Source organism: Saccharothrix sp. HUAS TT1, from assembly GCF_040744945.1.
GTDB lineage: Bacteria > Actinomycetota > Actinomycetes > Mycobacteriales > Pseudonocardiaceae > Actinosynnema.
In genome coordinates this window covers 3226629-3284299 of the sequence record NZ_CP160453.1, presented here as the reverse complement: position 1 = coordinate 3284299, position 57671 = coordinate 3226629, and the positions used below count along the sequence as shown (strand labels likewise).

General features: G+C 72.9%; 47 protein-coding genes and 1 pseudogene (2 of these 48 cut by a window edge). 16 read left to right on the top strand and 32 right to left on the bottom strand.

The genetic code is table 11. The annotated features are described in order from the left end of the window. The 5 genes from AB0F89_RS16165 to AB0F89_RS16145 all read right to left on the bottom strand — a co-directional run. On the bottom strand, positions 1 to 123 hold the 5' portion of the coding sequence (locus AB0F89_RS16165; protein ID WP_367136985.1) for a hypothetical protein. It extends 297 nt beyond the left edge of the window; the window shows 123 of its 420 coding nt (coding positions 1-123); it begins with the start codon at positions 121 to 123; its stop codon lies beyond the left edge, outside the window. A 108-nt stretch (positions 124 to 231) separates the two neighbouring features. Next, complete coding sequence (locus tag AB0F89_RS16160; protein ID WP_367136983.1) at positions 232 to 720, bottom strand: helix-turn-helix transcriptional regulator; 489 nt, start codon at positions 718 to 720, stop codon at positions 232 to 234. A 191-nt stretch (positions 721 to 911) separates the two neighbouring features. Beyond that, positions 912 to 1073: a hypothetical protein gene (locus AB0F89_RS16155; RefSeq protein WP_367136981.1), complete on the bottom strand. Its 162-nt coding sequence runs from the start codon at positions 1071 to 1073 to the stop codon at positions 912 to 914. 404 nt (positions 1074 to 1477) lie between these two features. Further along, entirely contained in the window at positions 1478 to 2602 is a 1125-nt protein-coding gene (locus AB0F89_RS16150) for a CaiB/BaiF CoA transferase family protein (protein WP_367136979.1), read from the bottom strand. Beyond that, positions 2602 to 3750: an acyl-CoA dehydrogenase family protein gene (locus AB0F89_RS16145; RefSeq protein ID WP_367136977.1), complete on the bottom strand. Its 1149-nt coding sequence runs from the start codon at positions 3748 to 3750 to the stop codon at positions 2602 to 2604. Before AB0F89_RS16145 ends, AB0F89_RS16150 begins: the two co-directional genes overlap by 1 nt. 106 nt (positions 3751 to 3856) lie before the next feature. On the opposite strand from AB0F89_RS16145, the gene AB0F89_RS16140 reads away from it, so the two are divergent. Genes AB0F89_RS16140 through AB0F89_RS16130 form a run of 3 tightly spaced genes read left to right on the top strand, consistent with a single transcriptional unit; the run spans position 3857 to position 7631 of the window. Then, the gene (locus tag AB0F89_RS16140; protein ID WP_367136975.1) at positions 3857 to 4309 is read left to right on the top strand and encodes an N-acetyltransferase family protein; all 453 of its coding nucleotides are present in this window, start codon (positions 3857 to 3859) and stop codon (positions 4307 to 4309) included. A gap of 56 nt (positions 4310 to 4365) precedes the next feature. Continuing rightward, positions 4366 to 5568, top strand: coding sequence for an acetyl-CoA C-acetyltransferase (locus AB0F89_RS16135; protein WP_367136973.1), 1203 nt, complete (start codon positions 4366 to 4368; stop codon positions 5566 to 5568). Next, a complete protein-coding gene (locus tag AB0F89_RS16130) occupies positions 5568 to 7631 on the top strand; it encodes a 3-hydroxyacyl-CoA dehydrogenase NAD-binding domain-containing protein (RefSeq protein ID WP_367136971.1) in 2064 nt (687 codons plus the stop codon). Before AB0F89_RS16135 ends, AB0F89_RS16130 begins: the two co-directional genes overlap by 1 nt. Before the next feature lie 160 nt (positions 7632 to 7791). On the opposite strand, the gene AB0F89_RS16125 is transcribed toward AB0F89_RS16130, so the two are convergent. The 3 genes from AB0F89_RS16125 to AB0F89_RS16115 form a co-directional block, all read right to left on the bottom strand. Beyond that, a complete protein-coding gene (locus tag AB0F89_RS16125) occupies positions 7792 to 11253 on the bottom strand; it encodes a phosphodiester glycosidase family protein (protein WP_367136969.1) in 3462 nt (1153 codons plus the stop codon). Positions 11254 to 11356: 103 nt separating this feature from the next. Beyond that, the gene (locus tag AB0F89_RS16120) at positions 11357 to 12349 is read right to left on the bottom strand and encodes an AraC family transcriptional regulator (protein WP_367136967.1); all 993 of its coding nucleotides are present in this window, start codon (positions 12347 to 12349) and stop codon (positions 11357 to 11359) included. A gap of 246 nt (positions 12350 to 12595) precedes the next feature. Beyond that, positions 12596 to 13141: a DM13 domain-containing protein gene (locus AB0F89_RS16115; protein ID WP_367136965.1), complete on the bottom strand. Its 546-nt coding sequence runs from the start codon at positions 13139 to 13141 to the stop codon at positions 12596 to 12598. A gap of 121 nt (positions 13142 to 13262) precedes the next feature. Here AB0F89_RS16115 and AB0F89_RS16110 point away from each other — a divergent pair, with 121 nt between their 5' ends. The 5 genes from AB0F89_RS16110 (at position 13263) to AB0F89_RS16090 (ending at position 16777) form a co-directional block, all read left to right on the top strand. After that, positions 13263 to 13745, top strand: a complete 483-nt coding sequence (locus tag AB0F89_RS16110) for a hypothetical protein (protein ID WP_367136964.1) — start codon at positions 13263 to 13265, stop codon at positions 13743 to 13745. After that, on the top strand, positions 13742 to 14113 hold the full coding sequence (locus AB0F89_RS16105) for a hypothetical protein (protein ID WP_367136962.1): 372 nt from the start codon (positions 13742 to 13744) through the stop codon (positions 14111 to 14113). The genes AB0F89_RS16110 and AB0F89_RS16105 overlap by 4 nt, the downstream gene beginning before the upstream one ends. A 75-nt stretch (positions 14114 to 14188) precedes the next feature. Beyond that, positions 14189 to 14572: a hypothetical protein gene (locus AB0F89_RS16100; protein WP_367136961.1), complete on the top strand. Its 384-nt coding sequence runs from the start codon at positions 14189 to 14191 to the stop codon at positions 14570 to 14572. A gap of 60 nt (positions 14573 to 14632) precedes the next feature. Next, on the top strand, positions 14633 to 15709 hold the full coding sequence (locus AB0F89_RS16095) for a GNAT family N-acetyltransferase (RefSeq protein ID WP_367136959.1): 1077 nt from the start codon (positions 14633 to 14635) through the stop codon (positions 15707 to 15709). 36 nt (positions 15710 to 15745) lie between these two features. Further along, a complete protein-coding gene (locus AB0F89_RS16090) occupies positions 15746 to 16777 on the top strand; it encodes a LacI family DNA-binding transcriptional regulator (protein ID WP_367136957.1) in 1032 nt (343 codons plus the stop codon). A gap of 91 nt (positions 16778 to 16868) precedes the next feature. Here AB0F89_RS16090 and AB0F89_RS16085 read toward each other — a convergent pair whose 3' ends face one another. The 15 genes from AB0F89_RS16085 to AB0F89_RS16015 all read right to left on the bottom strand — a co-directional run bounded on the left by AB0F89_RS16085 (position 16869) and on the right by AB0F89_RS16015 (position 38221). Beyond that, positions 16869 to 18050: a carbohydrate-binding protein gene (locus AB0F89_RS16085; RefSeq protein ID WP_367136955.1), complete on the bottom strand. Its 1182-nt coding sequence runs from the start codon at positions 18048 to 18050 to the stop codon at positions 16869 to 16871. 267 nt (positions 18051 to 18317) lie between these two features. Beyond that, the gene (locus AB0F89_RS16080; RefSeq protein ID WP_367136953.1) at positions 18318 to 19736 is read right to left on the bottom strand and encodes a GH1 family beta-glucosidase; all 1419 of its coding nucleotides are present in this window, start codon (positions 19734 to 19736) and stop codon (positions 18318 to 18320) included. 8 nt (positions 19737 to 19744) lie between these two features. Next, entirely contained in the window at positions 19745 to 20575 is an 831-nt protein-coding gene (locus tag AB0F89_RS16075; protein ID WP_367136952.1) for a carbohydrate ABC transporter permease, read from the bottom strand. Between the two features lie 5 nt (positions 20576 to 20580). Next, entirely contained in the window at positions 20581 to 21495 is a 915-nt protein-coding gene (locus tag AB0F89_RS16070; RefSeq protein WP_367138880.1) for a carbohydrate ABC transporter permease, read from the bottom strand. Between the two features lie 62 nt (positions 21496 to 21557). Continuing rightward, positions 21558 to 22832, bottom strand: coding sequence for an extracellular solute-binding protein (locus AB0F89_RS16065; protein ID WP_367136950.1), 1275 nt, complete (start codon positions 22830 to 22832; stop codon positions 21558 to 21560). Positions 22833 to 23181: 349 nt separating this feature from the next. Continuing rightward, positions 23182 to 25692: an ABC transporter permease gene (locus AB0F89_RS16060; RefSeq protein WP_367136948.1), complete on the bottom strand. Its 2511-nt coding sequence runs from the start codon at positions 25690 to 25692 to the stop codon at positions 23182 to 23184. Between the two features lie 4 nt (positions 25693 to 25696). Next, complete coding sequence (locus tag AB0F89_RS16055) at positions 25697 to 26449, bottom strand: ABC transporter ATP-binding protein (RefSeq protein ID WP_367136946.1); 753 nt, start codon at positions 26447 to 26449, stop codon at positions 25697 to 25699. A 314-nt stretch (positions 26450 to 26763) separates the two neighbouring features. Further along, positions 26764 to 27231 (bottom strand): helix-turn-helix domain-containing protein, encoded by a 468-nt coding sequence (locus tag AB0F89_RS16050; RefSeq protein ID WP_367136944.1) that lies wholly within the window; start codon positions 27229 to 27231, stop codon positions 26764 to 26766. Between the two features lie 56 nt (positions 27232 to 27287). Further along, on the bottom strand, positions 27288 to 30275 hold the full coding sequence (locus tag AB0F89_RS16045; RefSeq protein WP_367136942.1) for an AAA family ATPase: 2988 nt from the start codon (positions 30273 to 30275) through the stop codon (positions 27288 to 27290). An 11-nt stretch (positions 30276 to 30286) separates the two neighbouring features. After that, a complete protein-coding gene (locus AB0F89_RS16040) occupies positions 30287 to 30472 on the bottom strand; it encodes a hypothetical protein (protein WP_367136940.1) in 186 nt (61 codons plus the stop codon). Positions 30473 to 30653: 181 nt separating this feature from the next. Further along, a complete protein-coding gene (locus AB0F89_RS16035; protein WP_367136939.1) occupies positions 30654 to 32990 on the bottom strand; it encodes a glycosyl hydrolase family 18 protein in 2337 nt (778 codons plus the stop codon). Positions 32991 to 33140: 150 nt separating this feature from the next. Beyond that, positions 33141 to 35981 carry a BTAD domain-containing putative transcriptional regulator gene (locus AB0F89_RS16030; RefSeq protein ID WP_367136937.1) on the bottom strand — a complete coding sequence of 947 codons (2841 nt, stop codon included), beginning with the start codon at positions 35979 to 35981 and terminating at the stop codon, positions 33141 to 33143. Between the two features lie 367 nt (positions 35982 to 36348). Next, positions 36349 to 36996 (bottom strand): DedA family protein, encoded by a 648-nt coding sequence (locus tag AB0F89_RS16025; RefSeq protein ID WP_367136935.1) that lies wholly within the window; start codon positions 36994 to 36996, stop codon positions 36349 to 36351. Positions 36997 to 37163: 167 nt separating this feature from the next. Continuing rightward, positions 37164 to 37355 (bottom strand): DUF397 domain-containing protein, encoded by a 192-nt coding sequence (locus tag AB0F89_RS16020; protein WP_367136933.1) that lies wholly within the window; start codon positions 37353 to 37355, stop codon positions 37164 to 37166. 17 nt (positions 37356 to 37372) lie between these two features. Then, positions 37373 to 38221 (bottom strand): helix-turn-helix domain-containing protein, encoded by an 849-nt coding sequence (locus tag AB0F89_RS16015; protein ID WP_367136931.1) that lies wholly within the window; start codon positions 38219 to 38221, stop codon positions 37373 to 37375. 170 nt (positions 38222 to 38391) lie between these two features. Between AB0F89_RS16015 and AB0F89_RS16010 the strand changes: the two genes are divergently transcribed. Then, positions 38392 to 38724, top strand: coding sequence for a hypothetical protein (locus AB0F89_RS16010; protein ID WP_367136930.1), 333 nt, complete (start codon positions 38392 to 38394; stop codon positions 38722 to 38724). Between the two features lie 205 nt (positions 38725 to 38929). Here AB0F89_RS16010 and AB0F89_RS16005 read toward each other — a convergent pair whose 3' ends face one another. The 3 genes from AB0F89_RS16005 to gndA all read right to left on the bottom strand — a co-directional run bounded on the left by AB0F89_RS16005 (position 38930) and on the right by gndA (position 43540). Next, positions 38930 to 41134 carry a SulP family inorganic anion transporter gene (locus AB0F89_RS16005; protein WP_367136928.1) on the bottom strand — a complete coding sequence of 735 codons (2205 nt, stop codon included), beginning with the start codon at positions 41132 to 41134 and terminating at the stop codon, positions 38930 to 38932. A gap of 324 nt (positions 41135 to 41458) precedes the next feature. Further along, entirely contained in the window at positions 41459 to 42076 is a 618-nt protein-coding gene (locus AB0F89_RS16000; protein ID WP_367136926.1) for a rhomboid-like protein, read from the bottom strand. 24 nt (positions 42077 to 42100) lie between these two features. After that, on the bottom strand, positions 42101 to 43540 hold the full coding sequence (gene gndA / locus AB0F89_RS15995) for an NADP-dependent phosphogluconate dehydrogenase (protein WP_367136924.1): 1440 nt from the start codon (positions 43538 to 43540) through the stop codon (positions 42101 to 42103). Positions 43541 to 43689: 149 nt separating this feature from the next. On the opposite strand from gndA, the gene AB0F89_RS15990 reads away from it, so the two are divergent. The 3 genes from AB0F89_RS15990 to AB0F89_RS15980 all read left to right on the top strand — a co-directional run bounded on the left by AB0F89_RS15990 (position 43690) and on the right by AB0F89_RS15980 (position 48186). Further along, the gene (locus tag AB0F89_RS15990; protein WP_367136922.1) at positions 43690 to 44673 is read left to right on the top strand and encodes a LacI family DNA-binding transcriptional regulator; all 984 of its coding nucleotides are present in this window, start codon (positions 43690 to 43692) and stop codon (positions 44671 to 44673) included. 169 nt (positions 44674 to 44842) lie between these two features. Next, positions 44843 to 46717 carry a ricin-type beta-trefoil lectin domain protein gene (locus AB0F89_RS15985; RefSeq protein ID WP_367136920.1) on the top strand — a complete coding sequence of 625 codons (1875 nt, stop codon included), beginning with the start codon at positions 44843 to 44845 and terminating at the stop codon, positions 46715 to 46717. Between the two features lie 86 nt (positions 46718 to 46803). Then, positions 46804 to 48186: a hypothetical protein gene (locus AB0F89_RS15980; RefSeq protein WP_367136919.1), complete on the top strand. Its 1383-nt coding sequence runs from the start codon at positions 46804 to 46806 to the stop codon at positions 48184 to 48186. Between the two features lie 261 nt (positions 48187 to 48447). Here AB0F89_RS15980 and AB0F89_RS15975 read toward each other — a convergent pair whose 3' ends face one another. After that, positions 48448 to 50232, bottom strand: coding sequence for a sigma-70 family RNA polymerase sigma factor (locus AB0F89_RS15975; RefSeq protein ID WP_367136917.1), 1785 nt, complete (start codon positions 50230 to 50232; stop codon positions 48448 to 48450). A gap of 67 nt (positions 50233 to 50299) precedes the next feature. Further along, on the bottom strand, positions 50300 to 50911 hold the full coding sequence (locus AB0F89_RS15970) for a LysE family translocator (RefSeq protein ID WP_367136915.1): 612 nt from the start codon (positions 50909 to 50911) through the stop codon (positions 50300 to 50302). A gap of 41 nt (positions 50912 to 50952) precedes the next feature. On the opposite strand from AB0F89_RS15970, the gene AB0F89_RS15965 reads away from it, so the two are divergent. Both AB0F89_RS15965 and AB0F89_RS15960 read left to right on the top strand, forming a co-directional pair. Then, complete coding sequence (locus tag AB0F89_RS15965) at positions 50953 to 51459, top strand: Lrp/AsnC family transcriptional regulator (RefSeq protein WP_367136913.1); 507 nt, start codon at positions 50953 to 50955, stop codon at positions 51457 to 51459. Positions 51460 to 51469: 10 nt separating this feature from the next. After that, positions 51470 to 52855 carry an aspartate aminotransferase family protein gene (locus AB0F89_RS15960; protein WP_367136911.1) on the top strand — a complete coding sequence of 462 codons (1386 nt, stop codon included), beginning with the start codon at positions 51470 to 51472 and terminating at the stop codon, positions 52853 to 52855. On the opposite strand, the gene AB0F89_RS15955 is transcribed toward AB0F89_RS15960, so the two are convergent. Genes AB0F89_RS15955 through pyk form a run of 3 tightly spaced genes read right to left on the bottom strand, consistent with a single transcriptional unit; the run spans position 52845 to position 55814 of the window. After that, a complete protein-coding gene (locus AB0F89_RS15955; RefSeq protein WP_367136909.1) occupies positions 52845 to 53405 on the bottom strand; it encodes a Uma2 family endonuclease in 561 nt (186 codons plus the stop codon). The genes AB0F89_RS15960 and AB0F89_RS15955 overlap by 11 nt on opposite strands. Before the next feature lie 52 nt (positions 53406 to 53457). Beyond that, positions 53458 to 54381 carry an acyl-CoA thioesterase II gene (gene tesB, locus AB0F89_RS15950; protein WP_367136907.1) on the bottom strand — a complete coding sequence of 308 codons (924 nt, stop codon included), beginning with the start codon at positions 54379 to 54381 and terminating at the stop codon, positions 53458 to 53460. A gap of 8 nt (positions 54382 to 54389) precedes the next feature. After that, on the bottom strand, positions 54390 to 55814 hold the full coding sequence (gene pyk, locus AB0F89_RS15945; RefSeq protein ID WP_367136905.1) for a pyruvate kinase: 1425 nt from the start codon (positions 55812 to 55814) through the stop codon (positions 54390 to 54392). A gap of 82 nt (positions 55815 to 55896) precedes the next feature. Here pyk and AB0F89_RS15940 point away from each other — a divergent pair, with 82 nt between their 5' ends. Continuing rightward, complete coding sequence (locus AB0F89_RS15940; RefSeq protein WP_367136903.1) at positions 55897 to 56247, top strand: VanZ family protein; 351 nt, start codon at positions 55897 to 55899, stop codon at positions 56245 to 56247. A gap of 42 nt (positions 56248 to 56289) precedes the next feature. On the opposite strand, the gene AB0F89_RS15935 is transcribed toward AB0F89_RS15940, so the two are convergent. Next, positions 56290 to 56946: a DUF2461 domain-containing protein gene (locus AB0F89_RS15935; RefSeq protein WP_367136901.1), complete on the bottom strand. Its 657-nt coding sequence runs from the start codon at positions 56944 to 56946 to the stop codon at positions 56290 to 56292. Between AB0F89_RS15935 and AB0F89_RS15930 the strand changes: the two are divergent. Further along, a pseudogene (locus AB0F89_RS15930) lies at positions 56854 to 57671 on the top strand (helicase-associated domain-containing protein) (its annotated part continues 772 nt past the right edge of the window); the annotation flags it as partial. The gene AB0F89_RS15935 and the pseudogene AB0F89_RS15930 overlap by 93 nt on opposite strands.

The following is a 57671-nucleotide window of genomic DNA, read 5'->3' as shown; positions in this document are numbered from 1 at the left end:
GAAGGTGCCGCCCGCCTGGGAGAACCGCTCCCACTGCCAGTAGGCGAGGCCGCAGCACACGACCAGCGACGCCAGGCAGGCGGCCGCGATCAGCAGCCGCTTGGGGGTGATGAAGCCTTGCACGAGCTCAAGAGTACTTGCTCGGTCCACCAGGGCTGGGGCTCCCGCACAGGAGCCCGCCCCTCCGGGCGAGGGCTCCCCGACCTCAGGAGCCCGCCCGACTCGTCGGACCTAGGCGACGCCGTCCCGGCGTTGCCTCTGCAGCCTGGCCACGCACCAGGCCGCCGCGCTGCCCCGACGCAGGTGCTGGAGCACCGTCATCGGGCCGAGGCGCCGACCGAGGTCGGCGGGCGTGAGCCCGGCCGCCCGGTAGTCCAGAGCGCGCTGGTCCAGCGGGCTGATGCCCGCGTCCCACCACAGCTCCGCCTCGGACAGGTCGCCGACCAGCTGCCAGTAGCTGGCGGCGGCGGCGAGCAGGACCTCGGGCACCTCGGGCGCCCGCTTCCTCATCGCCGTCACGTAGGCCGGATCGGCGGACTCGACCTGCACGAGCCCGCGAGGTCCGCCGTTCGCCCGCTGCACCGGGATCCCCGGCGCGGACGGCGGGGCTTCCGCGAGCCACGCGTCCTTGATCCGGTTCACCTCCTGCAGCTCGGCGTCGTCCGAGCGCTCAGCCGCCCACTGCCGCAACAGCTCGTCGACTCCGGAGTCCTCGACCATTCTGCCTCCTCATCGGTCGAAGATCAGCCAATGCGACGCACCGTATTAGCGGGTACCGACAACCGCTAGACCCTTGTTTGTCCAAAACCCTGTTACCAGGGCGTTATAGCCCTCATTCCACCCGTACGGTGCAACGTTCGGGGCGCATAGTCACCGATCGTGACCGCATTGCGCGGACTTCGACGGGGGCCCTAGGCGAACAGGCTGCGGACGAAGGTGATGATCGACTCGGCGCCGGACTGGAGCCACCCGAGCGCGGTCTTCACCGCCCCCGCGGACTCGTTCGGCTGGGTGATCAGGAGGAACAGCACCAGCGCGACCGCCGCCAGCGTCACCACCTTCTTGACGTTCACTGATCGGTCTCCGTCCGTGTCACTGGGCAGGGCGGCGGGTCGCCGCTCCGGTCAGGTCGAGAGCCATGGTCCCCCATTCACCCGGAAGATGGCGGCCGGACCCGCCGTGATCGCCCGACCGGCCGCAAGAACGACCACGCAAACATGCATCAGCCCTGTTCAGGGTCACCCGAACGGACGATCAAGGGGACCTGTGGTCCCGCCGATCACCAAGGTACGGGCACTCGCCCACCCCCCTGGCACGGACACCGAGGTACAGCGACACCACCACCTCTGCACAGCCCATCACCTGATTGCGCCGAGGCACGCACGCAGCGTGACAAAGGCCGATGGCGGCTGCCACCTATTTCCGGTACCCCTTCAGGTGATTTTTCACGTCCTTTTTCCGGTGCCCGGCAGCCGGCTCAGCCGATCACGCCCGAACGTCGCAACGAGTTGATCTCGTCCTCGGCCAGCCCCAGCCCGGTCAGCACCTCGGCGGTGTGCTCCCCCGCCGCGGGCGGCGGGCCCGGCGTCGCGGCGGGCGTGCGGTCGAACCTCGGCGCGGGCGCGGGCTGCGCCACCCCTCCCACCTCGACGAACGTGCCGCGCCGGGCGTTGTGCGGGTGCCCCGGAGCCTCCCCGGGCGCCAGCACGGGCGCGAGGCAGGCGTCGGTCCCCTCGGCCAGCGCGGCCCACTCGTCCCTGGTCCGGGTGGCCACCGCCGCGCCGATGCGGGCCCGCAGCTCCGGCCAGTTCGCCGGGTCGTGCCTGCCGGGCAGGTCGGCGTCGGCCAGCCCGAGCACCGCCAGCAGGTCGGCGTAGAACTTGTCCTCCAGCGCGCCGACGCTGACGAACCGGCCGTCCGCCGCCTCGTACACGTCGTAGAACGGCGCGCCGCCGTCCAGCAGGTTCTCACCGCGCCCGCCGGGCCACGCGCCCGCCGACGACATGCCGTGCAGGAACGTCGTCAGCAGCGCCGCGCCGTCGACCATGGCCGCGTCGACCACCTGGCCGCGCCCGGACCGCTCCCGCTCGTACAGCGCCGCCAGCACCCCGAGCGCCAGCAGCAGCCCGCCGCCGCCGAAGTCGCCGACGACGTTGAGCGGCACGGTCGGCGGCGCGCCCGCCCGGCCGATCGGCTCCAGCGCGCCCGCCACCGCGATGTAGTTGATGTCGTGCCCGGCGCGGTCGGCCAGCGGGCCGTCCTGGCCCCACCCGGTCATCCGCCCGTAGACCAGCCGCGGGTTGCGGGCCAGGCACTGCGCCGGGCCGATGCCCAGCCGCTCGGTCACGCCCGGTCGGAAGCCCTCGACCAGCACGTCCGCCTCCGCGACCAGCCGCAGCACCAGCTCGGCGCCCTCGGGTCGGCGCAGGTCGACGCCGATCGAGCGCCTGCCGCGACCCAGCAGGGGCGCCTCCGTGCCGCCGCCGACCCGGTCCACCCTGGTCACCGACGCGCCGAGGTCGGCGAGCACCATGCAGCCGAACGGACCGGGCGCGAGCCCGGCCAGCTCGACCACCTCCAGGCCCTCCAGCGGCCCGGCCACTAGAGCGACCTCGCGATGATTTCCTTCATGATCTCGTTCGTCCCGCCGTAGATCTTCTGCACGCGCGCGTCCGCCCACGCGCGCGCGATCGGGTACTCGGTCATGTAGCCGTAGCCGCCGAACAGCTGCACGCACTCGTCCACGACCTGGCACAGCCGCTCGGTGGCCCACCACTTGGCCATCGCCGCCGTGGGCACGTCCAGCTTGCCTTCGAGGTGGTCCCGCACGCACTCGTCGACGAACGCCCTGGTCACGCGGGCCTCGGTGGCGCACTCGGCGAGCTTGAACCGGGTGTTCTGGAACTTGATCAGCTCCCGGCCGAACGCCGTGCGGTCCTTGACGTAGGCCAGCGTGAGGTCCACCGCCGCCTCGATGCCCGCCACCGACGCCACCGCGATGATCAGCCGCTCCTGCGGCAGCTGCTGCATCAGCTGGACGAACCCCTGGCCCTCGGTGGCGCCGAGCAGGTTCGCCGCGGGCACCCGCACGTCGTCGAAGAACAGCTCGGCGGTGTCCTGGCCCTTCAGCCCGACCTTGTCCAGCACCCGGCCGCGGCGGAAGCCCGGCGCTCCGGCGGTCTCCACGACGAGCAGCGAGATGCCCGCCGCGCCCTGGCCCGGGTCGGTCTTGGCGACCACGACGACCAGGTCGGCCTGCGCGCCGTTGGTGATGAAGGTCTTGGAGCCCGACAGCACGTACTCGTCGTCGCGGCGCAGCGCCCGCGTCCTGATGTTCTGCAGGTCGGAGCCACCGCCGGGCTCGGACATGGCGATCGCGCCGACGAACTCGCCGGAGGCCAGCTTCGGCAGCCAGCGGTGCTTCTGCTCCTCGGCGCCGTAGGAGTTGATGTAGTGGGCGACGATCCCGCTGTGCACGCTGTTGCCCCAGGAGCTGTCACCGCAGCGCGCCTGCTCCTCCAGCAGCACGGCCTCGTGCGCGAACGTCCCGCCGCCACCGCCGTACTCCTCGGGGATGGACAGGCACAGCAGGCCGAGCTCGCCCGCCTTGGTCCAGAAGTCCCGGTCCACCTGCTTCTGCGCGGCCCAGCGCTCCTGGTGCGGGACCGCCTCCTTCTCGAAGAACGCCCGGGCCAGCCGGCGCAGGTCGTCCAGGTCCTCGGTCATCCACGCGGAGCGGCGAGTCGGCATGGTCCCGACGGTGCCACCGGGCGGGCCGGACCGCCATGACCGCAGTGCGCCAGGGTGGCGGTTGATCGTGAGCGCAAATGTCAGGATCTTCCGGGACACTGGAGCCATGCGACTCCGGCGGCTCGGACCAGCGGACTGGGCGACGTGGCGGGACATCCGGCTCACCGCGCTGGGCAGCGACCCGGCGGCGTTCGGCTCGACGCTGGAGCTGGAGCGGGGGTTCGACGAGGCGCGGTGGCGCGAGCTGCTGGCGCCGGAGCGCGGGGTGCGGGTGGTGGCGGAGGACCCCGAGCCGGTCGGGCTGCTGGCCGGTGTGCCGCACGAACATCACCCCGACGTGCTGTACCTGTACTCCATGTGGGTCAAGCCGGAGTTCCGCCGGCGCGGTGTCGGCGAGGCGTTGATGAGCGACGCGCTGTCGTGGGCGCGGGAGCGCGGGTGGGCGCGGGTGCAGCTGCGGGTGTTCCGGGGCAACGAGACGGCCCGGCGGCTCTACGCGCGGCTCGGGTTCGCCGGCGAGGGCGAGATCATGGACTACCGGGTCGCCCGGATGAGCTAATAAGTCACCTCGCGCGGTCATGGGCAGCGGCCCGATCCGTGGTTACCGTTGAGTACATGAGCGAAGCCTTGATCTTCGACGCGGTGCGCACACCGCGTGGCAGGGGAAAGCGCGGATCGCTGCACAGCGTCAAGCCGATCACCCTGGCCTCCGGGGTGCTCGCGGCGCTGGCGCGGCGCAACGACCTGGACACGTCGGCGGTGGACGACGTGGTGCTCGGCGTCGTGTCACCGGTCGGCGAGCAGGGCTCGGACATCGCCCGCACGGCGGTGCTGGCGGCCGGCTGGGACCTGCGACCGGCGGGCGTGCAGCTCAACCGGTTCTGCGCGTCCGGCCTGGAGTCGGTGAACCTGGCCGCGGCCAAGGTGGCGTCCGGGTTCGAGGACCTGGTGGTGGCGGGCGGCGTCGAGTCGATGTCGCGGGTGCCGATGGGCTCGGACGGCGGCGCGTGGATGGCCGACCCGGAGACCAACATGGCGGTCAACTTCGTGCCACAGGGCGTGAGCGCCGACCTCATCGCCACGCTGGAGGGTTTCACCCGCGAGGACGTCGACGCCTACGCGCTGCGCTCGCAGCAGCGGGCCACGCTGGCCCGGGACAAGGGCTGGTTCGACCGGTCGCTGGTGGCCGTGGTCGACCAGAACGGCTCGGTCGTGCTCGACCACGACGAGGCGATCCGGCCGGAGACCACGCTGGACGCCCTGGGCAGGCTCAAGCCGAGCTTCGCGTTCCACGGCGACCTGGGCTTCGACGCGGTGGCGATCGACCGCTACCCGACCGTGGAGCGCATCGACCACGTCCACACGCCGGGCAACTCGTCGCAGATCGTGGACGGCGCGGCGGCGATGCTGATCGGCAACGCCCGCACCGGCCGCGAGCTGGGCCTGACGCCCCGCGCGCGGATCGTCGCGACCGCCGTCGTCGGCTCCGAGCCCACGATCATGCTGACCGGCCCCGCCCCCGCCGCGCGCAAGGCGCTGGACCGGGCCGGGCTGACGGTCGAGGACATCGACCTGTTCGAGATCAACGAGGCGTTCTCGTCGGTGGTGCTGAAGTTCCAGCGCGAGCTGGACCTGCCCGACGACAAGGTCAACGTCAACGGCGGCGCGATCGCGATGGGCCACCCGCTCGGCGCCACCGGCTGCATGATCCTCGGCACCCTGCTCGACGAGCTGGAGCGCCGGGACCTGCGGCGGGGGCTGGCCACGCTGTGCGTGGGCGGCGGCATGGGCATCGCGACGATCATCGAGAGGATCTGATGGCCATCCACTTCGAGCGGGACGACGAGGGGGTCGTCACCCTCACGATGGACATGTCCGGCTCGGCGAACGTGATGAACGCCGAGTACCACGCGGCCATGGGCGAGGCGGTCGCCCGGCTGGAGGCCGAGCGCGACGACATCACCGGCGTGGTGCTGACGTCGGCGAAGAAGACGTTCTTCGCGGGCGGCGACCTGAACCTGCTGATCACCATCACGCCGGAGAACGCCGGCGAGGCGCTGGGGTTCCTGGAGGAGGTCAAGGACCAGCTGCGGCGGTTGGAGCTGCTGGGCAAGCCGGTGGTCGCGGCGATCAACGGCAGCGCGCTCGGCGGCGGTTTCGAGATCGCCCTGGCCTGCCACCACCGGGTGGCGCTGGACGACGACCGGATCAAGCTCGGGCTGCCCGAGGCGACGCTGGGCCTGCTGCCCGGCGGTGGCGGCGTGACCCGGCTGGTGCGGCTGCTGGGCGTGCAGCCCGCCCTGCCGCTGCTGATGGAGGGCAAGCAGCTGCGGCCGGCGCGGGCGCTGCAGGCCGGGCTGGTGCACGAGCTGGCGTCGTCGCGGGAGGAGCTGGTCGAGAAGGCGCGGGCCTGGATCAGGGCCAACCCCGCGCCGCGGCAGCCGTGGGACGAGCCGGGCTACGCGGTGCCGGACGTGCGGGTGGGCGACCCGAACCTGTACGGCCTGCTCGCCGCCGCGCCCGCCGTGCTGCGGAAGAAGACGCACGGCGCGTACCCGGCGCCGGAGAAGGTGCTGGCGGCGGCGGTCGAGGGCGCGCTGGTGGACTTCGACACGGCGTTGCGGGTCGAGGCGCGGTACTTCGTGGAGCTGGCCGCGGGCCAGGTCTCCAAGAACATGATCAACACGTTCTGGTTCCAGCTGAACGAGATCAACGGCGGCGGCTCGCGGCCGTCCGGTGTCGAGCGGTCGAAGGTGGCCAAGGTCGGCGTGCTCGGCGCGGGCATGATGGGCGCGGGCATCGCCGAGGTCAGCGTCAAGGCGGGCATCGAGGTCGTGCTGAAGGACGTGACGCTGGAGGCCGCGCGGCGCGGCGCCGGTGACACGCCGGGCATCACGCCGACCGACTCCGACGCCGACCTGGCGGGCTGCGACCTCGTCATCGAGGCGGTGTTCGAGAACCGGGAGCTGAAGACCGCGGTGCTGCCCGCGGCGGAGGCGGCGGCGCTGCCGGACGCGGTGATCGCGTCGAACACGTCGACGCTGCCGATCACCGGGCTGGCGTCGGCGGTCCCGGACCCGGGTCGGTTCATCGGGCTGCACTTCTTCTCGCCGGTGCCGAAGATGCGGCTGGTGGAGATCATCCGCGGCGAGAAGACGTCGGACGAGACGCTGGCGCGGGCGTTCGACTACGTGCTGCAGATCGGCAAGACGCCGATCGTGGTCAACGACAGCCGCGGCTTCTACACGTCGCGGACGTTCGGCACGTACGTCACCGAGGCGGTGTCGATGGTGGCGGAGGGCGTGGCGCCCGCGCTGATCGAGAACGTGGCGCGCCGGGCCGGGATGGCCGTGGGTCCGCTGGCGGTGTCCGACGAGGTCACGCTGACCCTGCCGCTCAAGATCCGGGACCAGGCGCTGGCCGACGCACCGTCCGCGGGCGGCGCGCTGGGCGACCACCCGGCGTTCCGGGTGCTGGAGGAGCTGGTCGCGGAGGGCCGCACCGGCAAGTCCGGCGGGGCCGGGTTCTACGAGTACCCGGAGGGCGGGCGGAAGTTCCTGTGGCCCGGCCTGGCCCGGTACGCGCGGGCCGACGCGGGCGTGACCGAGCAGGACGTCGAGGACCGGCTGCTGTTCGTCCAGTCGCTGGAGGCGGTGCGGTGCCTGGACGAGGGCGTGCTGACGTCGGTCGGTGACGCCAACGTAGGGAGCGTCTTCGGCTTCGGCTTCGCCCCGTGGAGCGGCGGGACCCTCCAGTTCGTCAACTCCTACGGCCTGACGGAGTTCGTCGAGCGCGCCGACTACCTGGCCGACACCTACGGCGAGCGCTTCCGCCCCCCGACCTCCCTGCGCGACCGCGCCGCCCGCAACACCCCCTTCTAACCCCGAGAGTCCAACGCTCAACCCGCGAGAGTCCTGCGTTCGGCGGCGGTGAGTTCAACGCTCAGTGTTGAACTCACGTGCGCTGGACGTAGGACTCTCGCAGTCTGAGCGTTGGACTCTCGCGGGCTGGGGGTTGGACTCTCGCGGGGGTTGGGGAGCGTTAGGCGGTGGGGAGGGGTCTGGTCGGCAGGGCGGTGGTGAGGGTGGTGTGCCGGGTGGCGCCGTTGACGGTCAGGGTGAGGGTCGCGGTGGCCGGGCGCAGGGCGGTCAGGGTGCTGGTGGCGGGGTCCAGCCAGGCGGCGTGCCAGGGGCGCAGGCCGGTCGCCGGGCCCACGTGCAGGTTCGGCGAGCCGGACCAGTCGGCGCTGACCGGGTAGGCGACCGGGACCTGGCGGGCGCCCTGGGTGACGGTGGCCGTCACGGAGGTCGGAGCGCCGATCCGGACCACCGGGGGCGCGGTCACGGTCAGGGCGTCCACGTGCGGCCGGATCTCGGCGGCCAGCCAGTCGTCGCCGCGCTCCGGGGCCACGCCGAGCATCGTCCAGCCGGTGAAGCCACCGCGGCCGGTCTCGCCGGCGGGGGCCTTGCCCGAGTTGCCGTTCACCAGGTACGGCACGCCGTCGACCCGGGACGCGTGGAACAGGCCCACGTGCGCCCCGATGAACGCCGCGCCCTTGCCGGTCTCCCGCCGGAACGCCGCCAGCCAGTCCTCGACCAGGTCGGCCTCCTGCCGGTCGGCCAGCTGGCTGCCCTTCGTCGGCGTCGGGTCGCGCGGCGGGTGGTGCTCCATCACCACCACCGAGTGCACCGACCCGTGGTCGCGCAGCGCGTCGCGCAGCATCACGGCCTGGTCGAACCCGCCGCCGCGCACCGTCCCGCTGGACGAGTCCAGCAGCACGAACCGGGTGCCCCGGTGGTCGAACACGCGGTTGGTCGCCCCGAACTCGCGGCGGAAGTTCTCGATCGTGCCGGGCCCCATGACCTCGTGGTTGCCCGGCACGTAGTACCAGGGCAGTTCGTCGCCCAGCTCCTCGGTCAGCACCCGGCGCGCCAGCGCCAGGTCCGCGGCCGACGCCTCGTCCACGAAGTCGCCGTTCACCACCAGGAAGTCCGGCCGCTGCGCCTTGACCTCGCGCAACGTCCGCCGGGCCGCCCGCACCAGGGCGCTGTCCGGGTCGCGCGCCACGAACTGCGCGTCGGACATCACGGCGAACCGCCACGGCCGGTCGGCGACCGTGCCGTCGCGCACCACGAACCGGTCGGCGGGCTCCTCCACCACCGGCAGGTCGACCGCGGGCGGCACCTTGGCGACGATGTCGTCCACGATCACCTCACCGCTGTACTGCCGGTCCGCCTTGGTCTCGATCGTGTAGAACCTGTTCACCCGTAAGGGGAACGCGAGTCCGGACGGCACCGGCACCTCCAGGTAACGCCACCCCGTCCAGGTGATGTACGGCCCGTAGAGGGAACGGCTGAGCCCCGACGCGTCGGTGACGGTGAACGCGGTCCACTCGCCACGACCGTGCCCGTGCACCCACGCCCCCAGCGCGAGCGGCTGCCCCGCCACCTCGATGGGCCGAGGCGGGATCGCGTACGCCGTGCGGGTGCCGGTGGACCGCGAGAAGTCGTACGTCATCCGCAGCCCGGCGCCGGTGCGCCCCTCGGGCACCGGCGCCACCGCGCCCGACCCGCGCGCCGAGCCGAACGTCCAGGCCGCGCCGTCGTCGAACCCGGCGACCAGCCGCTCCTCCAGCCCCACGGTCACCGGCACGCGCACCACGTGCGGCCCGACCCGCGCCACGACCGTGGTCGCGCCGGGCCGCAGCGCCGTGACGCGCAGGTGGCCGTCCGCCCCGGCGACCACGTCCACCACCGAGCGGTCGTAGTCCAGCGCCAGGTCCGCGGGCTCGACCGGCGCGGTGAACCCGTCGCCGTCCCGGCCGACGACGCCGAGCCCGCCGCTGCCGCCCACCTCGGGCAGGCTCAACCGGCTCGTGGTCGCGGACAGCCCGGTCAGCGCGCCCAGCACGGTCAGCTCCACCTCGCCGGTGACGCCGCCGCGTCGCGCCACGGCCTTCGCCACGCCCGGCCGGTGGGCGTGGAACACGCCGTCGGCGTCGACCCGCCCCACGTCGGCGCGGTCCGCCAGCCACCGGTGCGCGTCGTCGCGCGCGGGGCCGTACGTCTCGTCGTGCCCATCGGCCACCAGCCTCCGGGTCAGGCCGGGGAACACCCGCTCGGGGTGGCCGCCCGGCACGGTGTCCGCCCCCGGCGCGGCCCGCGGGTCCATCGCCGTGCGGACCCAGAACCCGGTCAGCTCGCCGCTTCCGGTCGGCGCGTACAGCGCCAGCCCGTTCGGCACGGGCCGCTCGCCGCCGTCGGACGGCGTGTTCTCCACGACCACCGACTCGGCGCCGGGCGTGCGGGCCAGCAGCGTGGACGATCCGCCGCCGTCGAGGTTGAGCGCGTTGTGCGCGCCCATCTCCAGCAGGATCGCGGCGACGTCCTTGAGGGTCAGGCCGAGCAGGTACGCGCCCTGCCTGCCGTCGACGGTCAGCAGGAACATCTTCTTGCCGTCGGCGGAGAACCCGACCGCCGTGCGCGGGTGCAGCGGGTCGGCGGGCGCGACGACCTCGCCGTCCCGGACCAGCAGCTGGTTGCCGCCGATCGCGGCGCGCAGGGCGCTGCCGTCGTCGGCCTTCGTGGTGTGCTCCACCGCGACCCGCTCCCCCACGGCCAGCGCCGCCAGCGCGTCGGCCCCCGCTTCCCGGCCGACGAGCACCTGGCCGTCGGCCGGGATCGGGTCGTCACCGGCGCGGTCACGCCGTTCGGCGACCACGCCGCCGCGCACGACGACCTCGGTCACCCTGGTCGCGCCCTGCACCGCGCGCGCCCGGCTGTACGCGCCCCAGACCGGGTCGAACAGGCCGACGCCGCCGGGTTCGATCGCGGCGCTGTTGAGCCGGTCCAGCTCGACGGGGTCGCCGTGCTCGCGGGTGACCCGCCCGTCGAAGAACACCTCCATGACCCGGCCCACGCCCGCCGCGTCGAGGCCGACCGCGCGGTGGTACCCGGCGTCGGGCGACTTGACCGTGCGGCCGTCCTGGACGCCGACGCCGCGCGGCGCGTTGGAGTTGTTGATGTCGAAGAAGTCGCCGTTGACGGCGGCGACCGCGCGGGTCCGGTCGGCCTGGGCGGACAGCGGCTCGGCCTCGGTCACCCGGCCGGGGTGCAGGTAGTCGACCTCGGCGCCGGCGGTGAGGTCGACGGTCAGGGCGTCACCCCGGATCCAGCCGCCCGCGCCGCCCGGTTCGTACCAGTCGAAGGAGCTGAGCGAGACGCCCGGCGCGACCGGGCGGGTGGTGCGGGCGGTCTCGATGCGGCGGGCCGGGTCGACGGACGGGTCGACGGCCACACCGGGCAGGTCGGCGACGGACGTCGACAGGGCGGCGGGCACCGGGTAGGCGGGCACCGGGTAGGCGGGCACCGGGTAGGCGGCGGACGTCGGCTGAGCGGCGGCGGGTGTTGGCTGGGCGGCGTGGGTGGCGGGCGCGGTCAGGGCGGAGAGCAGGGTGAAGACCAGCGCGGCGGCCGGGGTGGTGGAGCGAGGGCGTCGGAACACGGGCACTCCCGCAGGCTCGGTGAGGAACTTACCCAGTGCAAGTCCACCGTGTTGACGATTCGCCGGACACGGCCGTTCGGCCGCAGTTGCCGACCCGGGCAGGTCAGCCGACCGGTCCGCTCCGGTACGTGCCCGGACTGGTCCCCGTCCACCGCTTGAACGCCCGGTGGAACGCGCTCGCCTCGGAGAACCCCAACCGCAGCGCCAACTCCTCCACCGACTCGCCGCCGCGCACCAGGCTCGCCACCGCCTGGTCCCGCAGCAGCTGCTCGCGCACCTCGCGGAACGACGTGCCCTCGGCGGCCAGCTTCCGGCGCAGCGTCGGCGCGCTCATCCCGAGCCGCGCGGCCACGCGTTCCAGCCCCACCACACCACCGCCCAGCATCCGCCGCACCGAACTGGAGGCGTCCGCGCCGTAATCACGGCGGGAAAGCAGTTCCGCCGGAGAATTTCTCAGGAACCGCCTTAATGCGGCTTCGTCCTGCACCACCGGCATTCGGAGGAATCGCGCGTCGAACGCCAACGTGGTGCTGACTGCGGAGAACCGCAGCGGCGCGCCGAAGATCAAGTGGTATTCCGCGCCGTGCGGCGGCTCGGGGTAGGCCAGGTCGACCCCGAGCAGCGGGATGCGCCGGCCGATCAGCCAGGACGAGAACCTGTGCCACAGCACCAGCAGCGACTCCACCAGGAACCGGTCCGGGTCGTCCACGCCCTCCGTCGAGAGGGTGAACGCCGCCACCCCGTCGTGCTCGCCCAGCGTCATCGCCGGCCGCACGTCGAACAGCTCGTAGAACGCCAACCCGCGCCGCAGGGCGTCCCCCAGCGACGCGCAGTGCACGGCGAGCAGGCACATGGTCGGGAACGTGCCGCGCTTGCTCGGCTTCGGTCCCAGGCCCATGAACTCGTCGTCCAGCACGTCCCACAGGGTCTGGACCAGCTTGCTGTACTGGGCGGGAGTTACCCTGGCGCGCTCGTCGGCCAGCAGCGCCTCACCGATGCCGGCCGGCGCGAGGAGGTCGGCGACGTCGTGACCGCGCCGCACGGCGCCGCGCAGCGCGGCGGTGACGTAGTGGATCGCGATGGTCCTGGTGAGCATCACTCACAGTGTGCAGCACGCCCGCACAGGCCGTGTGCGGCGGCGCGGAACGGGGAGAGAAAGCGCCGCGCCGCCGCCAACGGTGGCCCACCCCAGTGAGCCGGCTCCTCGTCGATGGGGCATCCGCCCGCCCACCAACGAGGGACGTTGTGGTGCTCACCACTCTATGTGGTCTAGACCAGATACGTCAATACGGCGAAAAGGCTATTAACAGTCCTGATCCGTCCCCATTGTTTCGGTGACGTGTCACCCCTGTTCCAGGGGTGCTACCGCGAAACCGGCGGAAAACCTCTTGCACCAGATCACCACGCTGCGGACGGTCGTGAGGTCGGTTCCGGCGGGCACGTCGTAGACCTGGTTGCCGCGATTCGCCTTCAGCTCACCCAGGTTCGTGAACCCGGAGCCGAACGCCGCCTCGGCCGAGTCCGACGACTTGTCCGAGAGGTAGACGTACAGGTCGGGGCCGTCGCTGGTGTCCAGCGCCTCGAACTGCACCGCGTGCCCGCCGCCGGGCAGCCGGACCAGCGTCGCGCTGCCGGTCGTCGCGTGCTCCAGCGACCGGAACGGCCCGCCGGCCAGCGCCACCGGACCCGCGGGCGGCGCCGGCGTGGTCGTGGTGGGCGTGGTGGTGGACGCCGCGGTGGTGGGCGCCACCGCTGAGGTCGCCACCAGCAGCGCTTCGTCGGCGGTCCGGTCCGTGACCAGCCGCCACGGCTGGAACAGGTACAGCCCCACCGCCAGCGCGACCACCAGCACCGCCGCCACGCCGACCACAACCACCCGCTTGGACATCGCACACCTTCCGGAAGTCACCTGTTCGTGGACAACTCTGGCGAATCGGACGCCGTTGCGGTGCGCGAAACGGCTTACGAAGTTCTGACGTCCGCGCCACCGGCGTTGTTAGGGTCGGCGGGTGGGTGAACGGACCGGGCTGGTGATCGTGTGCGCGCTGATGGTGGGCTGCGCCGCGTTCGGCCCGTTCCCGCACCCGGTGCCGCTGCTGTTCGCCGTCGCGGCGGTCGGCGCGGCCAACGCCGCGTTCCCGCTGATGCGCACGTTCGGGTCCGCGCTGCTCGGCGGGGTCGCGGCGACCAGCGTCGGGCTGGCCTCGGTGCCGTTCGTGACCTGCTCGTCGGAGAAGTTCACCGAGGTGTTCACCTGCACCGGTGACGCGCCGACCTGGCACCTGACCGGCGCGGTGCTGGTGGCCGGGTTGTCCGGGGCGGGCCTGGTGCTGGCCAGGGTGCTGGGCACGGCGGTGCTGGAACGCCGGTTGGCAGCGGTCGAGGGGCGCGCGGTCGACGGGCGCGCAATTGAGGGGCGAGCGGTCGAAGGGCGTGTCGCTGAGGGGCGAGCGGAAGGGCGGGCGGTGGAGCAGCGGGGGGAGCGCCGGTGAGCGCGAGCGTGACGTGGCGGCAGGTCGCGGCGTGGCGCACCCGCAAGCACAGCCTCGACGTCCGGCGGCCGGCCGCCGACGCGCTGGACGTCGTCTCCGAGCTGTGCGGGCCGCACGCGCAGCTGATGTCGTCGGCCGGGGCGACGCTGCGGGACGTGCGGCTGCTGCCCGCGTTCGAGCAGTACGTCGTCGCGGCGACCCGGCAAGCCACCCACTTCCTCGAAGGTGGGTCGCCTGATCAGGTGTACCGGCCGCAGGGTTGGCTGTCCCCGGTGCTCATGGTGGACGGGATGCCGACCGACGTCTGGTCGCAGGAGCGCGGGGGCGGCCGGATGGCCGACCGGGTGGACGTGCACTGGGCCGAATGAGGAACGGTCCGAGGGGCGGTACTGTTCAGCCGCTCAGCGTCGCGCCACGAGCGCGTTCTGTGAGGGAGGCTTGCTGTGCGGGTGCTGTGGGCCACTTGCGGCTTGGCCGTGGCGGCGTCGGCGCTGACGGGTGTCCTCATCGGGGTGTACCTCGACGGGGTGAACGACGGCCAGCAGGCCGACACCCCGGCCTCGACGTGGATCACCGAGCGGCCGTCGACCGGCAGCTCCACCACCACGCCGCCGAGCGCGCTCACCACGGACGCCCTCTCGGCGCCGCCGAGCGCGACCACCACGACCAGGACCACCACGACGACGCCACCACCGGCCGCGCCCCCGCCACCGGAGGAACCCCCGCCGCCGCCACCGGAGACGACGACCACCACGACCAAGGTGAAGAACACCGAGTGGCCGTGCAGCCCGCTCAACGTGCTGCCGCCGCCGCACTGCGACGACTGAGTCCGGCAGCCTCAACGCCGCCGAAACGCCGCGGCAACGTCGATCGCCCAGGCTGGGCGGATGGACACCACACCGAAGACCTGGCGGCTGCGCGTCGAGCTGGACGACAGCCCCGGAGCGCTGGCCAGGGTGACCACCCGGCTCGCGGACCGGGACTGCAACGTGCTGGCGCTGTCCGTGCTCCCGGTGCCCGGCGGCGTCATCGACGAGCTGGTGGTGCGCGCGGCACCGGACCTGATGCCCGCCGACCTGCTCGCCGCGGTGCGCGCCGAGGGCGGCCGGTGCGTCGGCATCACGGCCGCCGACCTGCGCGACCTGGTCGACGCCCCGACCGCGGCCCTGCGCGCCGCCGGGCACGCCCTGCGCGACCCGGCCGCCGTCTGCGAGGCCCTGCGCGCGGTGCTGGGCGCCGACTCGGTGGTGGTCGCGCCGGACGACCCCGGTGGCGCGCCGGAGCAGCCGAACACGGCCCGGCTCGTCGCCCGGGGCGGCACGGTCGTGCTGGCGCGGCGGGGCTGGGCGCCGTTCACCCAGGTCGAGCTGGCCCGCGGCCAGGCGCTGGTCGACCTGCTGTCCGCCGACGGCGTGGCCGCGCCCCGGCCGACCGCGCTGCTCACCGACGACGGCCAGGCGCTGGTGCTGCGGCCCGGCCGCGCCGGTGACGAGGACGCCGTCGCCGACCTGCACTCGCGCTGCTCGATGGGCACCCTGTTCCACCGCTACCACGCGGGCGTGCGGACCGTGCCCAGGCGGTGGCTGCACCGGCTGCTCAACCCGCCGCGCGGCACCACGCTGGTGGCCCAGTGCGCCGACCGGGTGGTCGCGCTCGGCCAGCTGATCCCGATGTCCACCCCGGCGAGCGCCGAGGTGTCGCTGCTGGTCGAGGACGGCTGGCAGGGCCGCGGTGTCGGGACCGCGCTGCTGGGCGCGCTGGCCCTCGCGGCGCGGGCGGGCGGGCGGCGGGAGCTGGTCGGCTGGTGCCTGCCCGCGGAGACCGGTCTGGTGCGCACCGCGGCCCGCGCCCACCTGCCGACCTCGGTGCGCCGGGAGGACGGGTTGCTGAGGGTGTCGATCGCCACCGGAACGGCCGCCGCGGGTCGTTCTGAGAGCGCTTCCCGGCAGGTCGCCTCCGGCTAAGCTGGGTTCGTAGGCGATCGTCGAGGAGTGGTGCTCGTGTCGGTTCAATCGCACTCAGGCGCGCGGCCCACGCTGGAGGACGTGGCGGCGAAGGCCGGCGTCTCCCGTGCGACGGCGTCACGAGTGCTCAACGCGTCGCCCAGGGTCAGCCCGGAGGCGCACGAGGCGGTCACGGCGGCGGTGATGGAGCTGGGGTACCAGCCCAACCAGGCCGCGCGGGCGCTCGTGACCAGGCGGTCCGGTGCGGTGGCGGTGGTGTTCTCCGAGCCCGAGCCGAAGATCTTCGACGACCCGCACTTCGCGTGGCTGATCCGGGCGGCGGCGCGGTCGCTGGCCGACGCGGACGTGCAGATGGTGCTGATGCTGGTGCACTCCACTCAGGACCAGTCACGGGCCGAGCGGTTCCTGGCGGGCGGGCACGTGGACGGCGCGCTGATGTTCGCGCCGCACAAGGGCGACCAGCTGCCGGCGGTGGCGCGCAAGCTGCCGCTGCCGGTGGTGTACGCCGGGCGGCCGTGGGGCTCGCTGCGCGGGCTGCACACCGTCGACCACGACAACGAGGGCGGTGGCCTGCTGGCCACCGAGCACCTGATCTCGTTGGGGCGCAAGAAGGTCGTGTCGGTGACCGGGCCGCTGGACGAGCACTCGGCGATGGACCGGCTGGCCGGGTGGCGCACGGCGGTCGGCGCGGACGACGAGACCACGGCGTTCATGACGGCCGACGGCGGCTTCTCCCGCGAGGGCGGCAAGCTCGCGATGGAGCAGCTGCTGGCCAGGGTGCCGGACCTGGACGCGGCGTTCGTGGCGTCCGACCACATGGCGGCGGGCGCGCTGGACGCGTTGCGCGAAGCGGGCAGGCGGGTGCCGCAGGACGTGGCGATCGTCGGCTTCGACGACCACCCGATGATCGCGCCGCACACCACGCCGTCGCTGACGAGCGTGCGGCAGGACACCAGCGCGCAGGTGCGGCACATGGTGACCCACCTGGTGCGGCTGCTGCGCGGCGAGACGATCCGGGCCCGGCGCGAGGTGCTGCCGACGACGCTGGTCCGGCGCGAGTCGGCGTAGCCGCGCGGTCGAGGCGGGTCCGGTCGGGGCACAGCGGGCGACCCGGCGCGGGAGGGGAGTCCCGCGCCGGGCCGCGCTCACGCCCCGTCGGTCACGCGGCGGCGAGCAGCCCGGTGTCCACGCGCTCGCCGGCGCGGGTGAGCCCGCCGCCGAGGCTCGCCCAGCCGCTCCAGCCGTTGTTCGGCGCGGTCTGCCAGATGTGCCACAGCGCGTCGTCACCGCCGCGCGCGAACACCTCCAGCCGACCGTCCGCGTTGTCGTCGACCGACGGGCTGCTGGTGATGTACCCGCCCAGGCTCTCCCACCCGCTCCACCCGTTGTTCGGAGCCGTCTGCCAGACGTGCCACAGCGCGTCGTCGTCACCGCGCACGAAGACCTCCAGCCGGCCGTCCGCGTTGCTGCCGACGGCGATCGAGCTGGTCAAGCCGCCGCCGAAGCTGCCCCAGCCGCTCCAACCGTTGTTCGGCGCGGTCTGCCAGATGTGCCACAGGGCGCCGTCGTTGCCGCGCACGAACACTTCCAGCCGGCCGTCCGCGTTGCGGCCCACGGCGGGCGCCGACGTCAGGCCACCGCCCAAGCTGTCCCAACCGCTCCAGCCGTTGTTCGGCGCGGTCTGCCAGATGTGCCACAGCGCGTCGTCGTTGCCGCGCACGAAGACCTCCAGCCGACCGTCCGCGTTGCGGCCCACGGCGGGCGCCGACGTCAGGCCACCGCCCAAGCTGTCCCAATCGCTCCAACCGTTGTTCGGCGCGGTCTGCCAGATGTGCCACAGCGCGTTGTCGCCGCCACGGGCGAACACCTCGATCCGGCCGTCCGCGTTGCGGCCGACGGCGGGCACGGACGTCAGGTAGCCGCCCATGCTGTCCCAACCGCTCCAACCGTTGTTGGGAGCCGTCTGCCAGATGTGCCACAGCGCGCCGTCGCCGCCCACGGCGAAGACCTCCAGCCGGCCGTCGGCGTTGTTCGTCACCACCGGTGAGCTGGTGATGTACCCGCCCAGGCTCTCCCACCCGCTCCAGCCGTTGTTGGGCGCGGTCTGCCAGATGTGCCACAGGGCGCCGTCGCCGCCGCGGGCGAAGACCTCCAGCCGGCCGTCGGCGTTGCGGCCCACCCCTTGTCTGAAGCCCAGCGGGCCGGGGTCGGCGGTCACCGAGGCTCGGGCGGGTTCCGCCCCGCTCCGCTCCGCGCTCGCACTGCCCACCCCGCCCATCACGAGCGTGGTGGCCATCAGCGCGATGGCGATCACCAGCCGTCCGACGAATCGGCCTGTCATCGTTGACTCCCTCCGGTGTGCTGCTGCTCACAGCACAGCGGCTGGTGCGGTGGAGCGCCGAGCGAACTCCGGATGTCCACTCGGTTCGAGGGGTTTGCACACCCGTGGTGGTGACCCGGCTCCACCGAGAGTGAGGCCGGAGGGGCGTCACCCGTCGGCGATTTCACCTCAAAGTGGTTATTCAGCACCACAACGGGCCACATGTCGTGACAAAGAACGAGGGGCCGTCCGGCGCGCACCGGACGGCCCCTCACCACCTCGACCGGGTCACCCCAGGCGGTACCCCGTCGCCGGGACGGCGTTGGCGTCGATCACCCCGGCCAGCGTCCGGCCGCTGCGCTTCACCGTGCGGACCTGCGTCTCGTAGTCCACGTGCACGATGCCGAACCGCTGGCTGTACCCGGCCGCCCACTCGAAGTTGTCCAGCAGCGACCACGCGAAGTACCCGCGCACGTCGACGCCCGCCGCGATGGCGGCGTGCAGCGCGCGCAGGTGGTCGACCAGGTACCTGGTGCGCTCCTCGTCCACCACCTCGCCGCCCTCGACCACGTCGGGGAACGCCGAGCCGTTCTCGGTGACGACGAGCGGCAGGTCGACGTCGCGCTGGAGGCGTTCCAGCAGCTCGGTGAGCCCCCGCGCGTCGACCTCCCAGCCGAACCCGGTCAGCTCGCCGCGCGGCGGCAGCAGGTCGACGCCGCGCAGGCCGGGGAACGGCCCACCGGTCACCGACAGCGGGTCGGCCGCCACCGCGACCCTGGTCGGCGCGTAGTAGTTCACGCCCATCCAGTCGAGCGGGGTGGCGATCACGTCCAGGTCGCCGTCCCGCACCACCGACGTCCAGTCGCCGAGCCAGGCGGTGTCCTCCACGACGTCCTGCGGGTAGCCGCGCCCGCCCAGCGGGTCGAGGAACAGCCGGTTCTGCAGGCCGTCCACCTTGCGGGCGGCGTCGAGCGAGGCGTCGTCGTCCACCCACACCGAGCAGAAGTTGAGCACGATGGAGAACCGGTGGTCGGCGGGCGCCTGCGAGGCCATCGCCCGGACCGCCAGGCCGTGGCCGAGCAGCAGGTGGTGCGCGGCCTCCAGCGAGCCCTTCGGGTCGACCACGCCGGGCGCGTGGACCCCGTTGGCGTAGCCCAGGAACGCCGAGCACCAGGGCTCGTTCAACGTCGTCCACAGCTGCACCCGGTCGCCCAGGTGCTCGTGCACCAGCGCGGCGTACTCGGCGAACCGGTAGGCCGTGTCCCGGTCGCGCCAGCCGCCCTCGTCCTCCAGCGCCTGCGGCAGGTCCCAGTGGTACAGCGTGACCACGGGCTGGATGCCGCGGCCCAGCAGCTCGTCCACCAGCCGGTCGTAGAACGCGAGGCCCCTCGGCTCGACCCGCCCCGAGCCCTCCGGCTGGATCCGCGGCCAGGCCAGCGAGAACCGGTACGCGGCCAGGCCCAGCTCCTCCATCAGCGCGACGTCGGCCGGGTAGCGGTGGTAGTGGTCGCACGCCGGGTCCCCGGTGTCGCCGCCGAGCACCGCGCCCGGCTTCGCCGCGAAAGTGTCCCAAATGGACGGACCACGTCCGTCCGCCGCGGTCGCACCCTCGATCTGGAAGGACGCCGTCGCCGCTCCCCACAGGAAATCCGGCGGGAAGCGCAGCAGGTCCCGCCCGACCTCGGTGTCCGGGTCGGTTGTCGTCATCTACGAACTCACCCCTTCACAGCGCCCTGCATGATCCCGCCGACGATCTGCCGCGCCAGCAGGAGGAAGATCCCCACCACCGGCAGCACCGCGAGCGACGCGCCGGAGAGCATGAGCGAGTAGTCCGTGTAGTAGCCGCTGGCCAACGTCGACAACGCCACCTGCACCGTGGGGCTGTCGTTGGGGTCCAGCACGATCAGCGGCCAGAAGAAGTCGTTCCACGCGGTCATGAACGTGAACATGCCCATCACCGCCGCCTGCGGGCGCACCGCCGGGAACGCCACGTGCCAGAACGTGCGCAGCACCGAGCACCCGTCCATCCTGGCGGCCTCGATCAGCTCGTGGGGCACGGACTCCTCGCACGCCTGCCGCATCCAGAACACCGAGAACGCGCCGATCAGCGCGGGCACGATCACCGCCTGGAGCGTGCCGTACCAGTCGAGGTCCGACATCAGCATGTACAGCGGGATGACGCCGAGCTGCGTCGGCACCATCGACGTCCCGACCACGACCAGGAACAGCGCGTTGCCACCCCGGAACCGCAGCCGGGCGAACGCGAACCCGGCCAGCGTGCCGAGCACGACGTTGCTGATCGCCACCGTGCCCGCCACCACCAGCGAGTTCTGCATGGCGAGCCAGAAGTCGACGGTGTCGAACACCCTGGTCAGGTTCTCGAACAGGTTCCCGCCGGGCACCAGCGACGGCACCGCGTCGCCGAGCGCGGAGTTGTCCTTGCTGGCGATGAGGAACGAGTAGTACAGCGGGAACACCGACGCGAGCAGGACGACCACCAGCAGCGCGTAGGTGAGCGGCCCGGTCTTGGACCTCGTCGCGAACACCCGCATCACCCCTTCGACGCGATGCGCCGCGCCACCGTGAAGTTCACGACCGCGACCACCAGGACCACCATGAAGAGCACCCACGCGACGGCCGACGAGTAACCCGCGTCGAACAGCCGGAAGCCCTTCTCGTACAGGTACATCACCAGCGTCTGGAACTGGCGGTCGTCGCCGCCGGTGCCGGTCGCCGTGCCGCCCGGGTCGAACAGCTGCGGCTCGACGAACAGCTGCATGCCGCCGATGGTCGAGACGATGACGGTGAACAGGATCGTCGGCCGGATGCTCGGCACGGTGATCGACCAGAACACCCGCCGGCGCGACGCGCCGTCGAGCATCGCCGACTCGTACAGGTCCTTGGGCACCGACTGCATCGCGGCCAGGTAGATCAGCGCGTTGTAGCCGGTCCACCGCCAGACCACCATCGAGCTGATCGCCAGGTGCGAGGCCCACGTCTGCGCCCGCCAGTCGACCGGGTCGATCCCGACCACGCCGAGCAGGGCGTTGACGATGCCGAAGTCGCGGCCGAACAGCTGCGCGAACACCAGCGCGACCGCGGCCACCGAGATCACGTTCGGCAGCAGCACGCCCGCCCGCCAGAACGCCCGGCCGCGCAGGCCGCGGTCCAGCAGGGCGGCCAGGCCGAGCGCGGCGAACAGCTGCGGCACGGTGGACAGCAGGAACAGGCTGATCGTGTTGCCCAGCGCGTTCCAGAAGTTCGGGTCGGCCAGCAGGGCGGTGTAGTTGGCCAGGCCGACGAAGCCCTGGTCGCCGTCGATGAGCTGCCAGTCGTGCAGCGACACCCACGCGGTGTGCAGCAGCGGGTAGAGGCCGAAGACGCCGAACACCACGAAGAACGGCGCGATGATGACGTAGGGCGTGTACTTCGTGTCGAGCCGGCCGAGCTTGTCCCGCCACGACAGGCGCTGCGCCGACGGCGGGACGGGCGTCGTGCCCCGTCCCGCCGCGCGTTCGGGTGCGACCGTCACTTGGCCGCGTCCCGCGCTTCCCCGACGGCCTGGTCGAAGGCGTCCGAGGTCGACTGCTTGCCGGTCTCCACGCGGGACAGCGCGTTGTTGAAGACCGGGGTGACCTTCGCGTCCTTGGCGCCGCGGTAGGTCGGCTCCAGGCTCTCGGCGGAGTTTCCGAAGATCTGGCCGACGGGCGCGGCGTTGAAGTACTCGTTGACCGTCGAGGTGACCTCGGGGTCCTGGTACGCGGCGGGCTCGCTGGGCAGGTTGCCGGTCTCCTTGAAGATCCGCTTCTGCTGCTCGGGCGCGGTCAGCCACTTGGCCAGCTCGTAAGCCTCCTTGGGGTGCTCGCCCTGCTTCGGCACGGCCAGGAACGAACCGCCCCAGTTGCCGCCGCCACCGGGCGCCGCGGCGACGTCCCACTTGCCCGCGGCCTCGTCGCCCGCGCCCGCCTTGATCAGCGCCAGCGCCCACGCGGGGCAGGTGGTGGTGGCGAAGGACGCCTGCTTGAGAGCCACGTTCCAGTCCTGGCTGAACGGGGCCAGCGCGCCGGTCTGCTTCTTCTCGCCCAGGCTCGCGGCGAGCGTGAACGCCTGCTCCACCTTGGGGTTCGAGTCGCCGATGAACGAGTCGTCGGCCTTGGCGAAGTAGCCCTCCTCGGTCTGGTCGAGGATCGCCTTGTAGACGTTCTGGGCGGTGTCGACGAACTTCTTGTCGGGGGTCTTCGCGCTGAAGGTGTCGGCGACCTCCAGGTACTCCTCCCACGTCGGCCACAGCTTGCCGACGGCTTCGCGGTCGGTCGGCAGGCCGGCGGCCTCGAACAGGTCGCGGCGGTAGCAGAGGGCGAGGCTGCCCATGTCGGTGCCGAGGCCGAGCACGAAGTTGCCGTCGTCAGTGGTGCCCTGGTTCCACTTCCAGGCGGCCCACTGGCCCTCCAGCTCCTTGGCGCCGTAGTCCGCGAGGTTGACGAACTTGTCCTTGGACTGGCGGAACTGGGTGATGTTGCCTTCCTCGATGGCCACGATGTCGGCCGCGCCCCGACCGCCGGCGAGCTGCGTGGCGAGCTGCGTGTGGTGCTGCTCCATCTTGACCGTGCGCTGCTCGACCTCGATGTTCGGGTGCGCGGCCTGGTACTCCTCGATCAGGTTGGTGTAGCCGAAGTCGGAGAAGATCCCGATCGACAGCTTGACCTTGCCGTCACCCGCGTCGCCGCCACCGCCACCGCAGCCGGCCACCAGCGCGGCGGCCAGGGCCGCCGCCGTGGTCGACGCCGTCCGAGTCCTGCTCATCCGTCCTCCTCGACGCACTCGCCGGGCTCGACCCGACGTCGTGAGAGCGCTCTCATGAGAGCGCTCTCACGATCCGAGTCCCGGTCCCCGCCGTCAACCCGGGAAGGACCGGTCGACACCGTTCCGCAACAAACTGAAGCGCTTCCGTGCGACCGGAGTGACGGCCGGTGACGGTGCGTGAACCCGCTGGCGGGAGAGGTGGAGGCCGGGTGGCTCGGCCCTCGCCCGAGCCACCCCGCACCCTGTTAGAGGCGGTTCAGGCCGGGATGTGACGCGCGCGGAAGAAATCCCGCGGCCGAGAACCCGGTGGCCCGTTCCTCCCCCGAAGAAGAACGGGCCACCGGGTCCCTCACGCCTCGGCCATCCCCGCGACGACCGAGGTCCGGGCGGCGCGCCTGGCGGGCAGGGCGGCGGCGGCCACGGCTGCCACCACCGCGCCGGCGAGCATCACGCCGATCTGCCCGAACGGCACGACGAGGTCGACCGCCATGGTGTCGGTGGAGACCGCCTCGACGATCACCCAGCCGAACCCGATGCCGAGCAGCAGCCCGATCGCCGCGCCCATCAGCGCCATCAGCACCGACTCGACCACCAGCATCAGCCGCAGCTGACCCCGGGTCAGGCCGAGCGCCCGCAGCAGCGCCGACTCGCGCGTCCGCTCCAGCACCGACAGCGTCAACGTGTTCGCGATGCCGAACAGCGCGATCACCACGGCCAGCCCGATCAGCGCCCAGATGAACCCGAGCACCTGGTTGAGCTGCTGGTTCAGCTGCTCCTTGGTCTCCGCCGCGCTGTCCAGCACGGCCAGCGGCGAGGGGTCGGTGACCGCCTCGACCGCCGCGCGGCCGTTCGCCACGCCGTCCTTGAGCTTCACCAGGATGCTCTCGTAGCCCTCGGCCGCCTGCTCGAACCGCTGCGACGTCTCCATCGTCATGATGCCGTCGGACAACCGCTGGCCCTCGACCACCGCGACGACCCTCAGGTCCTGCGGCGCCTCGCGCCCGGTCTTCACGGTCACCGTCGAGCCGACCGACACGCCGCGGCGCTTGGCGTAGTCCGCGTTCACCGCCACCGCGCCGTCACCCAGGTCGGCGAGCGACCCGCTGGTGACCGTCGGCCGGAACAGGTCGCCGATCGCGTCGCGCGGGACGCCGGTGAAGTACTCGCGCTCCCCGTAGACGACGGTGGTCGGCGCGACCCTCGCCACCTCCGGCACGGCGGCCAGCCGGTCGGCCAGCTCCTCGGGCAGCGGCCGGTCGTAGACCGCGGACGACACCGTGTAGTCGGCGGGCATCCGCTGGTCGATCTCGGCGTTGGCGGTCTCCTTGGCGCTGTTGGCGACCACGGTCACCAGCGCCACGATGGTCACGCCGATCATCAGCGCGGCGGTGGTCGCGGCGGTGCGCTTGGGGTTGCGGCCGGCGTTGGCCGACGCCAGCTTGGCCGGCACCCCGAGCAGCGCCCGCGGCAGCGCGCCGAGCACCCGGTTCACCGGGCCGACCAGCAGCGGTCCGAGCACGAGCACCGCGGCCAGCAGCGCCATCGTGCCGCCGCCGCTGACGACCATCGCGGCTTCCTCGCTGTCCATGCTCATCCCGAGGACGATCGCGCCGGCGCCCACCACCGTGAACAGCACGGCGGTCAGCACGCGCAGCACGCCGGTCCGCGCGACCTCCTCGCCGCTGTCGGGCTGGCTGCGCAGCGCCGCCACCGGCGCCACCCTGGTCGCCCGGCGGGCGGGCAGCACCGCGGCGAGCACGGTCACCAGCGTGCCGACCGCGAACGCGGCGAGCACCGTGGTCACCGTGATCGGCAACCGCACCTCGCCCCCGCCGCCGTCGAACGAGAAGATCACCCGCTGCAGCAGGGCCGACACGCCGATGCCGCCGAACAGGCCGAGCACCGACGCGGTCAGGCCCATCGCCACGGCCTCGACCAGCACGCCGCGGAACACCTGGCCCCGGCTCGCGCCGACGCACCGCATCAGCGCCAGCTCGCGGGTGCGCTGGGCGATCAGGATGGTGAACGTGTTGTAGATGACCATGGCCGCGACCACGAGCGCGATGAGCGCGAACGCCAGCAGCAGCGTGGTGAACTCGCCCGCCTGGGCCTCCACCTGGTCCATGGCCTCCTGGGTCAGCTCGGCGCCGCTCTGGACCAGGAAGCCCTGCTCGCCGATGGCCTTGCGGACGTTGTCCGCCACCTGCTGCTGCGTGAAGCCGGCCGCGGCGGTGGCGACGACCTGGTACGGCAGGCGTTCCGGCTCCAGCGCCTGGAACGCGGCCGGCGTCAGCCCGACGTGGTCGGAGCCGGACAGCGAGAGCTGGTTCGTGCCCTGCCGGTAGGTGCCGACGAGCGTGTAGCTGTGCCGCTGCTCCTCCTCGCCCAGCAGCACGACCGGTTGCCCGATCGCCAGCTTGGCGGTGGCGGCGGTGCGCTCGTCGACGGCGATCTCGTCGTCCGCGGTCGGGTAGCGGCCCTCCGCCAGGTCGAACTCGCGCAGCTCCTCGTTGCTCGCCAGCGGCACGGCGAACGCCGGCTTGGCCTTGCCGTTGGCCGCGACCAGCGGGACCTGCTGGAAGTCGCGCGGGTCGACGCCCCGCACGCCCGGCGCCTGCCGGATCTTCGCCACCGTCTCCGGCGTGATGCCCCGGACCTCGGCGGACGACTCGCCGGACGTCGAGACGGCGACGTCGACGTTGCGGGCGCTCTTGGCGAACTCGTCGCGCAGGCTCGCCGACATGGCGTCGCCGAGGACGAGCGTGCCGGTCACGAAGGCGACGCCGAGGGCGATGGCCACCGATGACAGCACCAGCCGCGCGGTGCGGGCCTTCAGGCCCGCGATGATCGTGCGCAGCACGCGGTCACGCCCCCAGGTGCTTGAGCGCGGACAGCACGGAGTCGGCCGTCGGGTTCTCGATCTCGCCGGCCAGCCTGCCGTCGGCGAGCAGCACGACGCGGTCGGCGTAGGACGCGGCGACCGGGTCGTGCGTCACCATGATCACGGTCTGGCCGAGCTTGCGCACCGACATGCGCAGGAAGTCCAGCACCTCCGCGCCGGAGCGCGAGTCCAGGTTGCCGGTCGGCTCGTCGGCGAACACCACGTCGGGCTTGGCGACCAGGGCGCGGGCGCAGGCCACGCGCTGCTGCTGGCCGCCGGACAGCTCGGTCGGCTTGTGCTTGAGGCGGTCGCGCAGGCCCAGGACGTCCACGATGGTGTCGAACCACTCGCGGTCGGGCTTGCGGCCGGCCAGTTCGAGACCGAGCAGGATGTTGGCCTCGGCGGTGAGCGTCGGCAGCAGGTTGAACGCCTGGAAGACGAACCCGACCCGGTCGCGGCGCAGCCGGGTCAGCTCCTTGTCGCCCAGCGAGGTGATCTCGGTGCCGCCGATGCCGACGCTGCCGCCGTCGACGTTGTCCAGCCCGGCCAGGCAGTGCATCAGGGTGGACTTGCCGGACCCGGAGGGGCCCATGATGGCGGTGAACTTCCCGGCCGCGAACGCGACGCTCACGCCGTCCAGCGCCCGGACGGCGGTGTCGCCCTTGCCGTACACCTTGACCAGGTTGGCGGCGGCCACAGCGGTGCGGGTTCCGACGTCGGACACCAGTGCGGACATGCTCCCTCAATTCCTCGGGTCTGCTGACGTCGAGAAAGCTATGAGGCGAGCGGGTCGCCGGTCGTCACCTCGACGGCGGAACCGCGGGTCAACCGGCGGGATGACGCCCCCTAGTCCCGAGGTCTGACGGGGCGGGGGCGGCAGGCTTCGGGCAGTGGTTGAGGCGGGTTGGGTCGGCCCCGATCACAGGGTTTCCGATGCTGCGATTTGTTCGGTCGCCAGCCCCTATCGGAGATCTCACCACGTTCCGACCACCGACACGCGCAGGCCGCCTCACCTTCAGAATGCGAGTGGCGAGAAACCTGTTATCGCTTTCAGGAGGATGTCCGCCCGGCAGGCCACAGCCGCGGCGTTTCCAATGCCCGGAGTTCGTCGAACGCGACCAGTTGGCGTTGCCGGCGCGCATCCCGCTCTTGGAGCACGTCGACCGTTCGCAGGCGGGTGTGCGTACCGACCTTGTGCGACGGGATCTCGCCGGCGTTGATCTTTCGCATCAAGGTGGGACGCGATATGCCCAGCAGCTTCGCGGCTGCCGTGGTCGTCAACGCCTCCGGCATCGCGTTGACCGTGACCGCGTGCCCTCGTGCCACAGCGCGGACAACCTGAGCGATGAGCGCCGACAGCTCGGCAGGCACCGTGACCCCGGTGCCCCGCTCGCCGGTCACGGCGGTGAACCGCGCACCGCCGGAGGACAGCTGACTGACCAGGGCTTGCGCCTGCTGCTGGTCGCGCTCATCCGCCAACAGGACGTCACGATCAGCTGTGGTCACCACTGTCGACACTCTCATCACTCCCAACCTCAAATAGCTCGTGCTGCCCGATGAACAGGACCGCCCGGCTAGCTGGGCGGGGTGGGTAGGTCGAGCAGGCCGCGGTCGAAGGCGGTGGCCACGGCCTCGGCCCTGCGGCTCGCGCCGAGCTTGGCCATGATCCGGCTCAGGTGCACGCTGACCGTCTTCTCCGAGATGTACAGCTCCGCGCCGACCTGCCGGTTGGTGCGCCCCAGCGCGACCAGCTCCAGCACCGACCGCTCGCGCGGCGTGAACGGGTCGACGCGGTCCCGCGGGCCGGTGTCGCGCAACGCCACCCTGGCCCGCCTGGCGACCAGGTCGACCGCCTCGCGCAGCGGGGCCGCGCCCAGCTCGTCGGCCACCGCGCAGGCCAGCCGCAGCTCGGTCGCCGCCTCGTCGCGCCGGTCCGCGGCCAGCAGCGCCTCGGCCAGCCGCCACCGGCACACGGCCTGCTCGAACACCGACCCGAAGCCGAAGCCGTCGACCGCGCGCCGCCACAGCTCCGGGTCGCCCGCCCCGGCCAGCCGCGACTCCTCGGCCGCCGCCCGCGCCAGCCACGCCCGACCCTCCGGGCCGAGGTCGCCGGCGCGCGGGTTGCCCAGCTCGGCCGTCTTGCGGGCGTCGGCGGCCAGCTCCCGGCCGGCCCGCACGGCCCGCTCCTCGGCCGCCGCCTCCTTGCGCCGCCGCGCCCTGGCGGCGATCTCCACCTGCCCCGCGACGCCCAGGGCGGCCAGCCGGATGCCGGCCAGCATCCACTCGCCCTCCTTGCGGGACCAGCTGATCGCGTCCAGGACCCGCTCGACGGCCAGCTCCGGCTGACCGCGCCACAGCGCCAGCTCGGCGCCGGTGCCGCCGGTGATCAACGCGATCTGCAGGTCGCGGTGCCAGTCCGCGCGCAGCTCCCGGATCATCCGCTCGGCCTGGTCGAACTCGCCCCGGCTGACCGCCACGTGCGTGCCCGCCGCCGCCAACCGCGCCGACACCGTGCTCGACACCCGCAGGCCGGGCGGTTCGGCGGCGGTCGCAGCGCCGTCCCACTCGCCGCGGTAGTACCTGGTCAGCACCTGGAGGATGCGCAGTTCGAGGCCGAAGGAGCTCCAGGTCAGACCGGTCGCCTTGGCCCGCGCCACGCCCTCGTCGAACACCGGCCCGGCCTCGGCCAGCTCGCCCAGGTCGTAGTGGTGCAGGCCGAGGAAGTAGCGGGCCCGCAGCTCGGTGCTGACCGCGTCGGCCTCCATCGCGCACGCCACCGCCGCGGTCAGGTGCTCGCGCGCCCGGGACACCTCCCCCTCCGGCTCCTCCAGCAGCCCGAGCGTGGTCAACGCGTCCGCGACCGCCGAGTCCGCGCCCGCCGCCCGGCCGTCCGCCACCGCCAGCTCGGCCCGCTCGCGCGCCTCGGGGTACTTGCGGTCGTGCCGCAGCGCCGCCGCCCACACCGCCAGCACCCACGCGCGGGCCGGGCTCGCGGGCCGGTCCCGGACCAGCCGCCACGCCTCCTCCACCGCGCGGTACTTCTCGTCGTCGGTGCCGTCCAGCGCCTGCAACGCCTGCGCGAGGCGCCGCCACATCGCCGCGGCGGTCTCGGGGTCGGCCCCGGCGACCGCGGTGGCGCCGGTGCGGGCGAACGCGATGGCCCGCTCCGGCTGCCCCGCCGTGCCCGCCGCCCACGACGCGCCGCGCAGCAGCTCCAACTCGGTCAGGCCGGGCGGCCGCTGCGCTTCGGGCACGGCGTGCCACAGCTTGAGCGCCTGCTCCAGGTGCCGCAGCGACTCGGCGGGCGCGCCGGCGGCCTGCGCCTCGTTGCCCGCGTCGACCGACGCCCGCAGCGCGCGGACCAGGTCGTGCGACTCCAGGCTGTGGTGGGCCAGCGCGGCGGCGGCGCCCCGGCCGCCGGACGAGGCGAGCCGGTCGGCGTACGCGGCGTGCAGCCGCACGCGCTCGCCGGGCAGCAGGTCGTTGTAGACGGTCTCGCGCAGCAGCGCGTGCCGGAACGTGTAGACCTCGTCGCGGTCCACCAGCAGCACGTGGTGCTGCACGGCCTCGCGCAGCGCGCCGTCCAGCACGACGTCGTCCACGCCCGCCGCGTCGCGCAGCAGGTCGTGGCGCACCGACCGGCCGCCGACCGACGCCACCCGCACCACGCGCTGCCCGTCGGCGGAGAGGCGTTCGATGCGGGCCAGCAGCACCTCGGACAGCGTCCACGGCACCTCGCGGTCGCCGCAGGCGGCGACCGCGATCAGCTCCTCGGCGAAGAACGGGTTGCCGTCCGAGCGCTCGGCGACCTCCAGCAGCACGTCGTCGGCCAGGTCGTCGGCCAGCGCGGCGACGAACGAGCGCGCGTCGATCGCGCTCAGCGGGGTCAGGTCGAGCCGCCGCACGGCGGGCAGCCGGACCAGCTCGCCGAGCAGCGGGCGCAGCGGGTGGCTGCGGTGCAGGTCGTCGGAGCGGTAGGTGCCGATCACCAGCAGCCGCTGCGACCGCAGCCGGGACAGCAGGAACGACAGCAGGTAGCGGGTGGAGGCGTCGGCCCAGTGCAGGTCCTCCAGCACCAGCAGCACCGGCCGGTCGGCGGCCAGGTCGCCGAGCAGCCCGTGCACCGCGTCGAACAGCCGCAGCTGGCCCACGTCCTGCTCGGGGCGGCGGCCGACCAGGTGCGGCGGCAGGCCGGACACCGACGAGCCGCCGTCGTGGCTCGCGGGCAGCGCCAGCTCCGGCAGCAGGAGGCCGAGGGCGGGCCGGGCGGCGACGTCGAGCAGGCCGGCCCGCCGCACCTGGTCCAGCGCCTCGGTGAAGGGCAGGTACGGCAGGCCGGTCTCGCCGACTTCCAGGCAGCGGCCGGTGAGCACGAGCGCGTCGCCCGCCGACGCGGCCAGCTCGTCCACCAGGCGGGTCTTGCCCACGCCCGCGTCACCCGCGAGCAGGACGGCGCCCGCCTGGCCGTGAGCGGCTTCGTCGAGGGCGGCGCGCAGCCTGGTCATCTCCCGGCCACGCGCCACCAAGGGGATTCCGGAACCGAGGCGTGCCACACCGGGCATGCTGTCACACCTCAGGCGGCCTGGTCGTGGCCGTTTCCGGTCCCGGCCGACTCCGGGTCGCCCCGGTGACCCAGCCGCCACCACGACCGCCTGGTCGACGTCGTCCGCCTGCCGACGCGGTACTGGGCGGCGTCTTCGCGCAGCGCGGTCTGCCGGTAGTCGATCTCCGCCTGCAAGGACTCGGGCGTCCACTCCATGACCTGCTCCTCGTGTCGTCAGCTTCTCTCTGGTGACACGAAGAGTCGTCCTGAGGGGCGGAGGCGGGCATCGGTCGTTCACGTGCGTTGAGGAGGTGGTTCCCTTACCCGCCGCCGTAAGGGGTGGCAGACGGCGGGTAAGGGATGCCTCAGGTGAGCGTCAGAGCACGTCGGAGACCCCTCAGCAGGCCCCCAGGTCGCGCCAGACACCCCATTCGCCGGTCGTGCCGGGCTCGTCGCCCTGCGTCCACCACTTCGCCTGCCAGCGCTTGCCCGCGTGCGAGACCTCGTTGCCGCCGTTGTAGACCTTGGTGCGGTCCCACCCGGGGACGGTGCAGCTCGGCCGGTCGGTCGTGGTCGTCGTGGTCGTGGTGGTGGTGGTGTCGGTCGGGTCCGGGCCGCCGGTCCCGCCGCGCGGGTGGTCGGAGGCGATGGCGTAGGACTTGCCGCCGAAGGTGAGCTTGAAGTTCGACGGCGACGCGATCGGCAGCTGGTAGCTCAGCGCGACGTCCACCGACGCGCCGGGCGCCAGCGGCTGCCAGGACGGCAACGTCAGCTCGACGTGCTGGAAGTCGCCCTTGAGGCCGCCGACGTTGCTGCCCGAGTGGCCCTTGGAGGTCACCCGCAGGCCGAAGCCGGACTGGTCGGCCATGCTGCCCGGCGCGCTGGTGCCGTAGTCGAACTCGATCTTCGTGCCGCCCGGCAGGGTGGTGGTCGAGTTGTTGGTCAGCTTCAGCTTCGGCGTGATGGGGTAGTTGCTGTCGCCGAGCGCGAACCCGGAGACGGTGGCGCTGACGTTCAGCACGTCGGCGGGCACGGGGCCGTTGGCCTTGCGGTTGCCGTAGGGCGCCGCGCCGCGCAGGCCGTCATTGATCTTGGTGAGCAGGGTGTCGCCGACGGTGTACTGGCCCTTGGCGCCGTCGAAGCGGTAGTCGCCCGCCAGCTCCCAGATCATGATGCCGCCGAGGCCCTTGTCCGCCACGTACTTCGCCTTGGCGGCGATGGACTGCTCGTCCTCAGTGGACAGGAACACCTTCTTCTCCGCGTTCCACAGCCACGGCGAGGTGAGGGTGCTGTCGTAGAACCGGTTGTACGAGCCGGAGATCCGGTCGGCCGGGTCGTTCGCCGGGTCCAGGCCGTGCTGCGCCAGGTAGTCCGGCGTGATCTCGTTCTCCAGGTTCTTGGCGTGCCACATGGGGTTCACGCCGGAGGGCACCTCCGCGCCGCCCGCGGTCGAGTCGTGCCACAGGTTGTCGATGCCGATCGCGCCGTTGCCGCACGGGGTGGTCGAGCCGACGTTGGACCCGGTGCCGGGCGGGCACTTCGCCTGGTCGGGCAGCGCCGCGCGGCCCCACAGGCCGTTCGTGCCGCCGGTGACGCCCTGCCAGCCGCGGCTGTAGAACGGGACGCCGATGTTGATCCGCCCGGCCTGCATCGCGCCGCGGTAGTAGTGGTAGGCCCAGTCGGTGTTCAGGTAGCCCATGCCCTCGTACTGCGGCGCGGTGTAGACGCCGCCCGCGGCCAGCTCGCCGTCCTTGCCGTCGTCGTAGAGCGCGGCGTTCGGGCCGACGAAGTGGTTCCACGAGCCGTGCAGGTCGTAGCTCATCACGTTCAGGTAGTCGAGGTAGCGGGTGACCTGGTAGGCCTCCTGGCCGCGCAGCAGCCAGCCCGAGGCGGGCACGGCGGCGGTCAGCAGGTAGTGCTTGCCGTCCTGCTGCGAGGCGCGGTCCAGCTTCTCCCGCAGCGTCTTCATGATCTTCTCGTAGCCCGCCCACAGCGTGCCGCGGTTGGCGTTGGAGATCCAGAAGTCGTCCGGGTTGCCCGCGTGGTTGTTCGAGGTGGCGTACTCGTAGTCGATGTCGACGCCGTTGAACCCGTACTTGCGGATGAACTCGACGGCGGAGTCGGCGAACGAGTCCACCGCGGACTGCGGTTGCGCGCCGAGCTTGTAGAACCCGCCGGACGCGTTGCGCGTGCCGTCGGCGTTGAGGAAGCCGCCGGTCTCCGCCCAGCCGCCGACCGAGATCAGCGTCTTCACGTTCGGGTGCTGCTTCTTGTACTTGTTGAGCAGGTTGAAGTGGCCCTTGTAGGGCAGGGACGGGTCGGGGGCGACGCCGGGCCAGGTCATGCCGGTGGAGGGGTTGTCCGGGCCGTCGGGGCCGACGGAGACCCGGTTCTGCGCGTCGATGTGGGCGAACGCGTAGTTGAGGTGCGTGACCTTGTCCCACGGGATGTCGGACGCGAGGTAGGCGGGCGCGCCGTTGCGGCCCGTGCGCCAGCTGGTGAAGTAGCCGATGACGCGGCGGGAGTGGCCGGCGCCCAGCGACTCGCGGCCCTCGGTGTCGTAGGTCGAGCAGTACGGGACGGCGACGCCGGGGGTCTGGTAGAGGCCGTCGGGACGGCACTCCTCCCCCGCGGCGGCAGCGGTCGACGGCGACGGGGACGCGACGGCGACCACTAGTCCGGCCACCGTGGCGAGCAAGGCCACGAGCGGCGACAACCTGGTTCTCTTGCGCACTACCAGCACACCTCCTGCACGGGGCGGCGGCCACGACGCAGCTACTGGAAGGTAGATAGGTCTAGACCTCTGTGTCAATAGGTCCAGACCACTCAACCGATCACGACGGGGCCGGGGGTGAGCGGACCTCGGCGCGCCGTCGGGCGGCGGTCAGACGGCGGTCGTGGCGCGGGACCTGGCCAGGCGTTCCCGGACCTGGTCGGCCTCCGGCGCGTCCAGCTCGGTGAACAGCGCCAGCGCCCGCTGCCAGTGCGCCACCGCGCCCGGCACCCCCTGCCGGTCGAACACCGTCGCCAGCCGGTCGTGCGCCATCGCCTGGTGGTACGGGCTGGCCGCGGCCGAGGCGACCGACAGCGCCGTGCGCGCCGCCGTCACCGCCTCCGCGCCCTCCCCCGACTCCAGCAGCACCATCGCCAGGTCCGTGTGGCAGGTCGACTCACCGCACTGCTCGCCGACCTCCCGGTACATCGCCACCGCCGCGCTCAGCCACGTCCTGGCCTCGTCGTACCGCCGCGACTTCAGGTGCAGCATCCCGAGGTTGTGGTGCGCGTTGGCCTCGGCGAACCGCGACCCGGCCGCCCGGCTGACCTCCAGCGCCGCCCGGTAGGACGCCTCCGACTCGTCCACCCGCCCGAGGAACTGCAGCAGGTCCCCGACCGTGGTCAGCGCCCGCGCCTGCGCGTTCACGTCGCCCGACGCCCGCGCCACCTCCAGCGCCTCCCGGTGCCGGGCCAGCGACTCGTCCATCCGCTGGAACTGGGCCAGCGCGAGCCCCAGGTTGAACAGCATCACGAACTTCGCCGCCGGGTCGCCGAGCGCCGTGGCCGCCTGCAGCGCCGCCTCGGTGGTGCGCAGCCACGTCGTCCGGTCCGCCCGCAGCCAGAAGAACCGCGACAGCGTGTACGGCAGCTGCCACGCGTGCACCAGCCACCCCTCGGCGGCGGCCAGCTCGGCGGCGGCGACGATGTTGGCCTGCTCGGCGTCCAGCCAGGCGATCGCGTCGGCCGAACCGGTCAGCTTCGGCACGTCGACGGGCACGTGCTCGGGCGCGACCGGCACGCTGCCGCGGCCCACCGGCAGCAGGCCGTCGGCCAGGTCCGCGCAGTGCAGGTAGTAGTCGAGCACCCGGCTGGTCGCGTCGCGCCGCTCCGCCGCGGGCAGCTCGGCGGCCAGCGTCCGGGTGTAGACCCGCACCAGGTCGTGCGCGCCGTACCGGCCGGGTTCGTTGACCGACAGCAGGTTCGCCGCCGTCAACGCGTCCAGCGCGCGCTGCGCCTCGCCCAACCGCACCCGGCCCATGGCGGCCACCGCGAACGCCGTCACGTCCGGCCCGGGGTGCAGCCCCAGCAGCGCCAGCAGCCGCGCGGGCAGCGGCGACAGCGCCCGCCGCGACGCGTCCAGCGCCGCCCGCACCGTGGAGTCCTCGTCCTCCAGGCCCAGCGCGGCCAGCCGGCCGTGCTCGTCGTCCAGCTCGGCGACCAGCTCGGCCACCCGCAGCGCCGGCGCGACCGCCAGCCGGGCCGCGGCGATCCGCAGCGCCAGCGGCAGCCCGTCGCACAGCACGGCCAGCCGGCGCAGCGCGGCGGCCTCCGTGCCGTCCCGCCCGGCGACCCGGCTGACCACGGCCACCGCCGCGTCCGGCTCCAGCATGTCCAGCTCGACCAGCCGCGCCTCGGCGTGCGCGACCAGCCCGACCAACCGCCGGCGGGACGTCACCAGCACGCACGACGGCGGGCCGGGCAGCAGCGGCAGCAGCTCGGTCGAGCCGCGGGCGTTGTCCAGCATCACCACCATCCGCCGGTCCGCGATGAGCGTGCGGAACAGCGCCGACCGCTCCTCCACCGTCACCGGGAGGTCCGGCGACGGCACGCCCAGCGTGCGCAGGAACCGGCTCAGCACCTCCCCCGCGCCCAGCGGCTCCCGGTTCGGGTCGAAGCCGTGCAGGTCGACGTACAGCTGGCCGTCCGGGAAGTCCTCGCGCACCCGCTGCGCCCAGTGCAGGGCCAGCGCGGTCTTGCCGACACCGGCGGGACCCGTGACGACGAGCACCAGCCCGCCCTGCGGGTACTCGGCCAGCAGCCCGTCCAGCCGGGCCAGCTCGTCGTCGCGGCCGATCAGCGTCGCCGCGACCCGCGGCAGCTGCGCGGGCGTGATGGCGGGCGCCGGGTCACCGGCCGGGCGCAGCGCCATCGGCCGGGTCGGGCGCTCCGGCTCGGGGTCCTCGCCCGCCAGCACGGCCTGCTGGAGCTTGCGCAGCTCCGGGCCGGGCTCGACGCCGAGCTCCTCGATCAGCACCCGCCGCGCCTCGCGGTAGGCGGCCAGCGCCTCGGCCTGCCGACCCGCCTGGCACAACGCCCGCATCAGCAGGCCGTGGCCGCGTTCCCGCAGCGGGTGCTCGCCGACCAGCGTGGTCAGCGACGGCACCAGCTCCGCGCCGCGCCCGATCAGCAGCAGCAGCTCGGCCCGCTCCTCCTGCACCGCGAGCCTGCGCTCGGCCAACCGGCCGCGCTCGACCTCGGCGAACAGGCCCGCGACGCCGCCCAGCGGCTCACCGCGCCAGCGGTCGAGGGCCTCGTCCAGCGCGGCGGCGGCGGCGACCAGGTCGCCGGACGCGCGCAGCCGGGCCGCCGCGACCACGCCGCGCTCGAACTCGTCCAGGTCGACGGCGGTCGGGTCGACCCGCAGCAGGTAGCCGTCGCCGACCGAGGTCAGCAGCTCGGCCGGGGTGCGCGGGGCGCGGCTGGGCTCCAGCGCGCGGCGCAGCCCGGCCACGTAGGTCTGCACCAGGTTGACCGCGCTGGTGGGCGTGTTGTCGCCCCACACCGCCTCGATGATCTGGTCGCGGCTGACCGGGGTGTTGCGGGCCAGCAGCAGCACCGCCAGCACGGCACGCTGCTTGGCGGCGCCGAGGTCCACCTCCCCGCCGCCGCGCACCGCCCGGAGCAGGCCGAGCACCTCGAACCGCAAGCGCTCGTCGTCGCCGTCTGCCACCGACCGATCCTTCACCGAGGGTTGAGCCCGGGACAGAGCCTAGGCAATCACTCCAGTCCGGCTCCAGTCGTCCTGTAGCCGCATTCTTACGCTAAGCGTGTCCGATCAACCACACAGGGCGAACCCCGGTGGGGGAGGTTGGACCAGACAGCGGAACATCCGCTGCTCTCCCTGAACGACGAGGGCAGGCCGGCGTGCAAGGGGCATCCAGCCCGCGGCGGCGGAACGCCGGCCCGCCCTCGTCCCCAGCTCCTCCGGAGCCGGGCCACCCGGTAGGGGGTGACCCGGGTCCACTGCCCTCCCCCCAGTGGAAGGGGCCGCGACCGGGACCGAACCCCCGGACGCGGCCCCTTCGACGTTCCCGGGGTCAGGCGACCTCCTCCAGCTCGCGCGGTTCGACCGCGGCGACCGCCCTGCGCCGCCGGCGCAGCACCACCACGACGGCGACCACGGCCGCGACGCCCATCAGGCCCCACATCGCGCCGTTGAAGACCGACTCGACGTACTTCGCCGACGCGCCCGCGGCCGAGCCGATGCCGATGTGCAGCGCCGACCAGCTCACCGCGCCCGCGATCGACGCGGGCAGGAACCGGCGGTACTCCAGCTTCGACGCACCCGCCGACGCGGGCACCAGGGTGCGCACCACCGGCATGAACCGGGCGAAGAACACCGCCCACGCGCCGCGCCTGCGCAGCAGCGCGCCCGCCTTGTCCCAGTGCTCCTGGCCGAGCTTGCGCACCACCTTGCTGTCGCGCAGCCGGTCGCCGTAGCGGCGGCCGAGGAAGTAGCCGATGCTGTCGCCCACCACCGCGCACACCGACACGACCAGCCACATGACCAGGAACCGGGACGCGCTGGTGACCGTGGTCGCGGCCAGCAGCAGCGCGCTCTCGCCCGGCGCGATGAAGCCGACCCCCAACGTGCACTCCGCCAGCGTCAACGCGCCCGTCACCGCCAGCACGGCGGGTTGGGGCAGACCGGCGAGCCCTTCCAGGGCGTCGGTCAGCAAGGCCATGGTTCTTCCCCCTGTGGATCACGACGAGCACCGGTGTGCAGGCTAGGGGGAGTCCACCGCAACCACGCCGCCGGGCGCATCGGACCGGGGGCTGACCCGCACCCGACCTCGGTCGTACGGGTGGGCGGTCGAAAGTCAGGGGCGCACCCCGGGGGAAATGACCGGATTCAGCGCGAGTCGAATGCGCCGTGCTTGGCGGTGCCGACGAAACGCGACCACTGCGTGAAACCGAAGTCCAACGCGCCGCCGGTTCGGTTCTTCGAATCGCGGACGCCCGCGCCGACGCGGTCGAGCGCGATTTCCACGCACTCCGGACCGCCCGCTGACGAACGCGTGCTCTTGCGCCACTGGCGTTGCATGGCCGCTCACCTCGGGTTCAGGCCAGCCCGCGCGCCACCCGCCCGATCAGCGCGAACGAGGCGGACGGGTCGAGCGACGCGGCGCTGAGCCGTGCGAACATGTCGGAATACCGGGCGACGTCCGCGGGTTGTTCCCAATAGACATCGCCTTTCGGGCTTTCGATGTATACCACGGCCGGATCCGACTGCTCGGCGAACGTCAGGATCACGAACGGGCCGTCCATCGCGGCGTGACCGCCGGACTCGAAAGTGGCCACCTGAAGGGTGATGTTCGGCAGTTCTTCGACTTCGAGGAGTCGTCGCAACTGCTCCGCCATCACCTCCCGGCCGCCGACCAGCCGGCGCAGCGCGGCCTCGTCGACGACCGCGTGCAGGTGCAGCGGGTCGTCCTCCAGCAGCAGCGCCTGGCGCGCCTTGCGCAGCTGGACCCGGCGGTCCACCTCGGCCGGTTCGGCGTCCGGCAGCACGGCCCGGATCAACGCCCTGGTGTAGCCCTCGCTCTGGAGCAGGCCGGGGACCATCAGGCCCTGGTAGGTGCGCACCGAGTCGGCGTCGGCCTCGAACCCGACGTACCGGCCGGGCGCGACGTCGCCGAACTCGTCCCACCACGCCCGGCGGCGCGCCTCGCGGGCCAGCTGCACCAGCTCGTCCAGCGTCGCCGGCGGCGCGCCGTAGGCGGTGAGCATGTCGCGGACGTCGCGCGGGGTGACGCCGACCCGGCCGGTCTCGATCCGGCTGATCTTGGAGGCGGAGCACTCCAGCCGCCGGGCGACGTCCTCGATGGTGAGGTCGGCGGCCTCGCGCAGCCTGCGCAGCTCGCTGACCAACCGGCGCTTGCGCAGCGTCGGGCTGCTGCCCCGTGCCATGGGCACACCTTTCGTCGGCGCGTCCCCGCCCGGGGACCGGAGCCCAGTCTCGGGCCGCCGGCGAACGGAGCAAAGGGCCGTCATCCATTCGTGTACTGCAACTTGCAGTCGGCCGGGAGGCGGTCGCAGGCTGCGGTGACCAACCCCCACCCCCGGAAGGAGCGCTGAAGGTGTCCACCACCGTCTTCAGCCAGCTCGACCGCTCGCTGCGCGAGCACCTGGCCACGCTGGTCCGGCTGGCCTCGACCGGGGACGACGAGACCGCCGTCGAACTGGCCCGCTGCGAGCTGCCGCGGGTGGTGGCCGCGGTCAGGGCGCTGCTCGACGAGCACACCCCGGACGACCACGGCCGCTGCCCGACCTGCCGGACCCGCCGGACCCGCCGGTGGAGCCGCCGGCTGCCCTCGCCGTGCCGCGCCTACCTGGGCGCGCAGCTGGCGCTGACGGTGGCGGGCGACGAACCGTCCGGCAACCACCGCAGGCACCTGCACAGCGTCGGCTAGCCACCCGACGCCCTGACCGGCACGCGTCCCAGCCGTGCCCCGACCAGCGCCGATCCGCCGCGCACAGGGCCTCCCCCGCGCCTCAAACCGGGGAGCCGGCCCCACGAGTGGCCGTCCGGTCGCCGGGAGTCGACGCCCGCCGACCCCTGGCAGCCGATCCCCGGCGACCGGGCGGCGGGCGTCGGACCGCGCGAAGCGCGAGCGGTCAGAGCCGGACCGGTTCCAGGCCGTCCCGCTCCGGGTCCACCAGGTACACCCGCGCCGCCGAGATGTCGAAGTACATCCCGACCAGCCGCAGCGACCCCGTCGCCACCGCCTCCCGCACGCTCGGGTACGCCAGCAGGTTGTCCAGCTGCTGCGCGACGTTGGCCACCGCCAGCCGCTCCACCACCGGCAGGTCGGACTCGCCCGCGTGGAACCGGACCAGGCTCGGCTCCACCGCCTTCAGCCACGAGTGCAGCTGCGAACCCGGCCGCGTCGAGCCCTGCACGACGGCCTTCATCGCGCCGCAGTCGGAGTGGCCGCACACCGCGATCGTCTCGACCGCCAGCGCCTCGACCGCGTACTCGATGGCCGCGCCGACCGAGTCGTCACCGCCGGGCGGCACGAGGTTGCCGATGTTGCGCACGCAGAACAGGTCGCCCGGCCCGCTGGTGGTGATCAGGTTCGGCACCACCCGGGAGTCGGCACAGGTGATGAACAGCTGGCGCGGGCGCTGCCCCCGCGCGGCCAGCTCCGCCAGGAACGGGCGGACCAGCGGCGCGGTGGTGCGCTCGAACTCGCGCATGCCGCGGATCATCGGGTCGGCGTCCGGGCGCGGCCGGGGCAGGGTGACGGCGCGGTGGCGCTGCCAGTGCGACCACGGCGCGAACCAGCGCGGCAGCGGCGACAGCGGCGTCTTGCGCAGCGCGGGGATGCCCCGGGTGGCCTTGCTGAACCAGGTGTCGTGCACCTCGTCCACCTCGACGTGGCCGCCCAGCCGCTCGTAGCCGGCGCGCCAGTCGTCGATCGCCTCGTAGGCGCCGTGGTCGAGGAAGTCGATGTGCAGCTCCAGCACCACGCGCTGGCCCAGCGGGATGGCGCGCAGCCCGCGCACCAGCCGCCCGGCGCCGAGGAACACCAGCGAGCCGCGGATCACCACGCGCCAGCCGTCCGGCTCCTGCTCGACGCGCACCGAGGCGCGGGTCAGCCGGTGCAGCGACCGCAGCGCCGCCGCCGCGACGCCCAGCAGCACGCCCTCCACCAGCCCGAGCGCCAGCACGCCCAGCGCGGTGACCGCGTAGGCGGTGAACTCGCCGTGCCGCCACAGCGCGCGCATCCGGCGCACGCTCACCAGCCGCACGCCGACCACCAGCAGCACGCCGGCCAGCGCGGCCAGCGGGATCAGCTCCAGCACCGAGCCCAGCGCGAGCACGAACACCGCGATCCACAGGCCGTGCAGCACGGTCGAGGCGCGGGTGCGGGCGCCGGCGGCGACGTTGGTCGAGCCGCGGGTGACGCCGCCGGACAGCGGCAGCCCGCCCAGCGCGCCCGAGACGACGTTGGCGGTGCCCTGGGCGATCAGCTCCCGGTCGAGGTCGGCGCGCGGCCCCGCGTGCAGCTTGTCGACCGCGACGGCGGACAGCAGCGACTCGGCGCTGGCGACCAGGGCGACGGTGAGCACCGCGAACGCGATCCCGGCGAACCCGCCGGACGGCAGTTCCGGCAGCACGAACTGGCCGAGCGGGTCGCCGGGCAGGTCGACCCGGGCCACGTCCAGGCCGGTCGTGGCCAGCGTCGCGACCAGCACGGCCACCAGCGGCGCGGGCACGACGGCGGCGCGCGGCACCCTGGGCCACAGCACCAGCGCGGCCACCGCGAGCGAGCCGACGAGCACGGCCGACCACCGCACCTCGTCGGTGAAGGCCCGGACCAGGTTCTCCGGCACGGACGTGGCCGCCGCGCCGCCGAGCACGACGGTCAGCTGGCCGATCGCGATGCTCAGGCCGATGCCGGCCAGCATCCCGTGCACCACGGCGGGCGAGAGGGAAAGCGCGACCCGGCCGAGCTTGGCCAGGCCGAACGCGACCTGGACGCAGCCGGCGGCGAGCGTGATGGCCGCCGTGGCGGCCCAGCCGTACTCGGCGATCACGCCGCCGATGATCAGCACCAGGCCGGTGGCGGCCCCGCTGACCTGCAGCGGGGCCCCGGACAGGGAACCCGCCACGATGCCGCCGACGGCCGAGGAGATCAGCCCGGCCATCAGCGGCGCGCCGGTCGCGGCGGCGACGCCGAGCGAGAGCGGCACGGCGATCAGGAACACCACCACCGAGGCGGGCAGGTCGTGCCGCAGCACGGTGGCGAGGCGGCCCGGGGGGCCTGCCGTGGTGTGCTCGCCGGCGTGGGACTTGTTGGGGCGTGGTCGGTTCACGTCGTCGGTCCTTTCAGGAACGGGGTATCGCCCCGCGCGGGCGCGCGGGGTGTCGTCGTTGCGGAGGAGGCGTGCCTACGACCCGGTTAAGGGCGGCAGCGGGCGCGGCCAGGGGGCGTCGAGTCCGGCGAGTCGGAACCCGGCCCCGGCGCGGTGGTGGGTGGTCGCCACGGTGGCACCTCCGTGTCGGCACAGGGGACGTGTCGGCACAGCCCGCGTCGCACAGGTCGCGTCCACACCATGATGACGAGGATGCGCGCCGGCTGACAGCGGATACACCCGGTCGTGTTGATCAAGCGGGGGCTGTCACACCTGGTGACGCGCTCAGCGGCCGACCGCCGCGTAGGCGCGCCCGACCGCGACCGCACCGCCGCACAGTCCGATGAGGACGGCCGCGACGTGCCCGACGGCGGGGAACTCGGGCACCGCGCCGAACCAGTCGGCGCCCAGGAGCGGGAACGCCACGAGGAGCGCCAGCCACGGCGCGCGCAGCACCGGCGGCCCCAGCACGGTGATGGCGCCGGCCGCGGTGAACGCCACGTAGCCGGCGCCGACGTCGACCACGGTGGTCAGGTCGGTCGGATAAGCACCCGAAGAGATGACGGCGGCGGTGCTGAGCGCCGCGCCGACGTGGCCGAGGAGGACCACCGCGACCGCGCGCCACGGCCCGACCTCGCGCTCCAGGGCGCCGAGGCACACCGCGACCCCGACCACGGCCAGACCGGTCCACAGCAGACCGTCGCCGACGGGGTCGAGGACGAACGCGCTGCCCAGCAGCGCGTTGACCGGGTGGTCGGCGAGGTTCGCCGCGTTCGTGCTGAGCGAGGAGCGCACCTGCGCCGACATCCCGTCGGCGAACACGAACCGCATGAGCAGCGCGAGCCCCGCCACGGCCGACAGGTAGCCGGCCGTGACGGGGTTCCGGCGGAAGTGCTCACGCACCCGGCCATGATGGGAGCAACGGCGTCAGGCGTCCACTTGGGACCTGTCACCCGACCAGCGGGTGTGGAAGCTGCCCTCCCGGTCGGTGCGGCGGTAGGTGTGCGCGCCGAAGAAGTCGCGCAGCCCCTGGATGAGCGACGCGGGCAGGCGCTCGGAGCGCAGCCCGTCGTAGTAGGCCAGGGCGGACACGAACCCCGGCGCGGGCACGCCCGCGGTCACCGCCTTCACCACGACCCGCCGCCACGCCGCCTCGGCCGACCGGACCGCGTCGCGGAAGTAGTCGTCCACGAGCAGCGACGCAAGCTCGGGCGCCTTGTCGTACGCCTCGCGGATGCGGTCCAGGAACCGGGCGCGGATGATGCAGCCACCGCGCCAGATCGTGGCCATCGCGCCCAGGTCGAGGTCCCAGCCGTACTCGGCGCTCGCCGCGCGCATCTGGTCGAAGCCCTGCGCGTAGGCGACCACCTTCGACGCGTACAGCGCCTGCCGCACGTCCTCGACCAGCGACTCGTCCGGGTCCCCGACGACCTCGGCCGACCCGAACGCCGACCGCACCGCCGCGCGCTGGCCCGCCCGGCCGGACAGCGAGCGGGCGAACACCGCCTCGGCGATGCCGGTCACCGGGACGCCCAGCTCCAGCGCCTCCTGCACGGTCCAGCGGCCGGTGCCCTTCTGCTCGGCCTCGTCGGCGATCACGTCGACCAGCGCCGCGCCGGAGTCGGCGTCCACGTGGGCCAGCACCTCGGCGGTGATCTCGACCAGGTAGGACTCCAGGTCGCCGGTGTTCCAGCCGCGGAACACCTCGGCGACCTCGGCGGGCGCCAGGCCGCCGACCCGGTGCAGCAGGTCGTACGCCTCGGCGATGAGCTGCATGTCGGCGTACTCGATGCCGTTGTGCACCATCTTCACGAAGTGCCCGGCCCCGTCCGGCCCGACGTGCACGCAGCACGGCACGCCGTCGACCTTCGCGGCGATGTCCTCCAGCACCGGTCCGAGGTGGGAGTAGGACTCCCGCGACCCGCCGGGCATGATCGACGGGCCGTTGAGCGCGCCCTCCTCGCCGCCGGAGATGCCCGCGCCGACGAAGTGCAGCCCGGCCTCCTTGAGCGCGGCCTCGCGGCGGCGGGTGTCGGCGTAGTGGGCGTTGCCGCCGTCGATCACCATGTCGCCGGGCTCCAGCAGGGGCACCAGCTCGTCGATGACGGCGTCGGTCGGCCCGCCCGCCTTGACCATGATGATGATCTGGCGCGGCGTCTGGAGGCTCGCGACCAGCTGTTCCAGCGTCTCGGAGGGCACGAAGTCGCCTTCGTGGCCGTGGTCGGCGATCAACGCCTTGGTGCGCGCGTGGCTGCGGTTGTGCACTGCGACGCGGTAGCCGTGCCGGGCCAGGTTGCGCGCCAGGTTGCTGCCCATGACGGCGAGCCCCGTGACGGCGATCCGCGCGGGTGCCTCGGAGGTGTTCATCCGCCAAGCCTGCCCCACGCGCGCGCTCTCGCGCACCTGTGCGCCACCCCTGTTCGTTCGGTGCTCGGGACCCGGCCGCGCGACCTGTAACATCGTGAAACGCTGGTGGAACACAGGGGGCGCGAATGGCCAGGGCGACGGTGCGTGACGTGGCACGGGCGACCGGGCTGTCGATCGCCACGGTGTCACGGGTGCTCAACGGCCAGGCCAACGTCGCCGAGCACACCCGCGAGCTGGTGCTCCAGGCCGTCGCCGGGCTCGGCGCGCAGGCGCCGCGCCCCCGCGGCGCGAAGCCGACCGGCCCCATCTACGTGCGCTGCCCGTACCTGCTGACCGACTACTTCGGCCTGATCGTGACCAGCGCGGTCGAGACGCTGGCCCTGCACCACCGGCAGGTCGTGCTGAGCGCGGGCGTGTCGGCGCAGCGCGCCTCCGTGCTGCCCGGCCTGACGACCAGGTCGGACGTGGGCGGCGCGATCCTGATCCTGCCGCCCGAGCCCGCCGAGGAGCTGGTCCGGCTGCGGGACCGCCGGTTCCCGTTCGTGGTGGTGGACCCGCGCACCGAGCTGCCGCGCGACGTGGCGTCGGTGTCGGCGGCGCACTTCGCGGGCGCGCGGCGGCTGATGGCGCACCTGGTCGAGCTGGGCCACCGGCGGATCGGGATCATCGGCGGCCCGGAGGACTGGCTGGCGGGCGACGGCAGGCTCGCGGGTTACGCGGCGGCGTTGTCCGACGTGGGCGTGCTGCCTTCGGCGGAGCTGCTGCGGCACGTCGACGAGCCGACGACGGAGAACGGCTACCTGGTGGCCCGCGACCTGCTCGACCTGGCGGACCGGCCGACGGCGCTGGTCGCGTTCAACGACAAGATGGCGGTCGGCGCGCTGCGGGCGGCCCGGGAGCGCGGCCTCGACGTGCCGCGCGACGTGTCGGTCGCCGGTTTCGACGACCTCGACCTGAGCCGGGCGACGCGGCCGGAGCTGACCACCGTGCGGCAGCCGTTGCAGGAGATGGGCCGGATGGCCGTGACGCTGCTGATGCGGCTGCTGGACCGGCACGAGCTGGAGGCGCTGCACGTGGAGCTGGCCACGGAACTGGTGGTCAGGGCGTCGACGGGGCCGGTTCCGCGCGGCTGACGCGTCGGCGTCCCCGCGCTTTTCACGGTCTTTACCGGGCTCGTCGCCCGACCTTGACACGGCCTTCGGCAGGCTTGTTTCCTTTCACGTGCGGAGAAGTTCCAGTTTTGTTCCAGTTTGTTCCAGCCTGCCGACCACCCCTGCCACAACGTCGTGAAAGGAGTCCGGGGTGCCCCATACCCACCGTCGGGCTTTCACCAGCGCCGGCATAGCCCTGATCACCGTCGCCGCCGCCCTCGCCGCCTCGCAGCCCGCCGCGGCGGCGGGCGAGACCGTGAACGTCTTCCTGACCACCACCTCCGACAGCGGCGGCCGCACGGTCACCCGCGGTCTCCAGCAGCAGCCGTCCGTCGCGTTCAGCGCGAACGGGGGCAGCGCGACCCACACCATCACCGTCAACGAGGGCACGACCTACCAGCAGTTCGAGGGCGGCGGCGCGTCGATCACCGACACCACCGCCTACCTGATGCGCGGCGGCCCGATCTCGGCCGCCACCCGGGACGCGGTGATGCGCAAGCTGTTCCACCCGGTCGACGGCATCGGCCTGTCGTTCGTGCGCAACCCGATCGGCGCGTCCGACCTGTCCCGGCCGGGCAACGTCTCGCTGGACGACACGTGCTGCGACCTCAACGACTGGGGCACGAACGGGTACGACACGAACGTGCGACTGCTGACCCAGCAGGCCAAGCAGCTCAACCCGCAGCTGCGGGTCAAGGGCGTGCCGTGGAGCGCGCCGGGCTGGATGAAGGACAACGGCCGGATGGACCAGATGGGCTGGCTCAAGTGGGAGTACGCCCCGATGTACGCCCAGTACTTCGTGAAGTACGTGCAGAGCTACCAGGCGGCGGGCATCCCGGTCGACTACGTGTCCGTGCAGAACGAGCCGAACTGCTGCCAGGCGTCCAACCCGACCGCGATGAACTACCCCGGCATGAGCTGGAACCCGGCGGGGCTGGCCGAGTTCACCAAGAACAACCTCTACCCGGCGTTCCGCGCGGCGGGCATCAACACCAAGGTGCTGGTGCACGACTGGAACTACGGCGACTACGCCAACTTCGGCTCCGGCGTGCTCAACGACGCCGCCGTGCGCAACGACCCGCTGTTCGGCGGCATCGCCTGGCACGGCTACTTCGGTGACCCGGCGGTCGGCACGCAGGTGCGCAACCAGTACCCGAGCGTGAAGCAGTTCAGCACCGAGCACTCCGGCGGCACGTGGATCTCGAACCAGCACAACGAGGACATGGCCGACATCGTCAACTACGCCCGCAACTGGAGCTCCAGCCTGGTGAAGTGGAGCCTGGCGCTGAACCAGAACATGGGTCCGCACAACGGCGGCTGCGGCACGTGCACCGGGCTGGTCACCGTGCAGGAGGGCGGCTCGCGGGCCGGTCAGGTCGACTACACGATCGAGTACTACACCACCGGTCACCTGACGAAGTTCGTCCGGCCGGGCGCCCACCGGATCGACTCGACCGCCAACGGCACGGTGCAGAACGTGGCGTGGCGCAACCCGGACGGCTCGAAGGCCCTCATCGCGCACAACGGCGGCACGTCGTCCCAGTCCGTCCGGGTGAACTGGGGCAACCAGTCGTTCACCTACACCCTGCCCGCCCGCACCACGGCGACGTTCACCTGGCAGGGCACGCCCGGCAACGGCGGTGGCAACGGCGGCGCCATCACCGGCCTGGCCGGCAAGTGCGTCGACGTCGCCGGCGCGAGCAGCGCCGACGGCGCGGCCGTCCAGCTGTACTCGTGCAACGGCACCGCGGCGCAGCAGTGGTCGCGACCCGGTGACGGCACGCTGCGGGCGCTGGGCAAGTGCCTCGACATCAAGGACCGCGGCACCGCCGACGGCGCGCAGCTGCAGCTGTGGAGCTGCGGTGGCGGGGCGAACCAGCAGTGGACCCACACCGCGGGCCGCGACCTGGTGAACCCGGCGACCGGCAAGTGCGTGGACGTCACCGGCAACAACAGCGCCGACGGCACGCGGCTGCAGATCTGGTCGTGCACCGGCGCGGCCAACCAGAAGTGGACCGTGGCCTGACCGCGGACCCGATCGCTGCGGGGTCCCGCTCCGCCGGGGCGGCTCCCCGGTGACAGCCGGCCGCGACGAGCGCGAGAGTCCAGGGCATGACACGACTCCTCGTGCTCGTCGCGGCCGTGCTGGCGGCGTGCCTGACCACACCCGAGGCGCACGCTTCCTGGACGTTGACCACCGCGCAGCGGCAGGCGTACCTGCACTACTACGCGCCCGTCATCCTCAAGAGGGGTGACGAGAACGACGGCAAGCAGGGCCGGGACTGGCTCGCGAACTTCGACTTCGACCGGGACGGCGCCTTCGCCACCAACCGGGCGAACTGGCGGCAGGTGCCGCAGTACGTCGCCGGGACCGCCGGGTACGAGCGGTGGCGCATCCGGCCCACCCTCTACACCGCGCTGCTGGAGTTCACCGAGAACGGCGGCAAGTCGCTGGTGCTGCTGTACCACGTGTACAACGCGGCGGACAAGGACGGCGACGAGATCCACGACTGGGAACGGGTGGAGGTGGTGGTGCGCGGGGTGACCGGCACGCCGGGCGGCGCGGGCGAGTCGTTCGGCAACGCCACCGTGACGCACCACAAGGACCACGTCATGCGGCGGTCCTACGACACCGACGTCAACTTCCTCCGGAGCGCCACCGGCCGGCACCTGCTGCTGTGGCAGGCCGACGAGAGCGACTTCGACCTGCCGGGCGCCGGTCCGCACGCGCACGAGCTGCGCTACGTCACCAACACGTGGGACTGGGTCTCGGGGCGGGTGGCGGCGGGCGCGAGCGCCGAGGTGAACATCTCCGGCGCGGGCGACAAGCGCAACGTGCACTACGCGTTCGTGCCGGAGGGCGCGGCGGACGCCGTGGCCGCGTTCGGCGCGGTGCCGCTGACCTGGGCCAACGCGTCATCCGCGGCGAGCCGCGTGGACAACGGGACCAAGGTGGCGTGGCCCGCGGTCAAGCGGCTGACCTACGAGTTGCAGGACCTGGCCGACATCGTGCCGACGCACTGGTCGCAGGGCGCCTGGCAGCCGCACTGGCTGGCCTCCGACGTGGTGGACGTGCGGTTCGAGACGCCCGCGCTCGGGATCGGGACGGGGGTGCAGCGGTTCCACACCCGGTCGCGCGACGACGCCGCGTCGGACCTCACGGACGGGCGCGAGGGCTACCTGTCGAAGGCGTGGTTCTTCGGCGCGTACTCGGCGGAGCTGGACGAGGACACGCCGTCCGGGTCGGACGACTTCGGCGGGTTCGCGGGCACGGGGTTGGACAGCTCGGGGCGGAGCCGGGGGGCGGTCAGCGGTGACCCGGGCTCGCACGGGGTCTACTGGCGGCAGCACGAGTACTTCGTGCACTCCGGCGGGGTGGACGACCGGGCGAGCCGCGAGGTGGGCACGTGGCTGCCGCCGGGCTGGCACCTGCCCGCCAACGGCGGCTTCGACGGCCGCTGGCACCCGCTGTTCGACGACCGACCGGCCGCGTGACGGCTGCCGGCCGACCGGCCGGCTGATCCGACTGGCCACCTGGCCAACCCGGCTGACCAACCCGGCTGACCACGGCAGCCGACCGAGCCGCGCGACCGACCGCAGCAGCCGATCCGGCCGGCTGACCGATTCGACCGGCCGACACCCGGTAGCCGACTCGCCGACCGGCCGGTACCCGGTAGCCGGCCCGCCGCCGCTCGACCAGCGGCGGGCCGGTACCGCGGAGCGCCCGCCGCCGCACGACCGGCGGCGGGCGCTCGCCTAACCGGTGGCGCGGTAGGCCTCGCCCGCCCGGTTCGGCGTTCCCCCGGGCACGTACAGCCCCGTGCCCGGCTTGTCGGCGGGGAGCGCGAACCACGCGTAGCGCTCCAGGTACGGCAGCCCTTCGAGCATCCGCGCCGACGCGCCGGCGAAGTCGGCCAGCTGCCGCTCGTCCGGGTAGCGCACGCCGCCGCCGGAGAAGTCCATCAGCGAGTACTCGGTGAGCCAGATCGGCAGCCCGTACCGCGCCCGCACCGCGTCCAGGTAGTTCTTCAGGTGGCCGACCGCCGCCGGGCCGAAGTCCGAGCCGTACCAGTGCAGCGCGATGAAGTCGACCCGCAGCCCGCGCGCCCGCGCGCCCGCCATGAACCGGTCGAGCCAGCCACCGGCCCTGTCACCGCTGTGCGCGACGGCCGGGCTGCCCAGCCGCATCCCCGTCGCCTGCAGCTGCGGCCACAGGTCCAGCGCCTGCTCCACCGTCATGTTCGACTGCTCGCCGAGGTCCGGCTCGTTGAAGCCGAGCAGCGTGCCGCCCTGCCCCTTGACCGCGGCCAGGTTGCCGGGCGTCAGCGTCTTCGCGCCCCAGATCATCGGCACGTACTCGACGCCGGGCGGCGCCTGCACGTCCTCCCTCGTCGGCGCCCAGTTGTAGAACCAGCCCGCGCCGACGTCCGACAGCGCTCGCGTCACGCCGTCGAAGCTCCACGTGCTGACGCCCTTCTTCACCGACCTGGCGACCGGCTGGACGACCGGCGGCGGCGCGGCGGGCGGGGCCGGGACCGTCGTGGTGGTGGTAGTGGTCGTCGTGGTGGTGGTCGGCGCCGCGGTCGCGGGCACGAGGGTGGTGGTCGTGACGGTCATGGGCGCGGCCACCGGCACCGGTTCCGGCGGCGGTTGCCGCTGTTGCGGCGGCAGCAGCACGACCGCGCCCGCGACCGCCGCCACGGCCGCCGCCGCGATCAGCGGCTTGGTCGCGGCGTGCGCCCAGAACCCCCGCTCCACCACCGCGACCACCGGCTCCGCGGCGAGCAGGTCGAACCCGGCGGGCACCGGCACGAGCGGGATGCGGGCCAGCAGCCCGTCCACCGCCGCCAGGTCGTCGAACCCGCGCGCGCACCTGGCGCACTCCCGCGCGTGCCGCACGATCCGCTTGCGCCACAGCGCGCCGGGCTGCCCGTCCCAGTCGGAGATCACCTCGGCCAGGTCGCCGCAGCGCGGCGCGGCCAGCACCCGCACGACCACCCGCGCCGCGTCGAGCTGCGCCTTCATCCGCTGCACCCGCACAGCCGCGTGCTGCGGCGTGAGGTCCAGGGCGGAGGCCAGCTCGGCCCGGCTGATCCGGCCGACCTGCTCCAGCCACCACAGCGACAGCAGCTCGCGGTCGTCGTCGCCGATCCACCGGGTGGCCGCCACGACCTCCCGGCGCTGCCCGGTGAGCTGGAGCCGGGTGATGGCCAGGTCGGCGAAGTCCGCGCCGGGGTCGGCGACGTCGGCGGGCTCGACGTCGGCCACCGGCGGCCGGGTCCGGTGGTGCTCGCGCACCTGGTTCAACGCGATCGCCAGCAGCCACGACCGGAACGCGTCCGGGTCCCGCAGCTTCGACAGCCCGTTCAACGCGCGCAGCATCGTCTCCTGCACCACGTCGTCGGTGTCGGGGTGCCCGGCCAGGGCGTGCCCCACCACGTTGTAGACCAGCGGCAGGTACGCCGCCACCAGCGCGTCCAACGCGCCGGGCTCGCCACGCTGCGCGGCCGTCACCGCCGCCGCGTCCCCTGGTGTGCGCATACCGCTCCTCTCGGCCGAGTCGGGCTTACCCACCGGAGACGGTCGGACGGCGACACGATAACCAGAATTACGCGGCGAGCACCGAAGCGGCCATCCCGATCAGCGCCGTGCCGCACAGCCGCTCGAACACCGGCCGCACCCTCGGCCGCGACAGCAGCGCGGACAGCCGGCCCGCCAGCGGCACCACAACGGCCCAGAAGCACGCGAACACGCCCACCGCGACCGCCGACAGCAGCGCGGCCTGCGGCAGCGGCGGCGAGGCCGGGTCCATGGCCTGCGGGACCAGGCTGAGGAACGTCAGCATCACCTTGGGGTTGAGCAGGTCGCACAGCACGCCGCGCAGGAACAGCGACCGGTCCGACTTCGGCGCCGCCGTGATCGACCTCTTCGACCGCAACGTCATCACGCCCAGGTAGGCCAGGTACAGGGCGCCGACCGCCTTGACCGCCAGCAACGCCGCCGGAGCCGCCGCCACCAGCGCGGACAGGCCCACCGTGGCCAGCACGGCGTGCACCAGCAGCCCGGTCACCACCCCCGCCGCCGTCAGCGCGCCGAACCGCGCGCCGCGCACCGCGTTGCCGGTGACCAGCACGAAGTCCGGGCCGGGCACGACGGTGATGACGACCAGGGCGAGCAGGAACGAGGTCCAGGCGATGTGCACGGCCGCATCCTCGGTCACAAGTTCGGGCTTATTCCACCTGACATCTACAGTGTTCGGTTGTGAGCGGAACAGCCGAACTGGATTCGGTCGACTGGCAGATCCTGGAGGCGTTGCAGAACGACGCGACGCTGCCCAACCGGACCCTGGCCGACCAGGTCGGCATCGCGCCGTCGACGTGCCTGCAACGGGTGCGCAGGCTGCGCGAGCTGGGCGTGATCACCGGCTTCCACGCCGTGGTCGACCCGCGCACCACCGGCCTGCCGCTGGAGGCCGTCGTCTCGGTGAACGTCCGCCCGCACACCCGGCCGGTGGTGGCCGGGTTCCGGCGGTTCGTGATGGCGCAGCCGGAGACGCGGTCGCTGTTCCACGTCAGCGGCCAGGCCGACTTCCTGGTGCACATCGCGGTGGCCGACAGCACGCACCTCCAGGCGTTCCTGGTGGACAAGATCGCCTCGCGGACCGAGGTGCGGAACCTGACCAGCTCGGTGGTGCTGGAGCGGGTCGAGACGCGGGCGCTGACGCCGCCGGACGACCTGCGGCCCACCCACCGCAGGCGGCGCGTCTAGATTGCCCGGCATGGACCCCGACGAGTTCCGCCGCATCGGCCACGAGGTGGTCGACTGGATCGCCGACTACCGCTCGCGCGTCGAGGACTTCCCGGTGAGGTCGCGGGTCGAGCCGGGGTGGGTGCGGGGGCAGCTGGCCGGGCTGCCCGAGCGGGGCGAGGGCTTCGACGGGCTGCTGGCCGACCTGGACCGGGTCGTGCTGCCGGGGACCACGCACTGGCAGCACCCCGGCTTCTTCGCCTACTTCCCGTCGAACGCCTCCCTGCCGTCGGTGCTGGGCGACCTGCTGTCGTCGGGGCTGGGCGTGCAGGGCATGTTGTGGTCCACCTCCCCCGCCGCCACCGAGGTCGAGCAGCACCTGATGGACGAGCTGGTCGGCGCCATGGGCCTGCCGTCGTCGTTCGTCGGCGGCGGGGTCGTCCAGGACACCGCGTCGTCGGCCGCGCTGGTCGCGACGCTCGCCGCGCTGCACCGCGCGTCGGGCGGCGAGTGGCGGCAGGCGGGGGTGGACGGGACCGAGGTGGTGTACGTGTCGTCGCAGACCCACTCGTCGCTCGAACGGGCGGCCCGGATGGCCGGGCTCGGCGGGCAGGCCGTGCGGTCGGTCGAGGTGGACGACCGGCTGGCGATGCGGGTGGACGCCCTGGCCGAGCGGATCGGGTCCGACCTCGCCGCCGGCCGCCGCCCGGTGCTGGTGTGCGCGACCGTCGGCACCACCGGCACGGGCGCGGTGGACCCGGTGCGCGAGATCGCCGCGCTGTGCGCGGAGCACGGGATCTGGCTGCACGTGGACGCGGCGTGGGCGGGTCCGGCGGCGCTGTGCCCGGAGTTCCGGGACCTGTTCGACGGCGTGGAGCTGGCCGACTCGTTCACCTCGAACGCGCACAAGTGGATGCTCACCGCGTTCGACCTGTCCCTGTTCTGGACCGCCCACCCGGACGTGCTGGTCGACGCGCTGACGATCCTGCCGGAGTACCTGCGGAACACGGCGACCGACTCGGGCGCGGTCGTGGACTACCGCGACTGGCAGGTCCCGCTGGGCCGCCGGTTCCGGGCGTTGAAGCTGTGGTCGGTGCTGCGCTGGTACGGGCTGGAGGGCGTGCGGGCGCACCTGCGGGGCCACGTGGAGCTGGCGGCGCTGCTGGAGTCGTGGGTGGCGGCGTCCGACGAGTGGCAGCTGGTCGTCCCCCGGTCGCTGTCCCTGCTCACCCTCGCCCACCGGGCCGGCGACGGGGCCACCCGCGAGGCGATGGACCGGGTCAACGCGGGCGGCGACGCGTTCGTCACGCACACCGTCGTCGGCGGCCGGTTCGCCATCCGGGTGGCGATCGGGGCCGAGGCGACCAGGGAGCACCACGTCCGGGCGCTGTGGGACGCCCTGCGGGTCAAGGGTTGATCAAGTCCGTGAGGTCCACGGTGATCGGGAAGGGAGTGGGGACCTCCACCCTCACCGTTCCTCTCGCGATCTCTTCGTACCCGCCGGCGACCAGGTCGAACGCGGTGAGCGTGATCGGTTCGTCGAGTTCGACGAGCCAGTAGTGCGGGATGCCCGCCTTGGCGTACTCGATCGGCTTGAACATGCGGTCGGTGCGACGCGTCCCGGGCGACACGATCTCCACGGCCAGCCGCAGGTCTGCCGGGTCGAACCGCTTCGGGTGCTCCCAGTAGCGCTCAGTCGGCACGACCACCACGTCGGGCGCGCGCACCGTGAGCGGCGGCTCGGGGTCGATCAGGACGTCGACGTCCAGGACAGCCACCGCTTCTGCCGGCAGTTGCCCTTTGAGGCAGTGCCGCAGGTTCGCCATCGCCACCTGGTGCTTCGGCGCCGGTTTGGGGGCCACGAGCAGGATTCCTTCGACCAGCTCCACGTGGTGCGACTCGTGCTCCGGCAGCGCGTCCCACTCCTCAAGGGTGAGCAAGTGGTCAGGCCAGGGCATCACGCTCATCGCGGCCCACCTCCAGCACGCGCTCCGTTGACTGCGCAGAGTAGCTGATCGACTACAGGACCCTGAGCAGGCCCTCCTGCACCACGGTGGCCACCAACTGGCCGTCGTGGCGGTAGAAGCGGCCCGTCGCCAGGCCCCGCGCGCCCGACGCCGAGGGCGAGGCGCAGTCGTAGAGGAACCACTCGTCGGCCCGGAACCGGCGGTGGAACCACATCGCGTGGTCCAGGCTCGCGCCCAGGACCTTGTCGGTGCCCCAGTACACCCCGTGCCGCACCAGCACCGAGTCGAGCAGGGTCATGTCCGACGCGTACGCCAGCACGCACACGTGCAGCAGGTCGTCGTCCGGCAGCTTGCCGTCCGCCCTCATCCACACCTGGCTGCGCGCCTCGCCCGGACCGTCCTCGCGGGCCCGCCACGGCGGCTCGGTCACGTACCGGATGTCGATCGGCCTCGGCAGGCGCGCCATGCCGACCTTCTCCAGGTAGCCGGCGGCCGACTCGGCGTAGGTCGGCAGCGTCGCCGGCGGCGGCACGGCGGGCATCGGCTCCTGGTGGTCCAGGCCCGGCTCGTCCAGCTGGAACGACGCCGACAGGGTGAAGATGGCCTTGCCGTGCTGGACGGCCACCACGCGCCGGGTCGTGAAGGACCGCCCGTCACGGACGCGGTCCACTTCGTACACGATCGGGACGCTCGGGTCACCGCCGCGGATGAAGTACGAGTGCAGCGAGTGGACCCGGCGTTCCGGTGGCACGGTCCGGCCGGCGGCTACCAGGGCCTGACCGGCCACCTGCCCGCCGAACACCCGGACGGGCGACTCGGCGGGTGACACCCCGCGGAAGATGTTCTCCTCGATGCGCTCCAGGTCGAGGAGCGCGACGAGGCGGTCGAGAACGGGCTGCCCGTGCGGCACGCCGTCGGTGTCCAGCGGGACACCCGAGAACCCAGCGGTCGCCGCAGCACGGGCAGCCTCGGTCACGTCATCTCCTACGCGTGGTCGTCCTCCCCCAGGCGGTGCACCCGGATGAGGTTGGTCGAGCCGATGGTGCCAGGCGGCGAGCCTGCCACGACCACGACGAGGTCGCCCGGCTGGTAGCGGGCGATGTCGATCATCGAGAGGTCGACCTGGCGGACCATCTCGTCCGTCGAGTCCACCTTAGGCACCAGGAACGTCTCGGTGCCCCAGGTGAGAGAAAGCTGACTGCGCACGCTGGGCTCCGGCGTGAACGCCAGCAGCGGCAGCGGGGTGTGCAGGCGGGCCAGCCGCCGCACGGTGTCGCCGGACTGGGTGAACGCGACCAGCGCCTTCGCGTTCAGCCGCTCGCCGATGTCGCGCGCCGCGTACGAGATCACGCCGCGCTTGGTGCGCGGGACGTGGGTCAGCGGCGGGACCACGGTGGACTCGGTCTCGACGGCCACGATGATGCGGGCCATGGTCTTGACCGTCTCGATGGCGTACCGGCCGACCGAGGTCTCGCCGGACAGCATCAGCGCGTCCGCGCCGTCGAGCACCGCGTTGGCGACGTCCGACGTCTCGGCGCGGGTCGGCCGGGAGTTGGTGATCATCGAGTCGAGCATCTGGGTGGCGACGATCACCGGCTTGGCGTTCTCGCGGGCGATCTGGATCGCCCGCTTCTGCACCAGCGGCACGTGCTCCAGCGGCAGCTCGACGCCCAGGTCGCCGCGGGCCACCATGACGCCGTCGAAGGCGAGCACGATCGCTTCGAGGTTGTCGACCGCCTCCGGCTTCTCGATCTTGGCGATCACCGGCTTGCGGCCGTGGCCCACGCGGTCCATCACCTGGTGGACCAGGTCGATGTCGGCGGGCGAGCGGACGAACGACAGGGCGATGAAGTCGACGCCCAGGTTCAGGGCGAACTCCAGGTCCTCGATGTCCTTCTCGGACAGGGCCGGCACGGAGACGTCCATGCCGGGCAGCGAGAGGCCCTTGTTGTTGCTGACGGGGCCGCCCTCGGTGACCTCGCAGACCACGTCCGGGCCGTCGACCTCGATGACGGTCAGGCCGACCTTGCCGTCGTCCACCAGCAGGCGGTCGCCGACCTTGGCGTCCTGCGCCAGCTGCTTGTAGGTGGTGGAGACGCGGTCGTGGGTGCCCTCGACGTCCTCGACGGTCACCCGGACGACGTCGCCGGTGCGCCACTCGACCGGGCCGTGGGCGAACCGGCCGAGCCGGATCTTCGGTCCCTGGAGGTCGGCCAGGACGCCGACCGCGCGGCCCGACGCATCGGCCGCGTTGCGGACGAGGTCGTAGACCTGCTTGTGGTCGGCATGGCTGCCGTGGCTGAAGTTCATCCGGGCAACGTCCATACCGGCCGCCACCAGCTCGTTGACCTTGTCCTCGGTCGCGGTGGCAGGACCCATCGTACAGACGATCTTCGCGCGTCGACTCACGTCTCAGGAGCGTAGTCCCTGTCACTGGACCGATCAGGATGTACCGGGGGGTAATCTCCGCGAAACAGGCAGAATCTGCCCCGTGGGCGTCAGAATCCTTCCGTTCGTGGTCGCGGTGTCGCTCAGCGTCATCGTGCTGTTCACCCCCGCGTCAGGTGTGCCGACGGCTCCGCCGGGCACCGACAAGGTGGTGCACCTCCTGCTGTTCGCGCTGCTCACGGGCACCGGGTGGCTCGCGCGGCTGCCCGTCCGGGCGCTCGTGGCCGGCCTGATCGGTTACGCGGCGGTCTCGGAAGTGTTGCAGTGGCTCATCACCGCGCTCGGGCGTGGCGGGGACGTGCTGGACGGCCTGGTCGACGTCGCCGGCATCGGTCTCGGCTACCTGGTGGCGCGGTCGGCGTCCCGGGACCGGAGGACCCCTCCAGCAGAGTGAGGCCGCCTCGCAGAGGCCCGCGGCGGGACGTCGGGCGGGACGTCAGCGGCGGAAGCCCACCTCGGTCAGGCCGATGTGGTCGGCGCACCAGTCGACCAGCGGCGTGACCTCGCGCCAGGCGTCGCGCACCCGGTCCAGGCAGCCCGGCTCGTGCAGCACGTCGTCGGGCGGCCACACCTTCGCCACGTACAGCCGCTTGTGCTTGAGCAGTTCGATCCGCGGGTGCCCGACGTCCACCCCGCGCGGCGCGCGCTTGAGCTTGTCGCCGCGCAGCTCCCAGCCGCTGCCGGTCAGCCCGGCCAGCAGCTCCTCCAGCGCCCGGCCGCGCACGTCGTCGTCGACGGACGACCGGTAGCGGGCGAGCTGGTCCGACGCCATGGCGAACGACCCGCCGGCCACGAGCAGGCCCTCGGTCCCGACCTGCGCGTAGTGAGCCCCGCCACCGCGACCGAGTTCGACCACACCGCCGCAGTGGTCTTTGTAAGGCCGCTTGTCCTTGCTGAACCGCACGTCGCGATAGGGCCGAAAGACCTTTCCCGGCCCGAACTCGGGTTCCAGCGCGGTGAGCAACGCCTCCATCGACGCACGGACGTCCTGCTGGTAGATGTGCTTGTGGTCCTCCCAGTACGCCTTGGAGTTGTCGACCACGAGTCCGTCGTAGAAGTCGATGGCGTGTTCGCCGAAGCCGCTGAATTCCACGGCGCACAGCTTACGTTCGTCCATTCGTGGCTCATTCGAACGCTCTATCGCAACGCATCACCGAGCGGTCACGGGCTGTGCATAATCGGCCGGGTGGGTAGGAAATCGGCACTGGCCGGCTGGTTGCGCGAGCTGACCGCGGAGGAGGTCCGGGACGTCCTGGAGCTGCGCCGGGACGCCGCCGACCGCCGGCCCCACTCGCTGCGGGCGCTGGCGGACGAGCTGACCACGACGGCGTCGTTGCGCGCGGCCGTCGACGGGCTCGACCAGGCGTGCCGGGACGTGCTGGACACCGTGCTGCGGCTCGGCGACGAGGCCGGTGTGGAGCTGGTGGCGGACCGGTTGCGCTGCAACGGGAAGGCGTCGCGGGCGGAGCTGAAGAAGGCGTTGGCGCGGTTGCGGGCGCGGGCGCTGGTGTGGTCGGAGGCGGGCCGGTTGGTCAGCTCGCCGGGGCTGCGGCTGGTGGAGGACGAGCCGCCGCGGCGCGTCACGCCCGCGCCGCGCGCGCCGCGCCGGGTCCCGCAGCACCGCGGTTTCGCCGACCGGGCCGCGACCACGCCCGCGACGTCCACTGTGGACGGCGTGACGCGGCTGGTCGACCTGTGCGACGTCGACCAGGTGGTGTGCCGGGCCGGGGTCGGCCTGCGCGAGCTGCGGCGGGTGGCGGGCGCGCTGCGGACCGACGAGGGCCGGGCGCGGCTGTGGGTGGGGCTGGCGGTGCAGGC

Bases quoted from the DNA above. Each gene is read 5' to 3' on its own strand.
- AB0F89_RS16160 (WP_367136983.1), bottom strand. From the start codon at position 720: ATGGTCGAGGACTCCGGAGTCGACGAGCTGTTGCGGCAGTGGGCGGCT.
- AB0F89_RS16145 (WP_367136977.1), bottom strand. From the start codon at position 3,750: ATGCCGACTCGCCGCTCCGCGTGGATGACCGAGGACCTGGACGACCTG.
- AB0F89_RS16140 (WP_367136975.1), top strand. From the start codon at position 3,857: ATGCGACTCCGGCGGCTCGGACCAGCGGACTGGGCGACGTGGCGGGAC.
- AB0F89_RS16135 (WP_367136973.1), top strand. From the start codon at position 4,366: ATGAGCGAAGCCTTGATCTTCGACGCGGTGCGCACACCGCGTGGCAGG.
- AB0F89_RS16130 (WP_367136971.1), top strand. From the start codon at position 5,568: ATGGCCATCCACTTCGAGCGGGACGACGAGGGGGTCGTCACCCTCACG.
- AB0F89_RS16120 (WP_367136967.1), bottom strand. From the start codon at position 12,349: ATGCTCACCAGGACCATCGCGATCCACTACGTCACCGCCGCGCTGCGC.
- AB0F89_RS16115 (WP_367136965.1), bottom strand. From the start codon at position 13,141: ATGTCCAAGCGGGTGGTTGTGGTCGGCGTGGCGGCGGTGCTGGTGGTC.
- AB0F89_RS16095 (WP_367136959.1), top strand. From the start codon at position 14,633: ATGGACACCACACCGAAGACCTGGCGGCTGCGCGTCGAGCTGGACGAC.
- AB0F89_RS16085 (WP_367136955.1), bottom strand. From the start codon at position 18,050: ATGACAGGCCGATTCGTCGGACGGCTGGTGATCGCCATCGCGCTGATG.
- AB0F89_RS16080 (WP_367136953.1), bottom strand. From the start codon at position 19,736: ATGACGACAACCGACCCGGACACCGAGGTCGGGCGGGACCTGCTGCGC.
- AB0F89_RS16065 (WP_367136950.1), bottom strand. From the start codon at position 22,832: ATGAGCAGGACTCGGACGGCGTCGACCACGGCGGCGGCCCTGGCCGCC.
- AB0F89_RS16055 (WP_367136946.1), bottom strand. From the start codon at position 26,449: ATGTCCGCACTGGTGTCCGACGTCGGAACCCGCACCGCTGTGGCCGCC.
- AB0F89_RS16045 (WP_367136942.1), bottom strand. From the start codon at position 30,275: ATGCCCGGTGTGGCACGCCTCGGTTCCGGAATCCCCTTGGTGGCGCGT.
- AB0F89_RS16040 (WP_367136940.1), bottom strand. From the start codon at position 30,472: ATGGAGTGGACGCCCGAGTCCTTGCAGGCGGAGATCGACTACCGGCAG.
- AB0F89_RS16025 (WP_367136935.1), bottom strand. From the start codon at position 36,996: ATGGCCTTGCTGACCGACGCCCTGGAAGGGCTCGCCGGTCTGCCCCAA.
- AB0F89_RS16020 (WP_367136933.1), bottom strand. From the start codon at position 37,355: ATGCAACGCCAGTGGCGCAAGAGCACGCGTTCGTCAGCGGGCGGTCCG.
- AB0F89_RS16015 (WP_367136931.1), bottom strand. From the start codon at position 38,221: ATGGCACGGGGCAGCAGCCCGACGCTGCGCAAGCGCCGGTTGGTCAGC.
- gndA (WP_367136924.1), bottom strand. From the start codon at position 43,540: ATGAACACCTCCGAGGCACCCGCGCGGATCGCCGTCACGGGGCTCGCC.
- AB0F89_RS15980 (WP_367136919.1), top strand. From the start codon at position 46,804: ATGACACGACTCCTCGTGCTCGTCGCGGCCGTGCTGGCGGCGTGCCTG.
- AB0F89_RS15975 (WP_367136917.1), bottom strand. From the start codon at position 50,232: ATGCGCACACCAGGGGACGCGGCGGCGGTGACGGCCGCGCAGCGTGGC.
- AB0F89_RS15960 (WP_367136911.1), top strand. From the start codon at position 51,470: ATGGACCCCGACGAGTTCCGCCGCATCGGCCACGAGGTGGTCGACTGG.
- AB0F89_RS15955 (WP_367136909.1), bottom strand. From the start codon at position 53,405: ATGAGCGTGATGCCCTGGCCTGACCACTTGCTCACCCTTGAGGAGTGG.